58 protein-coding genes, 2 pseudogenes and 1 riboswitch are annotated in these 56,515 nt (G+C 42.6%); of the genes and pseudogenes, 38 read left to right on the top strand and 22 right to left on the bottom strand.

Features of this window, described 5'->3' with window-relative positions; all coding sequences use genetic code 11:
- The first annotated feature begins 541 nt into the window (after positions 1-541).
- The 5 genes from ACEQ1T_RS11175 to ACEQ1T_RS11155 all read left to right on the top strand — a co-directional run bounded on the left by ACEQ1T_RS11175 (position 542) and on the right by ACEQ1T_RS11155 (position 4,749).
- Positions 542-1,933, top strand: coding sequence for a TldD/PmbA family protein (locus ACEQ1T_RS11175; RefSeq protein ID WP_370222945.1), 1,392 nt, complete (start codon positions 542-544; stop codon positions 1,931-1,933).
- Between the two features lies 1 nt (position 1,934).
- A complete protein-coding gene (locus ACEQ1T_RS11170) occupies positions 1,935-3,293 on the top strand; it encodes a TldD/PmbA family protein (protein WP_370222944.1) in 1,359 nt (452 codons plus the stop codon).
- 68 nt (positions 3,294-3,361) lie between these two features.
- Positions 3,362-3,844 carry a GNAT family N-acetyltransferase gene (locus ACEQ1T_RS11165; protein WP_206842070.1) on the top strand — a complete coding sequence of 161 codons (483 nt, stop codon included), beginning with the start codon at positions 3,362-3,364 and terminating at the stop codon, positions 3,842-3,844.
- A 16-nt stretch (positions 3,845-3,860) separates the two neighbouring features.
- Entirely contained in the window at positions 3,861-4,397 is a 537-nt protein-coding gene (locus ACEQ1T_RS11160; RefSeq protein WP_206842073.1) for a GNAT family N-acetyltransferase, read from the top strand.
- Between the two features lie 70 nt (positions 4,398-4,467).
- A complete protein-coding gene (locus ACEQ1T_RS11155) occupies positions 4,468-4,749 on the top strand; it encodes a hypothetical protein (RefSeq protein ID WP_206842076.1) in 282 nt (93 codons plus the stop codon).
- Positions 4,750-4,789: 40 nt separating this feature from the next.
- On the opposite strand, the gene ACEQ1T_RS11150 is transcribed toward ACEQ1T_RS11155, so the two are convergent.
- From ACEQ1T_RS11150 to ACEQ1T_RS11130, 5 genes are all read right to left on the bottom strand, one after another.
- A complete protein-coding gene (locus ACEQ1T_RS11150; RefSeq protein ID WP_370222943.1) occupies positions 4,790-5,131 on the bottom strand; it encodes a DUF3243 domain-containing protein in 342 nt (113 codons plus the stop codon).
- 66 nt (positions 5,132-5,197) lie between these two features.
- Positions 5,198-5,926: a twin-arginine translocase subunit TatC gene (tatC, locus tag ACEQ1T_RS11145; protein ID WP_370222941.1), complete on the bottom strand. Its 729-nt coding sequence runs from the start codon at positions 5,924-5,926 to the stop codon at positions 5,198-5,200.
- 14 nt (positions 5,927-5,940) lie between these two features.
- Positions 5,941-6,159 (bottom strand): twin-arginine translocase TatA/TatE family subunit, encoded by a 219-nt coding sequence (tatA, locus tag ACEQ1T_RS11140; protein ID WP_095244370.1) that lies wholly within the window; start codon positions 6,157-6,159, stop codon positions 5,941-5,943.
- Between the two features lie 38 nt (positions 6,160-6,197).
- The gene (locus ACEQ1T_RS11135) at positions 6,198-7,907 is read right to left on the bottom strand and encodes a GMC family oxidoreductase (protein WP_206842095.1); all 1,710 of its coding nucleotides are present in this window, start codon (positions 7,905-7,907) and stop codon (positions 6,198-6,200) included.
- Positions 7,908-7,933: 26 nt separating this feature from the next.
- Complete coding sequence (locus ACEQ1T_RS11130) at positions 7,934-8,698, bottom strand: gluconate 2-dehydrogenase subunit 3 family protein (RefSeq protein WP_206842099.1); 765 nt, start codon at positions 8,696-8,698, stop codon at positions 7,934-7,936.
- 460 nt (positions 8,699-9,158) lie between these two features.
- On the opposite strand from ACEQ1T_RS11130, the gene ACEQ1T_RS11125 reads away from it, so the two are divergent.
- Positions 9,159-9,887 carry a 5-formyltetrahydrofolate cyclo-ligase gene (locus tag ACEQ1T_RS11125; protein ID WP_370222940.1) on the top strand — a complete coding sequence of 243 codons (729 nt, stop codon included), beginning with the start codon at positions 9,159-9,161 and terminating at the stop codon, positions 9,885-9,887.
- Positions 9,888-9,894: 7 nt separating this feature from the next.
- Here the strand turns inward: ACEQ1T_RS11125 and ACEQ1T_RS11120 are convergent.
- From ACEQ1T_RS11120 to mscL, 3 genes and pseudogenes are all read right to left on the bottom strand, one after another.
- A pseudogene (locus tag ACEQ1T_RS11120) lies at positions 9,895-10,332 on the bottom strand (AhpC/TSA family protein); the annotation flags it as partial.
- A 220-nt stretch (positions 10,333-10,552) separates the two neighbouring features.
- Positions 10,553-11,194 carry a Bax inhibitor-1/YccA family protein gene (locus ACEQ1T_RS11115; RefSeq protein WP_206842107.1) on the bottom strand — a complete coding sequence of 214 codons (642 nt, stop codon included), beginning with the start codon at positions 11,192-11,194 and terminating at the stop codon, positions 10,553-10,555.
- 69 nt (positions 11,195-11,263) lie between these two features.
- Entirely contained in the window at positions 11,264-11,635 is a 372-nt protein-coding gene (mscL, locus tag ACEQ1T_RS11110; protein WP_370222939.1) for a large conductance mechanosensitive channel protein MscL, read from the bottom strand.
- 302 nt (positions 11,636-11,937) lie between these two features.
- Between mscL and queF the strand changes: the two genes are divergently transcribed.
- The 4 genes from queF (at position 11,938) to ACEQ1T_RS11090 (ending at position 15,793) form a co-directional block, all read left to right on the top strand.
- Entirely contained in the window at positions 11,938-12,435 is a 498-nt protein-coding gene (gene queF / locus ACEQ1T_RS11105) for a preQ(1) synthase (RefSeq protein ID WP_370222937.1), read from the top strand.
- 159 nt (positions 12,436-12,594) lie between these two features.
- Positions 12,595-12,885: a YhdT family protein gene (locus ACEQ1T_RS11100; RefSeq protein WP_206842126.1), complete on the top strand. Its 291-nt coding sequence runs from the start codon at positions 12,595-12,597 to the stop codon at positions 12,883-12,885.
- A complete protein-coding gene (panF, locus tag ACEQ1T_RS11095) occupies positions 12,882-14,324 on the top strand; it encodes a sodium/pantothenate symporter (RefSeq protein WP_370222936.1) in 1,443 nt (480 codons plus the stop codon). The genes ACEQ1T_RS11100 and panF overlap by 4 nt, the downstream gene beginning before the upstream one ends.
- A gap of 272 nt (positions 14,325-14,596) precedes the next feature.
- A complete protein-coding gene (locus ACEQ1T_RS11090; RefSeq protein ID WP_370222935.1) occupies positions 14,597-15,793 on the top strand; it encodes a hypothetical protein in 1,197 nt (398 codons plus the stop codon).
- A gap of 170 nt (positions 15,794-15,963) precedes the next feature.
- Here ACEQ1T_RS11090 and ACEQ1T_RS11085 read toward each other — a convergent pair whose 3' ends face one another.
- The 4 genes from ACEQ1T_RS11085 to ACEQ1T_RS11070 form a co-directional block, all read right to left on the bottom strand.
- Positions 15,964-17,196, bottom strand: coding sequence for an aminopeptidase (locus tag ACEQ1T_RS11085; protein WP_370222934.1), 1,233 nt, complete (start codon positions 17,194-17,196; stop codon positions 15,964-15,966).
- Between the two features lie 136 nt (positions 17,197-17,332).
- On the bottom strand, positions 17,333-18,610 hold the full coding sequence (locus tag ACEQ1T_RS11080; RefSeq protein WP_370222932.1) for an MDR family MFS transporter: 1,278 nt from the start codon (positions 18,608-18,610) through the stop codon (positions 17,333-17,335).
- A 115-nt stretch (positions 18,611-18,725) separates the two neighbouring features.
- Complete coding sequence (locus ACEQ1T_RS11075; protein WP_370222930.1) at positions 18,726-20,036, bottom strand: short-chain fatty acid transporter; 1,311 nt, start codon at positions 20,034-20,036, stop codon at positions 18,726-18,728.
- Positions 20,037-20,136: 100 nt separating this feature from the next.
- The gene (locus ACEQ1T_RS11070; RefSeq protein ID WP_370222928.1) at positions 20,137-22,230 is read right to left on the bottom strand and encodes a DNA topoisomerase III; all 2,094 of its coding nucleotides are present in this window, start codon (positions 22,228-22,230) and stop codon (positions 20,137-20,139) included.
- A gap of 203 nt (positions 22,231-22,433) precedes the next feature.
- Between ACEQ1T_RS11070 and ACEQ1T_RS11065 the strand changes: the two genes are divergently transcribed.
- Positions 22,434-23,273, top strand: a complete 840-nt coding sequence (locus ACEQ1T_RS11065) for an STAS domain-containing protein (protein WP_370222926.1) — start codon at positions 22,434-22,436, stop codon at positions 23,271-23,273.
- A 346-nt stretch (positions 23,274-23,619) separates the two neighbouring features.
- A complete protein-coding gene (gene hutH, locus ACEQ1T_RS11060; protein ID WP_370222947.1) occupies positions 23,620-25,113 on the top strand; it encodes a histidine ammonia-lyase in 1,494 nt (497 codons plus the stop codon).
- A 132-nt stretch (positions 25,114-25,245) separates the two neighbouring features.
- Here hutH and ACEQ1T_RS11055 read toward each other — a convergent pair whose 3' ends face one another.
- Positions 25,246-25,434: a hypothetical protein gene (locus ACEQ1T_RS11055; RefSeq protein ID WP_009334922.1), complete on the bottom strand. Its 189-nt coding sequence runs from the start codon at positions 25,432-25,434 to the stop codon at positions 25,246-25,248.
- 161 nt (positions 25,435-25,595) lie between these two features.
- On the opposite strand from ACEQ1T_RS11055, the gene ACEQ1T_RS11050 reads away from it, so the two are divergent.
- The 6 genes and pseudogenes from ACEQ1T_RS11050 (at position 25,596) to motB (ending at position 29,420) form a co-directional block, all read left to right on the top strand.
- On the top strand, positions 25,596-26,183 hold the full coding sequence (locus ACEQ1T_RS11050) for a peroxiredoxin (protein WP_370222924.1): 588 nt from the start codon (positions 25,596-25,598) through the stop codon (positions 26,181-26,183).
- A gap of 124 nt (positions 26,184-26,307) precedes the next feature.
- Positions 26,308-26,671, top strand: a pseudogene (locus ACEQ1T_RS11045) (DUF1992 domain-containing protein).
- Between the two features lie 30 nt (positions 26,672-26,701).
- The gene (locus ACEQ1T_RS11040) at positions 26,702-27,163 is read left to right on the top strand and encodes an STAS domain-containing protein (protein WP_370222922.1); all 462 of its coding nucleotides are present in this window, start codon (positions 26,702-26,704) and stop codon (positions 27,161-27,163) included.
- Between the two features lie 140 nt (positions 27,164-27,303).
- On the top strand, positions 27,304-27,699 hold the full coding sequence (locus ACEQ1T_RS11035) for a hypothetical protein (RefSeq protein WP_206842243.1): 396 nt from the start codon (positions 27,304-27,306) through the stop codon (positions 27,697-27,699).
- Between the two features lie 136 nt (positions 27,700-27,835).
- The gene (gene motA / locus ACEQ1T_RS11030; protein ID WP_206842245.1) at positions 27,836-28,630 is read left to right on the top strand and encodes a flagellar motor stator protein MotA; all 795 of its coding nucleotides are present in this window, start codon (positions 27,836-27,838) and stop codon (positions 28,628-28,630) included.
- Positions 28,623-29,420 (top strand): flagellar motor protein MotB, encoded by a 798-nt coding sequence (gene motB / locus ACEQ1T_RS11025; RefSeq protein ID WP_370222919.1) that lies wholly within the window; start codon positions 28,623-28,625, stop codon positions 29,418-29,420. Before motA ends, motB begins: the two co-directional genes overlap by 8 nt.
- Before the next feature lie 307 nt (positions 29,421-29,727).
- Here motB and ACEQ1T_RS11020 read toward each other — a convergent pair whose 3' ends face one another.
- Together ACEQ1T_RS11020 and ACEQ1T_RS11015 are read right to left on the bottom strand one after the other, a co-directional pair.
- Entirely contained in the window at positions 29,728-30,924 is a 1,197-nt protein-coding gene (locus tag ACEQ1T_RS11020; RefSeq protein ID WP_370222917.1) for an MFS transporter, read from the bottom strand.
- A gap of 54 nt (positions 30,925-30,978) precedes the next feature.
- Entirely contained in the window at positions 30,979-31,407 is a 429-nt protein-coding gene (locus ACEQ1T_RS11015; RefSeq protein ID WP_206842282.1) for a MarR family winged helix-turn-helix transcriptional regulator, read from the bottom strand.
- Positions 31,408-31,567: 160 nt separating this feature from the next.
- On the opposite strand from ACEQ1T_RS11015, the gene ACEQ1T_RS11010 reads away from it, so the two are divergent.
- The 3 genes from ACEQ1T_RS11010 (at position 31,568) to ACEQ1T_RS11000 (ending at position 35,108) form a co-directional block, all read left to right on the top strand.
- Entirely contained in the window at positions 31,568-32,953 is a 1,386-nt protein-coding gene (locus tag ACEQ1T_RS11010) for an alanine/glycine:cation symporter family protein (protein WP_370222915.1), read from the top strand.
- Between the two features lie 131 nt (positions 32,954-33,084).
- The gene (locus tag ACEQ1T_RS11005; RefSeq protein WP_206842287.1) at positions 33,085-34,182 is read left to right on the top strand and encodes a carbohydrate kinase; all 1,098 of its coding nucleotides are present in this window, start codon (positions 33,085-33,087) and stop codon (positions 34,180-34,182) included.
- Between the two features lie 14 nt (positions 34,183-34,196).
- The gene (locus ACEQ1T_RS11000; RefSeq protein WP_370222913.1) at positions 34,197-35,108 is read left to right on the top strand and encodes a pseudouridine-5'-phosphate glycosidase; all 912 of its coding nucleotides are present in this window, start codon (positions 34,197-34,199) and stop codon (positions 35,106-35,108) included.
- 216 nt (positions 35,109-35,324) lie between these two features.
- On the opposite strand, the gene ACEQ1T_RS10995 is transcribed toward ACEQ1T_RS11000, so the two are convergent.
- A complete protein-coding gene (locus ACEQ1T_RS10995) occupies positions 35,325-35,936 on the bottom strand; it encodes a class D sortase (protein WP_370222911.1) in 612 nt (203 codons plus the stop codon).
- On the bottom strand, positions 35,937-36,278 hold the full coding sequence (locus ACEQ1T_RS10990; protein WP_370222909.1) for a helix-turn-helix domain-containing protein: 342 nt from the start codon (positions 36,276-36,278) through the stop codon (positions 35,937-35,939).
- Positions 36,279-36,521: 243 nt separating this feature from the next.
- Here ACEQ1T_RS10990 and ACEQ1T_RS10985 point away from each other — a divergent pair, with 243 nt between their 5' ends.
- From ACEQ1T_RS10985 to ACEQ1T_RS10955, 7 genes are all read left to right on the top strand, one after another.
- Positions 36,522-37,193: a hypothetical protein gene (locus ACEQ1T_RS10985; RefSeq protein WP_370222907.1), complete on the top strand. Its 672-nt coding sequence runs from the start codon at positions 36,522-36,524 to the stop codon at positions 37,191-37,193.
- A 5-nt stretch (positions 37,194-37,198) separates the two neighbouring features.
- Positions 37,199-37,774 carry a signal peptidase I SipW gene (gene sipW, locus ACEQ1T_RS10980; protein WP_370222905.1) on the top strand — a complete coding sequence of 192 codons (576 nt, stop codon included), beginning with the start codon at positions 37,199-37,201 and terminating at the stop codon, positions 37,772-37,774.
- 79 nt (positions 37,775-37,853) lie between these two features.
- On the top strand, positions 37,854-38,588 hold the full coding sequence (locus ACEQ1T_RS10975; protein WP_370222903.1) for a TasA family protein: 735 nt from the start codon (positions 37,854-37,856) through the stop codon (positions 38,586-38,588).
- A gap of 73 nt (positions 38,589-38,661) precedes the next feature.
- The gene (locus tag ACEQ1T_RS10970; RefSeq protein ID WP_370222902.1) at positions 38,662-39,564 is read left to right on the top strand and encodes a hypothetical protein; all 903 of its coding nucleotides are present in this window, start codon (positions 38,662-38,664) and stop codon (positions 39,562-39,564) included.
- A gap of 39 nt (positions 39,565-39,603) precedes the next feature.
- Entirely contained in the window at positions 39,604-39,951 is a 348-nt protein-coding gene (locus tag ACEQ1T_RS10965; RefSeq protein ID WP_370222946.1) for a DUF5658 family protein, read from the top strand.
- A 51-nt stretch (positions 39,952-40,002) separates the two neighbouring features.
- A complete protein-coding gene (locus ACEQ1T_RS10960; protein ID WP_370222901.1) occupies positions 40,003-40,254 on the top strand; it encodes a hypothetical protein in 252 nt (83 codons plus the stop codon).
- A 142-nt stretch (positions 40,255-40,396) separates the two neighbouring features.
- Positions 40,397-40,485, top strand: a riboswitch (cyclic di-GMP riboswitch).
- A gap of 27 nt (positions 40,486-40,512) precedes the next feature.
- Complete coding sequence (locus ACEQ1T_RS10955) at positions 40,513-40,662, top strand: anti-repressor SinI family protein (RefSeq protein ID WP_179289014.1); 150 nt, start codon at positions 40,513-40,515, stop codon at positions 40,660-40,662.
- A 99-nt stretch (positions 40,663-40,761) separates the two neighbouring features.
- On the opposite strand, the gene ACEQ1T_RS10950 is transcribed toward ACEQ1T_RS10955, so the two are convergent.
- Both ACEQ1T_RS10950 and mnmH read right to left on the bottom strand, forming a co-directional pair.
- Positions 40,762-41,085 (bottom strand): helix-turn-helix domain-containing protein, encoded by a 324-nt coding sequence (locus tag ACEQ1T_RS10950; RefSeq protein ID WP_048010430.1) that lies wholly within the window; start codon positions 41,083-41,085, stop codon positions 40,762-40,764.
- Between the two features lie 180 nt (positions 41,086-41,265).
- The gene (gene mnmH / locus ACEQ1T_RS10945) at positions 41,266-42,324 is read right to left on the bottom strand and encodes a tRNA 2-selenouridine(34) synthase MnmH (protein ID WP_370222900.1); all 1,059 of its coding nucleotides are present in this window, start codon (positions 42,322-42,324) and stop codon (positions 41,266-41,268) included.
- A gap of 372 nt (positions 42,325-42,696) precedes the next feature.
- On the opposite strand from mnmH, the gene ACEQ1T_RS10940 reads away from it, so the two are divergent.
- From ACEQ1T_RS10940 to ACEQ1T_RS10925, 4 genes are all read left to right on the top strand, one after another.
- Positions 42,697-44,004: an FAD-dependent oxidoreductase gene (locus tag ACEQ1T_RS10940; RefSeq protein WP_370222898.1), complete on the top strand. Its 1,308-nt coding sequence runs from the start codon at positions 42,697-42,699 to the stop codon at positions 44,002-44,004.
- Positions 43,994-44,983 carry a trans-aconitate 2-methyltransferase gene (locus ACEQ1T_RS10935; RefSeq protein WP_370222897.1) on the top strand — a complete coding sequence of 330 codons (990 nt, stop codon included), beginning with the start codon at positions 43,994-43,996 and terminating at the stop codon, positions 44,981-44,983. The genes ACEQ1T_RS10940 and ACEQ1T_RS10935 overlap by 11 nt, the downstream gene beginning before the upstream one ends.
- 60 nt (positions 44,984-45,043) lie before the next feature.
- Positions 45,044-45,772, top strand: coding sequence for a trehalose operon repressor (gene treR / locus ACEQ1T_RS10930; protein WP_370222896.1), 729 nt, complete (start codon positions 45,044-45,046; stop codon positions 45,770-45,772).
- Between the two features lie 83 nt (positions 45,773-45,855).
- Entirely contained in the window at positions 45,856-46,371 is a 516-nt protein-coding gene (locus tag ACEQ1T_RS10925; protein WP_370222895.1) for a type 1 glutamine amidotransferase domain-containing protein, read from the top strand.
- Positions 46,372-46,693: 322 nt separating this feature from the next.
- On the opposite strand, the gene ACEQ1T_RS10920 is transcribed toward ACEQ1T_RS10925, so the two are convergent.
- Entirely contained in the window at positions 46,694-46,924 is a 231-nt protein-coding gene (locus ACEQ1T_RS10920) for a DUF1128 domain-containing protein (RefSeq protein WP_009334896.1), read from the bottom strand.
- Positions 46,925-47,174: 250 nt separating this feature from the next.
- Between ACEQ1T_RS10920 and ACEQ1T_RS10915 the strand changes: the two genes are divergently transcribed.
- Together ACEQ1T_RS10915 and ACEQ1T_RS10910 are read left to right on the top strand one after the other, a co-directional pair.
- Positions 47,175-47,555 carry a YtxH domain-containing protein gene (locus tag ACEQ1T_RS10915; RefSeq protein ID WP_370222893.1) on the top strand — a complete coding sequence of 127 codons (381 nt, stop codon included), beginning with the start codon at positions 47,175-47,177 and terminating at the stop codon, positions 47,553-47,555.
- Between the two features lie 19 nt (positions 47,556-47,574).
- Positions 47,575-48,399, top strand: a complete 825-nt coding sequence (locus ACEQ1T_RS10910) for a YihY/virulence factor BrkB family protein (RefSeq protein ID WP_370222892.1) — start codon at positions 47,575-47,577, stop codon at positions 48,397-48,399.
- Positions 48,400-48,747: 348 nt separating this feature from the next.
- Here the strand turns inward: ACEQ1T_RS10910 and ACEQ1T_RS10905 are convergent, their stop codons facing one another.
- Together ACEQ1T_RS10905 and ACEQ1T_RS10900 are read right to left on the bottom strand one after the other, a co-directional pair.
- Positions 48,748-50,670 (bottom strand): heavy metal translocating P-type ATPase, encoded by a 1,923-nt coding sequence (locus tag ACEQ1T_RS10905; protein WP_370222890.1) that lies wholly within the window; start codon positions 50,668-50,670, stop codon positions 48,748-48,750.
- Positions 50,671-51,109: 439 nt separating this feature from the next.
- Positions 51,110-52,288 (bottom strand): MFS transporter, encoded by a 1,179-nt coding sequence (locus ACEQ1T_RS10900; protein ID WP_370222888.1) that lies wholly within the window; start codon positions 52,286-52,288, stop codon positions 51,110-51,112.
- A gap of 160 nt (positions 52,289-52,448) precedes the next feature.
- Here ACEQ1T_RS10900 and ACEQ1T_RS10895 point away from each other — a divergent pair, with 160 nt between their 5' ends.
- The 4 genes from ACEQ1T_RS10895 to ACEQ1T_RS10880 all read left to right on the top strand — a co-directional run.
- Positions 52,449-52,832, top strand: coding sequence for an OsmC family protein (locus ACEQ1T_RS10895; protein ID WP_206842373.1), 384 nt, complete (start codon positions 52,449-52,451; stop codon positions 52,830-52,832).
- Positions 52,833-52,977: 145 nt separating this feature from the next.
- Positions 52,978-54,120, top strand: coding sequence for an acyl-CoA dehydrogenase family protein (locus ACEQ1T_RS10890; RefSeq protein WP_370222886.1), 1,143 nt, complete (start codon positions 52,978-52,980; stop codon positions 54,118-54,120).
- A 346-nt stretch (positions 54,121-54,466) separates the two neighbouring features.
- The gene (gene cax, locus ACEQ1T_RS10885) at positions 54,467-55,528 is read left to right on the top strand and encodes a calcium/proton exchanger (RefSeq protein ID WP_206842386.1); all 1,062 of its coding nucleotides are present in this window, start codon (positions 54,467-54,469) and stop codon (positions 55,526-55,528) included.
- 439 nt (positions 55,529-55,967) lie between these two features.
- Positions 55,968-56,515: YfkD family protein (locus tag ACEQ1T_RS10880; protein ID WP_370222884.1), on the top strand; the 548-nt coding region annotated here is incomplete at its 3' end.

The following is a 56,515-nucleotide window of genomic DNA, read 5'->3' as shown; positions in this document are numbered from 1 at the left end:
GGCAAATTTGCAAATAGATGAGGGGGACTTGCAAATAGACCAGGCAAATTTGCAAATAGATGAGGGGGACTTGCAAATAGACCAGGCAAATTTGCAAATAGATGAGTGGGACTGCAAATAGACCAGGCAAATTTGCAAATAGATAAGTGGGACTGCAAATAGCCCAGGCAAATTTGCAAATAGATGAGGGGGACTTGCAAATAGACCAGTGGAATTCGCAAATATATAGGTGCATGCAAATAGTGCTCCTATACCTGCAAATAGCCCAGCCAAACTTGCCAATAGATAGGTAGAATGCAAATAGAGTCCACCAACCTGCAAATAGACGAGCAACCTTGCAAATAGAACAACCGAAATGACAAATAGATGAGCAAACCTGCAAATAGTCCAGCTCACGTACAAGCAAATCCCCTATTTAAGTCTCCAGACCGAGGCATAATCATCCTCCTTATTGGTCAAAAAAGGAAAAAATCATACTAAAATAAAGATCAGTGCGATATGATTAGAATAGTTTGAAAAGTTGGAAATAGGGAGGGTCTTTATGCTTTCACAATCAGTCATTCATGATGTTATTACAGTAGCCCTGGCCACTGGCGGGGATTTTGCTGAAGTGTTTGTTGAAGATCGTTTTACCAATAACCTCGCATTGCAGGCCGGTAAAATTGAGAGCAGCTTATCGGGCAGGGATTACGGGATAGGCATTCGTGTGTTTAAAGGGCTGCAGAGTGTTTATGCTTACACAACGGATGGTTCAAAGGAAGGTTTATTGAAAGCTGCGGGCAATGCTGCCCAGGCGATTAAAGGAGAAAAAATCATTCAGCCCGCACAGCTGCAAAAAGAAATCATTCCGGCAGCTCATCCTATATCTCTTAATCCGCGTGAAGTGGAGAAGCTTCGCAAAGTAGATGTGATGAAAAAGGCTTACGAAATTGCGAAAAACTATCATAATAGCATCCAGCAGGTTACGGTCAGGTATTTGGATGAAGAACAGAATGTGCTGATTGCCAACTCGGATGGGAAATTTGTTGAAGACCGCCGGGTGCGAAGCCGCCTTGCCATTCAGTCGATTGCTGCGGAAGGAAATCAAATGCAGCCAGGATTCTATGGACCTGGAGCCCATAAAGGCTTTGAATTCATGGAAAATCTGAATCTTGAGCATTATGCCAATGAAGCTTCCCGCATCGCGGTTACAATGCTTGGGGCAGAGCCATGCCCGAGCGGAAAATTGCCTGTTATTATCGATAATGAATTCGGCGGAGTTATTTTCCATGAAGCATGCGGACATGGCCTGGAGGCGACATCTGTGGCAAAGGAAAACTCCGTTTTTGCAAACCGGATCGGCGAAAAAGTGGCTTCAGATGTCGTTACATACATTGATGACGGCACGCTTGCCAATGAGTGGGGATCGATTACGATAGATGATGAAGGCGAAAAAGCCCGTAAAAATGTGCTGATTGAAAATGGGATTTTAAAAGGTTACTTGATTGATAAATTCGGCGGCCGCAGAATGGGCATGGAGTCAACAGGATCAGGAAGGCGGCAGTCCTACCGCTTTGCACCGACTTCAAGGATGACCAATACGTACATTGCAAACGGCAAATCCACTCCGGAAGAAATCATTTCAAATACAGAGTATGGAATTTATACAAAATACATGGGCGGCGGTCAAGTTAATACCACAACTGGCGATTACAATTTCGCTGTCATGGAGGCGTATCTTGTAAAAGACGGAAAAATCGGCAAGCCGTTAAAAGGTGCTACATTAATAGGAAATGGCCCGAAAACTCTTCAGCTGGTTGATATGGTGGGGAATAACCTGGACCACGGTGCAGGCATGTGCGGTTCACAAAGCGGAAGCATTCCTGTCAATGTTGGCCAGCCGATGATTCGCGTTAGTGAAATGACTGTTGGCGGCACAAAGGGGGGCGAATAATATGAACCTGCAGGAATTTAAGGAAAAGCTATTTCAGCTTGGCGGGCAGCATGGTTTTACAGATATGGAGCTTTATTATGAGAGAGAGGAAAAGTTCGCCTGCGAGCTGTACAAAGGAGAAATCGATTCCTACGACACTTCCGAAGTGTTCGGAACCTCCTTCCGAGGCCTTTACGAAGGCAGGATGGGCTATGCTTTTACCGAGAAACTGGATGAGGAATCCCTGTCTTTTCTAGTCGAGAATGCGAAGGAAAACTCTCAATTCATTGAAGATGAAGTACAGGAAGAAATCTTTGCCGGCAGCGAAAAGTATGAGGCAGGAAGCTACTATTCAAGCAGTCTTGCTGAAGTTACGATCGCTGAAAAAATAAATTTGCTTAAGGAAATAGAAAGGCAAATCTATGCATTTGATGAGCGGGTAACCGGGACTGATTATTTCATGCTGAGCAGCGGTGAAACAGAAAGGGTTCTCCTCAACAGCAAAGGTCTGAATCTCAGTGAAAAGACCAATCATGCCGGCATTTATATATCAGTTATCGTTAAGCAGGGAGATCTAGTGAAGAACGGTGAATACTCCAAGTTTACGAGAGACTTTTCCATCTTGAATCCCGAGGAAATTGCCAGCCATGCCGTAGAAGAAGCATTATCTCAGCTTAATGCCAGAAGTGCTGAAAGCAAGAAATACCCTGTATTATTGAGAAATGATGCTGCCAGCGCTCTGCTTCAGACATACATCCCTATCTTCTCAGCGGAAAATACACAAAAAGGGCAATCGGCTTTAAAGGGCAAAACAGGTGAAGTCATTGCAGCAGCGTCATTGAATATAGTAGATGATCCATTTTTAGAAGCAGGTCTGCTCAGCTCTAATTTCGACAGCGAAGGGGTCGCCACTGCCAGAAAAGATATTGTGAAAGACGGCAGGCTTGTTACCCTGATGCATAACCGCAAAACAGCTCAAAAAGATGGAGTGGAATCGACAGGCAATGCCTACAAAGCTTCTTATAAGAGCGCTCTAACGGTAGCTCCAACGAACCTTCATGTCATTCCATCTGATCAAAGCTATAATGAGCTGGTATCTTCGCTGCCGGAGGGCATAATCATAACCGAATTATCCGGCCTCCATTCCGGTGCCAATACCGTATCAGGTGACTTCTCCATTGCGGCCAACGGCTATTATGTTAAAGACGGAAAAGTGCAAAATGCAGTAAACCAAATGACGATTGCCGGAAACTTCTATGAGCTATTGAATAATATTGAAGCCATCGGTTCAGACCTGGAATTTTCGATGGGATTCATGGCCACAGGCTACATTGGTTCGCCATCTCTATTAATCAGGGAGCTGGCTGTGACTGTGGAGTAAGTCAAGAGCGCATCACCAAGTGGTGCGGTTTTTTAAAAAAATTTCGTTTTATTATAGGGGGACAAATAATGGGAAAGATTATTGAAGCCAAAATTGGCGACGCAGCGAAAATATTATCCATACAAAAGCTGGCATATAGAAGTGAAGCAGAACTTTATGGGGATTTTAATATAGAGCCATTAAAGCAAACCGTAAGTGATGTTGAAAAGGCTTTTGAAGATTATCTAATTTTAAAATACATAGAAGATGGAGAGCTAGTTGGCTCTGTTAGAGCATATCAAAAAGATAGAACATGCTATATAGGAAAATTAATGGTGCATCCAGACTTTCAGAATAAAGGAATTGGAAAAGCACTAATGAATGAAATCGAACGTCAGTTTAATGTGGAACGATTTGAACTATTTACCGGCAGTGAAAGCGAAAAAAATATTTGTTTCTATGAAAAGCTCGGTTACGCGGGATATAAGAAAGAAAAGCTGGATAGAGAAGAAACCATATTTATTTTTATGGAGAAGTTAGCGAAAGCAGGAACAACTGCTTTTAAAGGTTAAAAAGGAGGTCCGAGAAATGAAAACTCTTGAAGCAAACCGCCTAATTCTTCGCAGCCTTATCCTGGACGATGCACCTAAGGTTGAAGAATATGCAAGCGATTATGATGTAGCCAAAACAACACTAAATATTCCCCATCCTTATCCTGAAGGTGGAGCAAAGGAGTTTATTTCGAGCATCCTCGAAGCAGAGAGAAACGGTAAAATTGCGATTTTCGCCATTACAAAAAAAGAGGATAATAGCTTAATAGGCCTCATCAATATTACAGGCACTAATGCAAACAGAAGAGCAGAAATCGGCTATTGGATCGGCAAGCCTTTCTGGGGAAAAGGATATGGTACAGAGGCAGCCAGGACAGTTATTAAATATGGTTTCGAAGAGCTGAATCATAACCGCATTTATGCCCTTGCTTTTACGGACAATCCCGGATCATGGAGGATTATGGAGAAAGCAGGAATGAAGCATGAAGGAATTTTGCGCCAGCATGCGATGAAAGATGGCAGGCCGGTAGACCTGACTTATTATGCAATTTTACGGGATGAATACTTAGGGTAAGGTGCCTGCATTTGAATCCTGATCTGCAATATGTTTCAATGGAAGCAAATCTTTAAATATGGAGGTTCATGTGCGGATCCTTGCTTCCCATCCTTTTATAACAGTCACCCGTAAAATCGACTGGAATCAGCAGCAATACATTGAAAAGGAACTCTATCTTCATTTATTTGAAGATCACATCCTTTCGCCAACGGATAAATTTCTGATTGATGAAGTTTGGGATATGTCATACAGATCTTCCAATTGCGAAATTGGTTTCCTTTATCTTCATACCAATCGGGGACTATTCTCTTTTCAAGTAAAGTCAGCGCCAAACCAGTTTATAAATCTTTACAGAGATTTAAAAAAGTAACAAAGCCGGAATTGCATACACAACAATTCCGGCTTTGTTATTAGGCCTGTTCTGTCAGGCGTACAAGCATATGGGCCAGCTTATGCTTTTCTTCATCATTGCCAGCTTTCCATAATTCTTTCAGGAGCTGTTCTTCACGGTTTTTTGGTTCCACATTTTCAGCCAGGTAGCCTGCCACTTTTTCCGCTGTTACCGCAAGCTGTTCCTCATTTAAGCCCAGCTTTTTGCCAAGCTCGATTCTTTCAGCCAGATAGCTTTTAAACTCCTCGAAGCTGCTTAAAATATCTTCCGCTCTTTCATTCGACATCTTGGCCATTGCGCTCTTGATATTTTTTGCATCCAATTCACCATCTTGTTTGATTACATGATCCTGTTCATTCATTTTTATAGACCTCCCAAAGGAACGTTTTCTTATTAAATATCCCTTTGGGGGCAAACCTAAACTTGTTTAAATCTCGCTGGACGGAGATTCCTGAACTGCTTTCAATTTCTTGAATTTTACTTTTGACAAAATAACGCCAATTTCATATAGCCCGATAAGGGGCACAAGGACAAGAATCTGTGAGAATAAATCAGGCGGTGTAATAAGAGCTGATACGACAGCCATGATCAAATAAGCGTATTTTCGCATCGAGCTGAGCATGACTGGGGTGACAATGCCGATCGTTGTCAGAAACAATAACAGCAAAGGCACTTCAAACAGAAAACCAAAAGGAATGGTCGACATCAGCAGAAAAGAAAAATACTCCCTGGCAGTGATCATCATCGCAAAATGTGATTCACCCAATAGCATTAGAAACTGATAAATAGCAGGGAATATAATAAAAAAGCCGAAGCAAAGACCGCCGATAAAGCTGAAGAGAATGGCCGGAAAAAACATTAAGGATACTCTGCTTTCTTTTTCCGTTAATGCCGGCTTTACAAATAGCCAAATCTGATAGGAGATAAAAGGAAGCGCAAGTCCAAGGCTTATGCTTCCTGCAATTCCCGTATACAGCTTAATGACATCCAGCGGTCCAAGCATGACAAGCTCATGATCATTCGCGAGCATGGGTATCAGTCTGTTGATAAAAATCAGACATAGGGCAAAGCTGGCTATAAAGAAAAGCAGTGATCGAATCAGCACTTTTCTAAGATCCGTTAAATGCTCTACAAGGGTTTGTTCTTCCGTTTTCAATCTAAACCCTCCTATTAAAGCGGTTTATCCTTCCGATCAGCCGTTTCAATAGAGCGAGTTTTTGAATCGGGTTCATCGTCGTCGCTCATAATGTCTCTGGCTGATTTCTTGAATTCTGATAAGGTCCTTCCAAAGGCAGACCCGATCTCAGGAAGCTTTTTTGGACCAAAGATAATTAAGGTAATAACAAGGATAATAATCAATCCGGGAATTCCTATATTTGAAAGCCCCATGATGTTCACTCCTTTTTGTCAGATTTAAAAGGTATCCTTTATGCCAGAAGGCCGCCTTCTTTGCTGTATTTGATGATTCCTTCGGCAGCACGGTAGGCGAGTGCCCCAACTGTTCCTGTCGGATTATACCCTCCGTTGTGAGGGAAAGCGGATGCGCCAATGACAAATACATTTTCTGCATCCCACATCTGCAGATAGTTATTTACAGCTGAAGATTCGGGCTCAGCCCCCATGATCACGCCGCCGGTATTGTGTGTTGTCTGATAAGGGACGATGTCATAGTGCTCCAGCTGCTGCCTGTCGTTAATTTTTGCCGGTCCCATTTCCTTCATGATGTTGTCTGTGATTTTTCCAATATAGTTATAAAGATTCTTATCCTGTTCCGTGAAATCATATGTCAGGCGAAGCAGAGGGAGCCCGTAAGCATCTTTATATGAAGGGTCCAGGTCCATATAGTTGTGCTGCACAGGCATGGAAGCCCCCTGTGTTCCAATGCTCAAGGCTCTGGTGAAATATTTAATGGAGTTCTCCTTGAACTTGCTGCCCCATTTCGGTGTATCAGTCGGAACCATATTATATTGGATTGGTCGGTATCCTGATTGGTTGATCGAAATGGAACCGCCATGGATGAAGTTAAGATCGGAGTGATCAAAATTGTCTCCATTGTAATCATCCACAGTTGCACCAAGAGCACCTGCACCCATAAATGTATTAAATTGCTCTTCATCAAAAAATCCCGCTGATCCAGGAAGGATTTGGTAGCAATAATTCTTTCCAATAACTCCTTTGCCTGTGTCAGGATTATAAGGGCGTCCAAGTTTGGATGTCAGCAGCAGGCGGGTGTTATTCATGACATAGCTTGTCAGAATAACCATTTCTGCCGGCTGGATGAATTCTTCCTTTGTTTGCACATCCACATAGCGCACACCGGTTGCTTTTTTGCCGTCATGAATAATTTCTGTTACATTTGCAAAGTTGCGGATATCTACATTTCCAGTTTCTTTCGCAAATGGAATGACGGCCACGGTCGGATCTGCCTTGGCTCCATATTCACAGCCAAAACGTTCACAGAACGCACAGTACTGACAAGGAGCCAGCTTGGCGCCATATTGGTTTTCATAAGCCTGGCTCATATTGCCCGATGGCATATGGTAAGGTTTCATCCCCAATGACTTCGCTGCTTCTTTAAATCTAGCCGTAATGGGCGTCTCCTTCATTGGGGGATTCGGGAACGGATTTGCTCTCTTCGGTCCTAACTCGCCTTCTTCTCCGCTAATCCCTGCTGCTTTTTCAAATTCGTAGAAATAGGGCTCCAATTCATCGTATGTAATACCCCAGTCCTGAACTTGAAGACCTTTAATTTTTGCTTCGCCATATTTTTTTACCGTCTGTGATTTAATTTCAAAGTCATAGGGCAAAAAGCGGAAGGTATGCCCATTCCAGTGAACACCGGATCCTCCTAAGCCCTCGCCAAGCAAAAAGGAGCCAAGCTGACGCATAGGAAGAGATCGTTCCTTCCCATGGTTGCGGAACGTGATCGTTTCTTTTGAAAGATCCTGCATTAATTCATAGCGGATTCCATATCGGAGTTCATCATGGACAACATAGTAGTCCTTAACTCCGCGCTCTTTTCCCCGCTCCAGACCAACTACTTTTAACCCCTGTTTTCCAAGTTCAGCCGCAATGATGCCGCCTGCCCATCCGACTCCTACAACGACTGCATCTGTTTTTGGCAATGTTTTAGCCATGTTTACCACTTCCTTTAGAGATAGTACTATTTGGTATATGAATGGAGACTGTTCGGTTTAATTTCAACAAATTTTTCAGACTCTATTTGATTGATATAGCTCATTTGATGGCCAGGAAAGTCTTTCATTTTCCAGCCTTCCATATTCTTGTTTCCGGCATAGGCAGGATCTGCATAGACGCCTTCAATAGTTGCTGCCCGGAGAATATTAAAAAATGTCCTTGAGGTAACACCCCGAAGCTCTACTTTATCTTCCTCAAAGGCCGTAAGGATTTCATCCTGCTGTTCACCCTCAAGTTCAGCGAAAGGCTTTTTGAACTTATCATTGCTGTAGGTCTGCAGGGCGACAAGGCCGACATCAAAGACTTCATGCCGTTTTAAAGGGGATTGGTAACCCTGAAAGTTTGAGCCTGGGAAGAATGGGCCCTGCATATATTCCCTTGTATTGTTTCCCCATGAGCCCGCAAGCTGATGGTCGATAAAAAAAGGAACATCCAAATCATTAGCACCAGGGCCATTTTCATCCTTTGGATAAATTCTTTCAACTGCAGCCTGCAGAATTCCGAATATTTCAGGGTTTGTGAAATATAAAGGTGACTGCTGGTAGGCAACCTGATTATGCCCGTTTGTATGGGCATTCTCTTCTGTTGCTGTACCGTCTTTATTCATGTTGGCACCAATTAAGCCGCCAAGAATGCCGCCTCCTACCAAACCGCCGGCAACTAACCCGGAATTGCGGATGAATCTCCTACGGGACATGGTTGATTCTTGTTTTTGTTCATGTTCAGACATTTACCTAGAAACCTCCTTTTATTTGCCATTATGGTGAAAAACATACATGTCTAAACAATGATCAGGAATTTTTTTGGGAGATAGGGAGAAAAGAAGAGGGGAGAGAAGGGGATATATGAGGCATTAAAAAAGATGCAAACCGATTGGTCTGCACCTTTTTTAAGTCCGATGACGGACAACCTGAGGATTATGATTTGCATAGGGCCGAACCGATTTTAAATATATCGGTTATAGACGAGAGTGCCTTTCGAACGCTCTGCAAACCCTCCCTGGTTTCTTGCAATGCCAATGACGAACCTTGAAGTCGCTGTTACGCTTTTCATCGTCAACCAGTCCCTTCTGTTTTGTTATTGGCCTTGCATTATTTGTTTACCCCGTGTACTTGTCTTAAAACCTTTTTATTTAAAAAATTGGAGTTTCTTTCTTTAATAGATAAAATGAAAGAAAGGAAGTGAACGCAATGAATACGAAGAAAGAAATCCGTGAGTACATATGGAATTATCTTGAGGAGAATAAGCTTGGCCGCTTTCCGTTTCCTTTAAAAAATAGAATCCCCAATTTCAAAGGAGCTGAAAAAGCGGCTGCATTTATTTTTAAGATGCCTGAGTATAAAGAGGCAAAGGTAATTAAAGTAAATCCTGATTCTCCGCAGCTGCCGATCCGCACTCAAATTTTGAAAGATGGAAAGACATTGCTGGTGCCCACTCCAAGGCTTAAAGCTGGATTTATTATGGTAAAGCCCGAATGGGTACCCGCCGGGGAGGAGCGGAAAGCAGCGAGCCTTAAGCATATCCGCTCATATGGAAAAGAAGTTCCTCTCACAGAATTGCCGAGGATTGATTTGTTTTTTGCCGGATCTGTGGGCCTTCATCGGGATGGCCGGCGTGTCGGAAAAGGGGAGGGCTATGCTGACCGTGAATATGCCATCATCAGAGAGCTGGGAAATCCGGAAATCCCTGTGATTGGAACAGTCAACAGCGTCCAGGTTACAGAGGCAGATATCCCGAGGGACCCGTATGATTTGACCGTCGACTGGATTGCAACCGAAAAGGAACTGATCAGAACCAATACGCCATATTCAAAGCCAGGCGGCATTCAATGGGATCTTGTAACCGAGGAACAAATGGAAGAGATGCCGGTATTGCGTGAAATATGGGAGATCACAAAAGAAAGGCAGCCAGGTAATTGACTGCCTTTTAAGCTTTAACTTCGTCCATTTTCTTTAGAACATCATTAATCTTTGCGTGATCTTCAGGTGATTCATCAATATGCTTCCATAAAATTTTTCCCTGCGGAGAGAAAAGCCATGTCCCGCCCTGAATGTAGACATCCTGGGTCTTCATGGATTTCATGACAAACTCCTTCTGTTTTTCATTATCAGGGAAAAACCTTTTTACCTTGCCAGTAATAAATCCAAAAGCTGCTTTTGAAAGAAGCTTCCACTTTGGCATCGTTTTATGTCCCATTCCTCTATAAGCTTCCCGGGAAGGATCGCCAAGGATCGGGAAAGGGAACGGTCCGAATTGCTCAAGGAATTGATTGATGAAGGTTCCTTTGGAAGGAGCTACGACAATGACCTGAAAACCTCTGGATTCCCATTCACTTATGCGCTCGCGCAACTGCGCAAGATATTCTCTGCAGACCGGTCAGCCAAGGTGGCGGACGAAAACAGCCATTGTGTATTGGCCATTAATGGCCTGTTCAAGAGTAATATTTTTATCAGGATTTTGGGTTTCTAAAATATAATTCATTATTATCCCGCCTCTCGGATTTTACTTCTGATCATACCTAAACTTTTTAAAGGAATAAAGAAATGCGGCTTGCACATAAAAAAACAGGAGGTCGCACTCCTGTTTAGTCCCTGCTCCCCAAAATTCCAAAAATGCGAAGAATATTAATGAACAGGTTGATAAAATCAAGGTATAGGTTAAGAGCCATCAAAGGCACTTCTTCCGGTGACACTCCATAATGCTTCATGCGGTTAAAGTCGAATAGCACATATCCGCTGAATACAAGCACTCCGATGAAGGAGAATGCCAGCATAGCATTAGAGCTTAACGGCCAGAAGATGCTGAAAATCGAGATTGCAATAAGGGCAAGCAATGCTGCCATCAGCATGCCGCCAAGGAAAGATAAATCCCGCTTGGTTGTCGTAGCGTAAACGGCCAAACCTGTGAATACAACCGTTGTCGCTGCAAGTGCAACCAGTACGGGGTTCGGGCCAATGGCAGCCAGGTAATGGGCAACAATTGGATAAGTCGTCATACCGGAAATAAATGTAAATACATACAGGAATGGATAACCAATAGCCTTTTTGCGGCGAAGGAGGAAAGCGAAAAGCAGCATTCCGAGTTCAAGAATCATGAGCGGCAAAAATAGGGCTGGAGGGATGAAGACACCCGCCATCGTTCCGATAAAAGCAATCCCCAATGATAAGGCAAACGCCCGTAAGACAGAAGGCAAATAACTGTTATTTGCAGTATGCTGTACATACATTTTTTCATTTCTCCTCTAAAATCATTTGTATATGTATATACGTCAGAACTATTGTTTAAGTTTCATTTTTTATTTTGTTTTTAAAAGGTCTCTTATTTCAGTTAAAAGCTCAACGTTTTTATCCACTGCTGGTGCAGGCTTTGCTTCTTCTTTCTTTTTGAAACGATTGTTGATAATCCTGATAAAGACGAAGATTGAGAATGCCACGATGAAGAAATCAACCACATTTTGTATGAATAAACCGTATTTGACTTCCGCGCTGCCGACCTTTATCATCAGATCGCTAAAGTCTACTCCGCCCATCAGCAATCCAACAAGCGGCATGATGATATCATCTACAAGAGAAGATACAATCTTTCCGAAGGCAGCTCCGATAACAACCCCGACAGCCAAATCAAGCACATTTCCCTTTAGGGCGAATTTTTTAAACTCATTCCACATAACATGTCACCTTTCTTTGAAAAATTACCGTAATTATACTATGAAGAATAAATGAAAACCAGATAAGGAAGCCCCTATTGACAGAAACAGGCTTTTTCTCTATAGTAACAATGACAATTATATTTCGAATATTCCCGTGCGAACGGGAGAGGTTCATAGCTTCACCCTCTATAAAAAACTATGGCTTTGATTATACAATAATCAACCATATCCATAAGAGGATATGGTTTTTGTTTTTTCAAGCTGTACTTTTTGGACCTCTCCTTAGGATCAGCGGGATCATATAAAGGGAGGCTTTTTTGATGTCAGGAAGAAAAGATGAGGAATTAACGGATATTACACTATTGGGAAGTCAGGGTACAAACTATCTTTTTGAATACTCGCCTGAGATTCTGGAGGCTTTTGACAATAAGCATCCAAACCGCGATTATTTTGTAAAGTTTAATTGCCCTGAGTTTACGAGTCTTTGCCCTAAAACGGGACAGCCGGATTTTGCGACCATCTATATCAGCTATATTCCGGATCAGAAAATGGTAGAGAGCAAGTCATTAAAGCTGTATCTTTTCAGCTTTAGAAATCATGGCGATTTCCATGAGGACTGCATGAACATCATTATGAATGATCTTATTGAATTAATGGATCCCCGCTATATTGAGGTTTGGGGCAAATTTACGCCACGTGGAGGAATCTCCATCGATCCGTATTGCAACTACGGAAAGCCTGGGACGAAATATGAAAAAATGGCGGATTACCGTTTGATGAACCATGACCTTTACCCGGAGACAATTGATAATCGTTAAGACCACAGCTTGCTTAAAGTGCAATTTTAAAATAATATCAAAAAAGGCAGAGCAATCTGCTTTTTTTGTTGCAGAAAAAATACATAAGTGGGATTATATTTAGGGAATATTCTGTATTTTTGTGAGCGTTACTATAAAAAAGCTCTGAAGGGGGACAAAATGAAGAAAGGCATACATAAAAAAGATCCGCGCTTCAAAATCGCAGAGAGAGAAGCATGGATTGGCATTGGTCTGGTACTCTTCAATTTTGTATGGTGGTATGGGTTTGCCTACGGGATGGGATCAAGGCCCGCAGATGAGTATACATACATAATGGGGCTGCCTGCCTGGTTTTTCTGGAGCTGTGTGGCAGGGTTTGCTGTAATGGTGATTCTGGTAACAGCAGCTGTTAAGTTTCTGTTTAAAGAAGTTCCCTTTGAAGAAAATGAAGAGGGGAGAGAATCCGAATGAACTGGCAGGTTATTGCTCCTCTTTTCATCTTCTTAATCATTATTTTTCTCGTCGGCTTATGGTCCAGCAGAAAGATTGATACCGGAAGCTCGTTCCTGCAGGATTACTTTCTTGGAGGAAGGCAGCTGGGCGGATTTATTCTGGCTATGACCATGATTGCAACCTACGGAAGTGCCAGCAGTTTCATTGGTGGGCCGGGCGTTGCATACACACAGGGGCTTGGCTGGGTGCTGCTTGCGATGTCACAGGTTGTCACAGGTTATTTCGTTCTCATGGTTCTGGGGAAAAAGTTTGCCATTACAGCAAGAAAATATAATGCTGTGACGCTCATCGATTTTCTAAAAGAAAGATATAACAGCAGATGGGTCGTCTGGCTTTCCTCTCTCAGCATCATTATTTTCCTGTTTTCTGCCATGGCTGCCCAATGGGTTGGCGGAGCAAGATTAATTGAGTCACTGACAGGATTAAGCTATTTATCTGCTTTATTCATTTTTGCAGCTTCCGTTATGGTCTACGTGGTGATCGGCGGCTTCCGTGCTGTTGCCGTAACTGATGCCGTCCAAGGGGGAATCATGTTCATCGGCACTATGATCCTTCTGATTGCTGTTATTGTGGCAGGCGGGGGAATTCCGAATATTATCAGTGACCTGTCTTCAGAAAACCCGAATCTGATTACACCATTTGGCTTTGATGGCGGGTTGACTCCTTTATATGTGTCCTCATTCTGGATTTTGGTGGGAGTGGGAGTTGTGGGACTTCCGCAGGTAGCCGTGAGGGCCATGTCCTATAAAAATGCCAGAGCCATGCATAGGGCCATTATCATCGGAACAATAGTAGTCGGCTTTATCATGCTTGGCATGCATTTAATTGGCGTATTTGCCCGGCCAATTCTTCCAGGGATTGAAGTGGGGGATAAAGTCATGCCGATGATTGCGATGGAAGTGCTTCCTCCATGGCTCGCGGGGATTGTACTGGCAGCACCGATGGCTGCCATCATGTCAACAGTGGATTCCCTGCTCCTTCTGGTCAGCTCGGCGATTGTGAAAGATGTCTATATTAATTACATTAAGCCTGATGCCAAAGAAGCTGCCATCAAAAAACTGAGTTTTGCGGTTACTGCTCTGCTTGGCATTCTGGTTTGCATCATGGCTCTCAGTCCGCCCGATTTGCTGATCTGGCTGAATCTCTTTTCTTTTGGGGGACTGGAAGCCGCCTTCATATGGCCTGTTGTGCTGGGCCTTTATTGGGCTAATGGAAATAGATATGGTGCAGTGGCCTCGATGATAACCGGAACGGCCACCTATATTTTATTCCATACTTTTTATCCAAATGCATTAGGCATGAATACAGTCGTATTGCCTATTGCTTTGTCACTGGCGGCTTATGTAGCAGTAAGTCTATTTACGGAAAAATCAGCATCAGAATCTGCAGAAATTTAAGCAAGAGGCTCCGGAGACTATTCCGGAGCCTCTTGTATGTAACGGCAAAAGGCTGATAAATAGGGAACGGAGCGCTTCAATCAAACGTTTGATTGAAGCAGGAGAAGAGTCATATATAAAGGATACGGGAGGAAACCCTTGTTTTTGTAAAAAAATGAGCATATTGATAGGTTTGTAGAAACGATCCCTATTTGTTACACTTAATTAGTTGAAACGTAATTGTAACATTTGACTTTAAATGGAAATGTTTTTATAACATTAGGGAGAATATAATGAAAAATTTTATAAATATGATTATGATTGCCATGCTATCATCCGTTATAGCAGGCTGCTCAAGTGAAATAAACGCATCTTTAAATACAGAAGAAATAAAATTTAAAAAAGAAGATAAAGTGGAAGCTGAGCAAAATACATTAGCTGTAAAAGAGGACGGAAAAGAGAAAAAAGATACTGTATGGCTTGAAGGCAAGTCACTATTCCAGGTGGACGCTACAGATGGGAAAAAGAAATATTCAGTCTACCTTTATGCGGCAGACCAAAGAAGAACCATTCTGGAAGAGGACAGTTCGAAAGGGAAGAAAGGCGATTCTTATTTTACAGGACATTATTCAGTTTACCTGGCTGAAAAAGGTTCGAAAGAGGCTTACAGACAAGAGGTCTTGAATAACAGTGCTGAAATGTCATTTAATCCATCGAAGGAGCAGGTTTACACTCAAATAATGAGGAACAAAACCATTGTCTCGATCTTTCAGCCAAAGGGGGAAAATGCAGTTAAGGCCCAGCTTCTGGCTATTAACGATGGAGAAGTGCTGAAAATCAGTACAGAAAAAGAAGTGATCACTTCCTCCAAAGCGAAAATAAAAAATATTAATCAGAAGTATCTTCAAACTGCCCAAAATAAGAATGATAGATGGGTTATTTCAACATGGCAATTTAATGACGAAACCCTAACGATGAGCCTGCATGACCGAATAGAGCTGAACAAAGAAGATCATTCTGAGATCGACTGGATGAATTTGTGGTTAAAAGAGGAAGCCCTGTACTATCCTTTTAAAAACCTGGCACTCAGCGTGGATGCCATTGAAAAAGCAAAACAGGGAATTCCGCTCGGAAGCCCATATCCGATTGGCACAAACATATCTGAAATTAAGAAATCAGATCCAAATTTTATTAAGGAAGGGTTTGAAAATGGCAGCACTTTTGTCATGTATCCTGAAATCACCTATTATTTTGAACGGGAAACCGGCAATGTAACGGCTATTTCTATTCCTGGACAGCGGGTGAGAACTTCAATTGAAGAGATTACTGCTATGTTTGGCACCCCTGCGCAGGTATTGGAAAAGATGCTGTCAGGAGAAACTATTTCCACCTACCTGGCAGATAAATATTCCATCGAAATCATTTCTGATTTAGAAGGAAATGTTAGTGAAGTAGTATTAATGAAAACAAAAAATCATGCGGCACAATGACCGCATGATTTTTTTGTAAAATAAGAAAGCATTAAACTTTGAACTTCGAGAACCGTCTAGCTCCAGCGCCTACCCCCTCGAGGTCACAAGTCAAGCCACCCAAAAGGCAAAGGACGCCTTTCCGGGAGGCTCGTCTTGTGCTTGTCGGGGGTAAACAAGGCGCTTCCGCTTTAAAATGCCCAATCACCTTTCCTGAATACAGGTTCAGCGCTGCCGTCTTCATTGATTCCGTCGATATCCATTTCAGCGGAACCAATCATGAAGTCAACATGTGTTAAGCTTTCGTTCAAGCCGTTTTCAGCCAGTTCTTCACTGGACATTTTCTTGCCGCCTTCAATGCAGAATGCATACGCACTGCCAATGGCAAGGTGGTTTGAAGCATTTTCATCAAATAAAGTATTATAGAAAAGCAGATTGGATTGTGAAATTGGCGAGTTGAAAGGAACCAGGGCCACTTCACCAAGATAGTGGGATCCTTCATCTGTCTCAACAAGCTGCTTAAGAATCTCTTCGCCTTCTTCCGCTTTCACATCGACAATGCGCCCGTTTTCAAAGGTCAGGCTGAAATTATCGATGATATTTCCGCCATAGCTTAAAGGCTTTGTGCTGGAAACCGTGCCGTTAACACCTGTCTTGTAAGGTACTGTAAATACTTCTTCAGTCGGCATGTTAGCCATGAATTCATGTCCCTGTTCATTAACGCTGCCTGCTCCGACCCATAAGTGGCCTTTTGGAAGCTCAATCGTCAGGTCCGTACCTGGAGCTTTATAATGAAGCTTCTGATATCGCCTGCTGTTCAAATAATCCACTTTTTCATGAAGTGTTTCATCATGCTTTTTCCAGGCTTCAACCGGGCTATCCAAATCAGCGCGAGTCGCTTTAAAAATAGCTTCCCAAAGCATTTCCACACGGGATTCTTCCGGTGCGTCAGGGAATACCATGTTTGCCCAGGCCTGAGATGGGGCTGCAATGACTGTCCAGCTTACTTTATCGGACTGGATGAATTTGCGGTATTTTGCAAGCGCCTTTCCGGCAGCTTTCTGGAAGCTTGAGATTCGCTCTGATTTCACGCCTTTCAGCAAATCAGGGCTTGCTGAAACGATTGACATGAATGCCGCACCCTTCTCAGCTAAATCTTCGACTTCCTTTGCCCGCCATTCCGGGTATTCGGAGAAGGACTCATCCGGTGCCAAATCGTACTTTGTGCGTGTGACCGCATCATCGCTCCAGTTCACAACTACGTTATGAGCTCCTGCTTCATAGGCCTTTTTAACAATTGTACGAACGAGGTCAGCTGCATCAAGGGTTGTGTTAATAACAAGCGTCTGTCCTTTTTGTACATTTACGCCGACCTTTACGGCAAGCTCTGCGTATTTCTCTAAATTCGTTTGAAATTGACTCATTATGTATTCTCCTTTGTCAGAATCTTCATTTTCATTGTAGCTGTTCTGTTCGCAAAAAGAAACCTATTGAACTGAAAATCGTCCTCCAGAACCTTGGATCTCCATCTATGGACGGAGACAAAATTAAAAAGGAATCTTATACAGATTCCTTTTTGGCATGGAATGCATTATTTTCAGGCAAAGCAAACATCAGCCAATACAAAAACGCACTTACAACAGCCAGCAGCGCCAGTATAAAGAATGTCCAGTCATATCCGATCCAGACTGTAAGCGGAATGGAAATAGGTGCAATGGTTTTCCCGATTGTAAATCGAAGGGAGGCAGCTGCAAAGTACTGACCCCGCATATGATCTGGAGCAATTTTGGATACATAGCTCTGCTGAAGGCCAGCTGTCATTAATTCACCCATAGTGAAAACGGCCATAGCCAGAATTAATCCCCAAATCCATTGCGTTTGCCCAAACATGATGATGGCTGCTGCATAAGTAAGAGATGATAAGATAAAGACATTTCTTTCCCTGTACTTTAACATCATTTTCGTTACGGCTACGGTAAATAAGGCTACGAGGAAGCCGTTCTCAGACAGCAGAATGCCAAAAGCCTGTTCTCCATGAACAGAAAAGGACCAGTCATTCCATTTAAAAAGCGCCTGATTATGAACTGCTTCATTTGTATAGACAGGTATTAAAAGATCAAGCTGCATAAAGGTCTGTGCAGCCAGAACACCTGCTATGATAAAAAGGAGAAAGGTTTTGTCTCTGAAGATAATGCCATAATCTTTCGTTTGCTTTAATAAAGCGGCATGCCATTTACTAGTTCCGCTTTCTGCATGTACTTGTATTGGCAATGTTTCCCTTGTCCACCGTAAAAGGATGAAAGATAACAGAATACAGATAATGCCGGCGGCCATAAGAAGCTGAAAACGGTAATGGACATAGAAAATGGCTCCTAGAATGGGACCCACCACAACCGCAATATTAATGGAAGTGTAAAAAATAGCAAAAACCTGGCTTCTGTCCTTTTCCTCCACCACATCGGCAACCATTGCCTGGCTTGCGGGCCAATAAAATGAACCGAAGATTCCCACAAAAGCAAAGCAGATAAAACCAAGCACAGGTGAATCCAGCCAGGGTGAACTGGCAAATCCAAAAATGATAAATGAAAGTCCCTGTCCGCATGCAGAGAGAACCATCATTTTTTTGCGTCCAAAACGGTCAGCAGTATAACCTCCCATTAAGTTGGCAAGCACGGAGAATACCTGAGAAAAAATGAGCAATAAACCAGCCTTGTCTTTTCCGAATTCATCCGCGAAATAAATCGTTAAAAACGGGAAGAACATCCAGAATGTAATGTTCATAAGCGCTTCCCCAAATAACCTTACTTTTAAATTCTTATCCCAATCTTTTATTTTCATGCTGTTTCCCCAACTTCAATCTCAGAATAACGCTATCATACTACCAAAATTGGATGAAACACAAGAAGACTTTTTCCAAAAAAGCCAAACCTTGATCAGGCTTGGCTTTTCTTAATCAATATACAAAAAACATCAAAACGGTCGTAACAATGCCCACCCATATGGCCAGCAATGCACAGTAGCCCATTATATGACGAATATGAAGGCCAACCACACTCAGTATAGGAAGGGCCCAGAAAGGCTGGATCAGGTTGGTCCAGGCATCCCCCCAGCCTACAGCCATAGCAGTAATGGCGGGATCCACCCCCAGCTGCAGACCTGCAGGCACTTGAAGCGGCCCTTGCAATGCCCACTGCCCGCCGCCTGAAGGAGCAAGAATATTGACGAGTCCGGCAGCCCAGTAGGTGAATATATCAAAGGTGTCTTTACTTGCTATGGATGCCATCCCATTAATGATAGACTCTGCTAACCCGGAGCTGCCGAGAACGGCGATTATGCCGGCGTAAAACGGGAATTGCAGAATGATAGGAGAAATGGCAGAACCCGCTTCTTTAAAAGCATTGGCGTATTGTACGAGCGATTTATGAAGGATGAGGCCTAACGATAGAAAGGCAATATTGATAATATTCAAGTCAAGGTCACGCCCGTTTACAAACTCAAATATGACATAGATTATCCCGATTAATCCGGTAATGATGCCGAGAAAGGGTGTTCTTTCAAGCTTTCCGGCGGGTGTTATTAAAACTTCCTGTTCAGATTCCTGCTTGGGTGCCTTAGGGGGAACGTATGAGATAATGCCTTTTTTGGGTGCCATCAGCACAATGAAAATCGGCATCGTAATAACAAGAGCAATTAAAATAGCAATTGTTCCAGGATGGAAAATGGTCTCCGAAGTTGGGATGACGCCAGCCACTTCCTCCAGAAAATGGCCCCTGGTCGCAACAGTCAAACCAATTGAACTCGATAAACCGGCAGTATAAAGAGCAGTTGGTGCATAGGCTGCAGCCACTAATAGAGGAAAGTGTGCGTTCTGATTTCTTTTTCCAACTTCACGGGCAATAATGGCGCCAACGACAACAGCAAGGCCCCAGTTAATATAATAAGCAGCAGATGAAACGAGAAAAGTCAGCACGTAAGCCTGGTTGGCTGTCTTTGCTTTTGAGGACAGCTTTTCAAGTATCAGCTGTACAGAAGGAACAGATGCAAGCGCCATGCCTGTCATTAAGAGGAGCACCATCTGCATGGTAAAAGCTAGATACACCCATAATCCGTCACCGAAGGATTTAAACAGCTCAACAGGCTCGGAAGGCTTCATGAAAAAACCGGCAATAAACACAAACAGAGTCATTAATACCGCGATGACAAAGGCGTCCGGGAGATACCTTTCCACAAGCTTGGAGAAACGGTCTGCCACTCTGGTTAACATCTTTTCACTCTCCTTTCAGTATTAGTACATGCTATGGAGAGGACAAGCTGTGTATGCCAGATCATACAGAAATAGCCCTGACATCAGCCAGGGCTATCTATTAATCCTTATCTTCCATGGCAGCCTTCAGCAAATCGCCAAGGCTTGTTCCAAAGGAATCTTCCTTCTGGGTGTATTTCTGAACAAGTTTTCGCTCTTCCCGTTTGTTGACGGCTTTCTTTTTGTCCTGTGCTTTTTCCACCACATTGCATGGCCTGCACTGGAAGTAGGCGCCTGCCTTGCCCTGGTGGATTTCCATCTTTTTGCGGCACTGAGGGCAGCGGCGGTTTGAAAGCTTTGGATCCTTGCGTTTCCGGAAATTACAATCAAGATTGGAGCAGACAAGTATTTTTCCGTCCTTGGTATTCCTTTCTTTTAGGAAGGAATCGCATTCTGGACATTTTGACCCAGTGAGATTGTGGGCACGATACGATTTGTCGCTCTTTTTAATTTCAGAAACCAATGTCCGTGTCTGCTTGCGGATATTCTGCAGAAACTCTTTGGGGTCTGCTTTTCCGCGTGCGATTTTCTCCAGCTCCTGTTCCCATTTAGCAGTCAGTTCCGGTGATTTCAGATCTTCATTTACCAGGTCCATCAGCTGTTTGCCCTTTTTAGTCGGAAACAGGCGTCCATTTTGCCTTTCGATCGCTTCCGTATCAAGGAGCCGTTCAATGATTTCCGCTCTAGTCGCAGGTGTTCCTAAGCTATATTTTTCCATCTGGGTCAAAATGTCAGCTTCGGAATAGCGAAGAGGAGGTTCAGTAAGCTTGGCAGACAATTCAGCCGTTTGTACCGTAAAACTCTGTCCTTTTGAGATGTTCTTCAGGCTCTGTTTTCCTGCTTCTTCATCACTGCTGCCTTCAACCTTGCGATAACCCAGGTCGATAACTGCTGTTTCCCTGGCTGTGAATGTTTCACCGTTAACATCAATAGCAGCATGGATGGTTTCATACTTATAAGGGTTATGGAAGATGGCCAGAAATCTGCGCAGAATCAATTCGTACAGCTTCCGCTCATCAGCCGACAAATCACCGAGGTGTACACGTTCTTCAGTCGGAATAATTGCATGATGGTCGGTTACTTTTTCATTATTAAAGACTCGCTTTGCCAGGACCTTGCCCTGATTTGCAAGGATTGGCTTCACTTCGTCCTTATAGGAAGCTGCAATGCCATGAAGGCGATCCATCATGGTTGCTTCCATATCTTTTGTCAAATAGCGCGAGTCTGTCCGCGGATAGGTGACAAGCTTATGCTGCTCATAAAGTTTCTGCAGCACATTAGACGTTTTCTTGGCGGAAAAGCCGTAACGCTTATTGGCGTCACGCTGCAGCTCCGTCAAATCATAAGGAAGCGGCTGCGGCTCTGTTCTTTCCTTCCGGTTAATGGACTGGATAACCGCTTTTTGGCCCTTCACTTTAGAAAGGACTCCATCAGCTGCTTCTTTAGAAAAGAGGCGCCTTTCACCATTTTTCTCCCAGTCAGCCTGCAGGGGGCCAATTTGAGCGCGAATCGTCCAGTACTCTTTTGGAACAAATTTTTGAATCAATTGCTCCCTTTCCATCACGAGAGCCAGTGTCGGCGTCTGCACCCGGCCGGCGGATAGGGGATCCTTGTATTTAGTCGTCAGGGCCCTTGTGACATTCAAGCCGATGAGCCAATCGGCCTCTGCCCGGCAGACGGCGGATTCATACAAATCTTCAAATTGTTTTCCTGGCTTAAGGTTTTGAAAACCGTCCCGGATGGCGCGGTCCGTTACAGAAGAAATCCATAAGCGTTTGATTTTTTTGCGCCAGCGGATTTTTTCCAATATCCAGCGTGCGACAAGCTCCCCTTCGCGGCCTGCATCAGTAGCAATGATAATTTCCTTAATATCCATCCGTTTTGCCAGGTTCTCAATGGCTTTATACTGGTGGCTGGTCTGCTTCATCACCTTCAGGCCCATTTGATCAGGAATAATCGGCAGATCCTCCAGATTCCAGTTTTTATATTTGCTGTCATAATGCTCAGGCATCTTTAACTCGATTAGATGGCCAAGAGCCCATGTCACGATATATTTATCGCCTTCCATATAGCTTTTATGAGATTGCCGGCATCCCAGAACCCGTGCAAGTTCACGGGCAACACTGGGCTTTTCAGCAAGAACAAGTGATTTCATAATTACTCCTTTCAAATTACATTCAGCCATTTCTGTCCAAACTAAGTATAGCTGAAAATCATCCATATTTGTAATCGGATAAATTTTTTGCTGGGCAGAGAAGTAAATTACTGCCTAAGTTGTATTGCTTTTCATTAGTCACAATTCATTCTACAATGGACTTACCAGTTTGTTTACAAATAGAAAGAGACAAGGTGAAATGAATGAATGCAAAAAATCAGCATCTTTATGATTACATTCAGGAGAATTCAAAAAATATCACAGACATGTGGCTGTCTTTAAGGGATAAACAAAAAGGCTCCATTTATTCTGCAGATGCAGACCCCGCTTATGAGAAGCTCCTGAGAGAACAAAATACGTTTACCAACCGCACCGTTTCAGCAGCTCTGCTTGATGAGGACACATTTAACGAGAATATGGAGGAATGGGCCATTACAGTAGCGGAGAGCAGAGTGGATTCTAATACGCCCATATTTCAAGTGCTTGAAGCTTTAAGCAATGTGCGGGAAACCTATTGGTGTTTTGTGGAAAAGTTCATTAACGAAAACCAGTCCGAAGTCAAAACAGATGATGTATTGAAATGGAGCACGATCATTAACAAGGCTTTTGATAAGCTCATCAATAAATTTTCAGAGAAATATTATGAACTGACGACCAATCGGCTTGTTGCCCAGCAAAGTCTGATCAATGAACTTGGAACTCCGGTCATTCCTGTAAAAGACCATACAGCAGTACTGCCGCTTATCGGCAATATTGACACCGAACGTGCACGAATCCTGCTGGAGGAAATTCCGAAAAAATGTGCAAAAGAAGATGTTGAACATCTATTCATTGATTTATCAGGTGTGGCCATCATCGACACGATGGTTGCCCATCAAATATTCTCATTAACGACAGCTTTAAAGCTCCTGGGGGTAAAATCCACCATCTCCGGCATCAGCCCTGAAGTTGCCCAGACTTCCATTCAGCTTGGCCTGGACTTCACAGGCATTCATACTTACGGTACGTTAAAGCAAGCATTGAAAAGACAAGACATTGAATGAAACCAGGCTGGCAGAAATGCCGGCTTTTTATATGGCTATAATAAAAACGCTTTACTGTGTTACCATTCTAACAATCTAACTTGTTAAAAAATGGTAAAAATTAATTGACATCTTCTCATATGGCACATAGAATTAATTATATTCAGAAAATATATTAAAAATAGGCTGTGATAAAGATGAGGCATCTAAAAACGGATACTGCAAATAATCTTTTTAAAAAGGCTGTATTTCAAACCTGTGTTTGAGATACAGCCTTTTCTTTATCTCGCTAACGTACCGGGGAGGATTTGAAATGGAAAAATTGACAGAATCGATGATGACTTTAACTCGCGGGGAGGAGAGCAACGTGGTTACTTTAAATGGAAATACCCTTACTTTGTCTGAAGTCAAAAGAGTGCTTTTTGAAGGAGTAATGGCTGCAGCATCAGAAGAAAGCATGCAGCGTGTAAAAAACAGCCGTGAAGCCGTTAAGAGAATTGTAAGTGAAGAAAAAGTCATTTACGGCATTAACACCGGATTTGGCAAATTCAGCGATGTACGAATTGATCAGGGAGATGTAGAGGATCTTCAGCTGAATTTAATCCGCTCTCATGCATGCGGTGTAGGGAAACCATTCCCTGAGCCTGTCTCGAGAGCTATGCTCCTATTAAGAGCCAATGCTTTATTGAAAGGGTTCTCAGGAGTCCGGCCTGTCGTGATAGAAACTCTTTTAGCTCTTGTGAATAAACAAATCCATCCCGTCATCCCGCAGCAGGGTTCTCTTGGAGCGAGCGGCGATTTGGCGCCTCTTTCCCATTTGGCATTAGTACTAATGGGAGAAGGTGAAGTGTTTTTCAAGGGTGAAAGAAAGCCTGCGCTGGAAGTGCTTGTTCAGGAGGGAATAAAGCCATTAACTTTACAGGCGAAGGAAGGGCTTGCCCTGATTAACGGCACTCAAGCGATGACGGCAATGGGAGTCATTGGTTATCTGGAAGCGGAAAAAATCGCTTATCAAAGTGAATTGATCGCTGCAGTTACAATGGAGGGCTTAAACGGCATTATTGATGCGTTTGATGAAAATATACATCAGGCAAGAGGCTATCAGCAGCAGGTGGATACAGCAAGAAGAGTAAGGGAATATCTGTCAGGCAGCAGCCTGATCACAAGACAGGGAGAAATCCGGGTGCAGGACGCCTATTCCATCCGCTGCATCCCGCAGGTGCATGGGGCATCCTGGCAGGCTCTTGATTATGTAAAAGAAAAGCTTGAAATTGAAATGAATGCAGCTACGGATAATCCGCTTATTTTTGAAAATGGGGAAAGCGTCATATCCGGCGGAAACTTTCATGGGCAGCCAATCGCACTTGCAATGGACTTCATGAAAATTGCGGTCGCGGAATTGGCCAATATTTCAGAGCGCCGGATTGAGAGACTTGTTAACCCTCAGCTGAGCGATTTGCCGCCATTTTTAAGCCCGGAGCCTGGACTCCAGTCAGGTGCGATGATTCTCCAATATGTTGCAGCATCACTTGTTTCAGAAAATAAGACACTTGCCCATCCGGCAAGTGTGGATTCGATCCCTTCATCCGGTAATCAGGAAGATCATGTGAGCATGGGAACCATCGGATCAAGACATGCTTATCAGATTATCCAGAATGTCAATAAAGTGCTTGCAATTGAACTGATTTGCGCCCTGCAGGCAGCGGAATACCGCGGTTCTGATAAAATGGCTGATAAAACAAAACGTTTTTATGAAGAAGCAAGGAAAGTGGTGCCTTCCATTACAAAAGACCGCGTATTTTCAAAAGATATTGAAGCATGCGCGTCCTGGCTGAAAGAAGTTGAAATAGACGCAATATAAGCAGCAGGGGTCTGAATGTTCTCAGACCCCTCTTTAAATTAATAAAGTAAATAATTTTGAACATCGAGAACTGTCTTGCGCAAGCAGCCTGCCGCCGAGGTGTACGGGGTGAGCAAGGCGCGTCCGCTTTACTTAATCTTTGGCTCTTTCCTCAAGTTGCTTTGCTTCATCTTCTTCAAAGCGGTTTTTAAACGCTTCCTGTGTCACAATAAATTCTTCATCTTCCTGGGCTTCTGTAGTGTGGCGCTCGACCATTGTGTGTTCAGGAAATTCCCCGGGGTGATGTTTTCTTTTATGATTAAAATGGACTCCGCGTGACATAATCAGGCTCCTTTCATTCTTGAAGTAGCATTCTTTCACTATTTTTCCCTTGGGCATCAGGACTATGTATGGCTCTCTCATTCAATATTTTCCGTTCAACTTTGCCTTTATGCGCATAAGTATATATAGCAGAGACGAAAGAGGAAGGGAGGGGGATAGCCATGAAAGATCCGAATGCTTCCGTATTCTGTGCGGGCCGGGGTGACCGGGCGCCGGTATTTATTGCAGATGCTGTCATTGATCATCAAATAAAAAAGGTCAATTTGGAGAATTTTATTGGAAAATGGGTGCTGCTGTTTTTTTACCCGAGTGATTTTACATTTGTCTGACCGACAGAATTGGCGGCGGTCGCCGCTGTGAATCCATATTTAAAAGCCTTAAACTGTGAAGTAATGTCCATCAGTACGGACAGTGTATATGCCCATAAAGTATTTAAGGAAACATCTCCCTCTTTAAAAAATGTAAATTATCCAATGGTAAGCGATCGAACCCATCAAATAAGCAGAGCTTATAGGGTTTTGGATGAAAAGTCTGGAGCGGCGGTCAGGGCATCTGTTTTTATCGACCCCAATGGCATTATTGCGGCGAAGCTCATTTACCCAGGGGAAGTCGGCAGAAATCTGCATGAACATGTCAGAATCATGCAGGGAATTCAATATGCACAGCAGACAGGGAAAGGTGTGCCGGCTAATTGGCAGCCTGGCCAGACCGGGATTAACATTGATCCGAACTTAATAGGCAAAATCTGAAGGGAGGAGGCGCAAGCTTTCTCTTGATTTTTCTGCAGATCCTCCATATACATAATTACTTTAATAAGCAGCGACGAAAATATATAATAATAAGTAACAAATGAAGTGAAGGGGGAACTTGAGATTGGACTTCTTTTCTATACTGTCTGAAGATCGGATAAAGAAAGCGTATAAGGATGGCGAATTTGATCATTTGCCAGGCTATGGAAAACCGCTTCCGTTCGATGACCTGTCTTCCGTCCCTGAGAATTTGCGCATGGCATACCGCATCATGAAGAATGCCGGATTCACTGATGAAGAAAACCAAATGAAGAAAGAAATGCTGACGATCGAAGATCTTATTAAACAATGTGAGGAAAAAGGCATTGCAGAAGAAACTGAACGAAAAGATGCTCCGATTTAACAGCATGATGGCGAAACGAAGACAAAACACCAACTCATCCCTTTTCAAGAACTACGGAGAAAAAATTAACAATAAATTATTCTAATGGTTAGATGATCGGAATTGAGGAGAATACATGAACAAAGATGAATATATAGCGGTCCTTGAAAAAAGAGTGGAAGAATATGAGGCAGCCATTGCGGATATGACTGCACCGATTATTCCTTCGATTATTCCCCAGACGATCCTGGTGCCAATTACAGGCCTGCTCATGGCAGAAAGATTCGAAAAAATTACAGCTGAAATCCTGAATCATATTAAAGAACATGACACTGAATTTGCCATCATAGATTTTACAGATATTACGGTCGACCGCATAGAGAAGATGTGCCTTTCCGAACTTGGACAGCAAATCCGCAACCTGACTGATTCCATTAACCTCATGGGAGTAAAGCCTTACTTTGTGGGAATGACCCCGCAGCTGATAAAGGAAATTGTCTTATCCGGCATTCAATTAAATGCTGAAACACATGCTACTTTCCAGGCGGCCTTAAAGCATTTAATGAAAATAAACAGCCTCGTCTTTCAAAAAGTATAAAATTTGCAAACTCCTCTCCTGAAAAGGACAGGGGTTTTTTTCTTTAAACAGGCACATTTTCTTTCCGATTGGGGATTTGTCCATGCGAAAACCTCCTGCGACACATAATCTATAGTATCCATGAGAAGGGAGGTAGACATATGTCGAGAGATTGGAGAAGAAGATTTGAGGTTAATGCAGATGAAGTGGAGATCAGAGCCGATAGAGTTATTGTAAAAGAAGATGATGATCGCCGGGATGATGATGTAAGAGGGGCGGAAGACCGTCGCAGGAAGCACCGCCGGGATGACGATGTAGCTGGAATTGAAGATAGACGCAGAAGAGGATGCGGATGTGGCTGGGGATGCGGCTGGGGTTGCCGGAATAATGTTGGCGGAGCAGAAGATGACCGCAGAAAACACCGCCGTGACAATGTACGCGGTGCAGGTGACTTATGGTACAACAGAGACTTAGCCGGATCTGGCAGAGGCTGCAGATGCCGCCGGGATGACGATGACCGCAGAAGAAGAGGTTTCTGCGGATGCCGCTGGATCTAATATCGATGAAAAAAAGGCAGGGGAAGTACCTCTGCCTTTTATATATGAAAATTTTCCTAAAGAACTGTAAAAATCAACCGAAATTAATAATAGAAGGTATTAGAGATTTTCAGACTACATAGAAGGTGTGGCTTGTATGGATAAGACAACGATAATAGGAGTTATATTAGGGATCATAGCAGTTGGAATAGGGATGGTTTTTAAAGGGGTTTCCCCTTCTGTTCTGATTAATCCGGCCGCTATTTTGATCATTATCCTGGGAACTGCAGCAGCAGTGGCAATTGCATTTCCAACGAATGAAATCAAACGGGTGCCAAAGCTTTTTGGCATTTTATTTAAAGAAGAAAAGCTGATGAACCCTGCTGAGATGATTAAGATGTTTTCGGATTGGGCTCAGCTGGCAAGAAAAGAAGGATTGCTTGCACTTGAAGTCAAAACGAACGAAATCGAAAACCCTTTTTTAAAAAACGGCTTATCTCTGGCTGTTGATGGGCAAAGTGCCGATTATATACGTGATGTATTAAGCGAAGAAATCGAAGCGATGGAAGAAAGACATCAGGCCGGAGCGCAAATTTTCAGCCAGGCAGGTACCTATGCCCCATCTCTTGGAGTATTGGGCGCAGTTATTGGGTTGATCGCAGCACTGGGAAATATGGAGGACACCACCAGCCTGGGACATGCTATCAGTGCGGCATTCGTAGCAACATTACTGGGGATTTTCACGGGTTATGTGTTCTGGCATCCTTTTGCCAATAAGCTAAAGAGAAAATCCAAGCAGGAAGCAAAAATTAAAAGCATGATGATTGAAGGAATTCTTTCTATTTTAGAAGGGGAGGCTCCCCGGGTAATAGAACAAAAGCTTGCTTCCTACCTTCCTGCAGGAGAACGCCGGAAATTCCTTGAAGAAAGCAGCGTGGCGAAGGATGAGTAGGCGGAAAAAGAAGCAGCACCATGAGGAGCATGTAGATGAATCCTGGCTATTGCCATATGCTGATTTATTAACTCTGCTTCTGGCCCTGTTCATTGTCCTTTTCGCAATGAGTTCTGTAGATGCCCAGAAATTTCAAAAGCTGTCAAAGGCATTCAACGATGTCTTTTCAGGCGGGACCGGGGTATTTGAATTCCCAAGCCCAATGCCAGAAGGGCAAATGCAATCCACTGATGCAGTGTCCGAAAAGCCAAGCAAGGATCTCGAGGAGATGGTAGCTCTGGATGAATTGGAAAAAGAAAAGCTGAAGCAGGCTGCCGATCAGGAAGAATTGGCAGAGCTGCAGCAAAGAGTCAATGCCTTTATCGAAAATCAAAACCTGGCAGATAAACTGGAAACCTCTTTAACCACCGAAGGACTGCTTGTGTCAATCAGGGATAATGTCCTGTTCGGCTCAGGGAGTGCAGAAGTCCGTGAACAGGATTTAAATATGGCAGGTGAAATTGCAGAGCTTCTCATCATGGACCCGCCAAGGAACATTATCATCAGCGGCCATACAGACAATGTCCCGATCCGCAACTCAAACTTTGAGTCCAACTGGGAGCTCAGTGTGATGCGCGCTGTCAACTTTATGAAAATCATCCTGAAAAACGGCCAGCTGGACCCTAAATGGTTCAGTGCCAAAGGCTTTGGAGAATTCCAGCCGGTTGCCGGAAATGATACCAGGGAAGGCAGAGCGAAGAACAGACGGGTAGAGATTTTAATATTGCCAAGAACGGGGAATCAGCCATAGGGGCTGGTTTCTTTTTGCTTGAAAATTAAAAAAGCGCTGTGATCCAGCCGCTTTGAATAAAAAAACATTATTCATTTGCTTCATGTTCCGTGCCATCCGGTTTGCACATGCGGTCGACCATTACACCAAACAGAAATACACAGGCAATTGGAATTGAAAAATTCAATACATGAACAATGGTCATCAGCGAACCTCCCCTAAGGTATTAATCACATTATATGCCAATGTTCACGGAAAAAGACAATTAATATTCAGAAAATATACATAATTATAGATTGACAAAAAGAAAAGAGCCGCATACGGGCTCTTATAATGGAAGATCTGCTTCTGAATGAATGGTTTTTGGTTCTGTCTTTTTTCCATGAAGCAGGTAGTAAACAAGTAATCCAAACAATGCTACGCCCGCAAGCATAAAGTAAAGTGATGCGAAGCCTGTTTTTACAGCAAGTACTCCAAGCACATAGGATCCTAATCCAATTCCGGTATCAAAAAGTGTGAAGAAGGTTGAGGTAGCAAGTCCGCGTTTAGCTGGATCAGCCTGCTTAATTGCAACCGTTTGGAGACCCGGAACAATGGTGCCATATCCCAATCCGATTATCGCACCTGACAGCAAAAACACAAAGGTACTGTTTGCCTGGCTTAGTAAAAATAACCCTGCGGCAAAAAGAATAATGGCCGGATAGATCACTCTATTTTCTCCGTACGCATCAAACCAGCGGCCTGTAAATGGGCGGGACATAATAATAAATGCCGCATATACCACAAAAAAGAAGCTTGCAGCTTCAAGCAAATCAAGCTCTTTCGCATAAACAGAAATAAAGGAAAGAATTCCAGAGTAAGCGAAAGCAAGGATGCCTGCCGAAATCGCCACAGGAACTGCATTTTTTTCAAATAAGCTTGAAAGTGTAAATTTTGGATGCTTCACAGAGCTCTCTGATTTTTGCGGTATTTTTACAAAAACACCCAGCACTATAGCAATAAATGATAAGATTGTACATAAAGCAAAAATCCATGTGAAGCTTGCGTATTGAACAATCGTCAAACCGGCAAACGGTCCAATGACCATGGCCAGATTCATGAACATCGCATAATAGCCAAGCCCTTCGCCTCTGCGTTCATTCGGCACAATATCAGCAACGATAGCCCCAGTTGCAGTGGTAGCCATACCGAATCCAACTCCGTGCAGAAATCTCAGTGCTAAAAGAGCAGGGGTAGAATCAGCCCAGAAGTAAAGCAGGGAAGATACAGCAAACACAATCAAGGAAGCAAGCAGGATCTTTCGGCGTCCAACCTCGTCAATCCATTTCCCTGTAAAAGGCCGGCTGATCACTGCAGCAATCAGAAAGACCGAAATAATCAGCCCCACCTGTGTTTCGTCCCCTTTTAAATCATCCAAAATATAAAGAGGAAGCGTAGTCAGCAAAACATAAAACCCCATAAATAAGAAAAAACTTGTAATAGAAATGCTCAAAAAATCCTTCGTCCATAATGGCTGTTTCTTCATGTTGTCCTCCTAACAATGAAGTACCAGGTACCTATACCAATTTGGTGAACTGGTCTAGGTGCCTGGTACCATATTTTCTCTCATTTTTGCCATAAGTCTGATCATCGTGCTGATTTCTTCTTCCGTAATATTCTGCAAAACATTGCTTTCACTTGATCGCACGGCGGCAAGCCAATTGTCGTACTCCTGGATAGCTGCATCAGTCAGTGAAATCAATTTTTCACGTTTGTCCTTTCCTGCCGTTCTGGTGATCCAGCCCGATTTCTCAAGACGGGCCAATGTCCTGGTCATGGTTGGAGCTTCAACTCCCAGATAAGAAGAAATCTCTTTTTGAGTGCTCGGGCCTCCAACTTTCAGACGGTAAATAATTGTCCATTGAGCTGCATATAAACCAAGGGGCACCAAACTTTCATTAAGTACTTTGGAAAAATGGCGGGTAAATTGGTTAATGGAATGAAAAAATTCACTTTGATTAGGGTGCATTGTATTCACCTGCTTAAAATAGTTACCTAGCTAACTATACATGAAATCTATGAAAATGTCTACCTCACTTATTCTTTATGCTAACTAAGTGTTTAACTGGCAAATAAAAGGGAATAGAGTTATAAGGGCAACTGTGCATAACAATAAGGGGGAAATTTTTTTGGATACGTTATTAGAATTCGTAGGAGATATTTCAGGATGGCTGTGGGGATATCCCATCATCCTATTATTAGCCGGAACAGGGCTGTATTTAACCTTTTTGCTTGGTTTCTTCCAGTTCCGTTATCCGGTATATATTTTTAAGCAAACATTCGGAAGTGTTTTTAAAAAGCCGAAGGGAAAAGGAACCGTTACACCATTGCAGGCACTCACATCTGCACTGGCTTCAACCATTGGTGCCGCGAACATTGTAGGTGTACCGGCAGCCATCATGTTTGGAGGTCCGGGTGCTGTCTTCTGGATGTGGGTCATTGCCCTCATTGGAATGGCCATCAAGTTCTCGGAAAGTGTTTTGGCCATTAAGTACAGAGAGAAAAATGAAGATGGAGAATATGTGGGCGGCCCTATGTATTACATGACAAAAGGGCTGAACATGAAGTGGCTTGGAGTGATCTTTGCCTTCGCACTGATGATTGAACTGATCCCAAGCATCATGGTACAGGGAAATGCAGTAGCCGCTGCGGTTGGCGAGACATTTAAAATTGATGGCTTGTATACCGGAATTGCTGTAGCAGTACTTGTTTCTTTAGTTGTTTTTGGCGGGATTCAGAGAATCGGCAAAGTCACCGAAATCTTTGTTCCGTTTATGGCGCTCATCTATGTAGGCGCGGCGTTAGTAGTCTTATTTATGAATCTGGGCAAACTTCCTGAAGTGTTGGAATTAATCTTCACTTATGCGTTTCAGCCAATGTCTGCAATGGGCGGATTTGCCGGAGCGGCAATTGGCGAAATCATTCGCTGGGGATTTGCACGAGGATTATATTCCAATGAGGCAGGACTCGGGACGGCACCGATCGCCCATGCAGCAGCCACAACCGATCACCCGGTGCGACAGGGCTTCTGGGCGATTGTCGGTATTGTTGTTGATACGCTGATTGTTTGTACTGCAACTGCATTTGTTGTCCTATCCTCCGGGGTGTGGACAAGGGAAGGGGCAATGAAAGATCCTTCAGCCCTGACAGCAGCGGCATTTACGGAATACTTTGGGTCATTTGGAGGTATTCTTGTAGCTGTATCACTGGTATTCTTTGTCATTTCAACGATAATTGTCGTAGTCTTTTATGGATCCAAAATGGCAGAATTCCTTTTTGGCTCTTTTGCTGGAAAAGCCATTAAAGTGGTTTACATTGCAGCCATTGTTCTTGGTTCAGTGGGAGCAGCGAAAACGATCTGGCAGTTCCTTGACCTGGCTCTTGCCATGATTTTGATACCAAACATCGTGGCTGTTCTGCTTCTAAGCAAAGAGGTTAAACAGCTGAAAAACGAGTTTTTCACTTCGGAAAAGTATTATTTAAAGGATATTAAAAAAGACGATAATGCTGCGTAAAAAGTGGTCTCCCGTAAGGCGGGAGGCTTTTTTATTAACTTGGCAAATTTTTTGAAAAATAACACTTGTATTACAAATGGACATAAGTCTATAATATAGACAAAAGTTTAATAAGGCAGGGCTGATCAATTATGAATGATAAAGAAATATTGATTTTGCAGCTGATTAAAGAAGATCCATTTATTGCCCAAAACGAGCTGGCTGAAAAAACGGGACTCTCCAGGTCTGCGGTAGCCGGCTATATCTCTTCACTGACCAAGCAGGGGAAAATTCTTGGCAGAGCTTATGTCCTGCCTCAAAAGAAAGAAGTGCTTTGCGTGGGAGGGGCCAATGTGGACAGAAAAATCCAGACAACTGGCCAGCTCCAATACGGAACTTCGAACCCTGCAGAGAGCTCCCAATCCTGCGGCGGAGTGGCCCGCAACATTGCTGAAAACCTTGGCAGGCTGGGCTGTGATGTGGGTTTGATGACAGTAGTGGGAGATGATCCGGAAGGCGAATGGCTTCTTGAATATACGAAAGCTTTTGCGGATGTCACTCCTTCACAGTCGCTGGCAGGAACCACTACCGGTACCTATACAGCTGTGCTTGATAATGAAGGAGAAATGGCTGTAGCACTAGCTGATATGTCCATTTATGAAAGCGTTAGCAGAGAATTTGTTGAGAAAAAGTGGGGTTACCTGGCATCTTCGGAAATGGTGATTCTGGATACAAACTTCCCGCCCAAGGTTTTAGAACAGATTATTACAAGGTGTTACGAAGAGAACATTCCGCTTTGCATCACTCCTGTTTCTGCACCAAAAATAAAAAATCTGCCGGAAGATTTGAAGGGTGTTACCTGGCTGATTGCCAACAAGAATGAGGCAGAAGCACTTACAGGGATGGAGATCAGCAATGAAGGAGACTTCTTCAAGGCAGCACAGGAAATTATGAAAAAAGGCGTTGGAAAAGTCGTCATCAGCCGGGGAGATAAAGGGCTGATCTACTTTACAAGCACAGGGGAAGCAGGTGTGCAGCTTCCTCCGAAAGTAAAAATTGCTGATGTCACTGGGGCAGGCGACTCCCTTGTATCGGGAATTATATTTGCCCATTTAAAGGGCTTGGGCACAGAGGATGCGTGCAAAATCGGGATGTCCTGCTCCATGCTGGCTCTGCAGTCCCTAGAAACCGTTAATCCGAATTTAAACAACACACGCTTGCAGGAAACATTCAAACAATATTTCGACTAAGGAGAAGTGACATCATGTTAGAAAAATGGCTTGAGTACTCAGAAGAAGTGTTAGAGGCAAAGAAAGCAAATAAACCGGTTGTTGCCCTTGAATCCACAATTATTTCACATGGAATGCCGTATCCCCAAAACGTTCAGACAGCAAAAGAGGTAGAAGAAATTATCCGCAAAAACGGTGCGGTTCCAGCAACCATTGCCATTTTAAACGGGAAAATTAAAATTGGTCTGTCTGATGAGGAGCTGGAGTTCCTGGCCCAAAGCAAGGACGTGGAGAAAGCAAGCCGCCGCGATCTGCCATATCTGGTGGCTAAGAAGAAAAATGGTGCAACAACTGTAGCGGCCACCATGATCTGTGCAGAGCTTGCCGGTATTGAAGTCTTTGTTACAGGCGGAATAGGCGGAGTTCACCGCGAAGCTGAAATCACAATGGACATCTCGGCTGACCTTCAGGAGCTTGCGCAAACTAATGTGGCCGTTATCTGTGCAGGTGCGAAATCCATCCTGGATATCGGTTTGACACTTGAATACCTAGAAACCCACGGCGTTCCGGTCGTTGGCTTTGAAACAGATGAATTGCCTGCATTCTACACTCGCACAAGTCCGTTCAGCGTGAACTACCGGGTCGACAATGCAGAAGAAGCAGCCGAAATGATCCGCACAAAGTGGGAACTGGGCCTAAAAGGCGGCGTTGTGATTGCCAACCCAATCCCTGAAAAAGATGCACTGGAAGAAGCGTTTATCACAAATGTTATTGAAACTGCTCTTAAAGAAGCAAAAGAAAACAACATTGCCGGCAAAAAAGTAACACCATTCCTTCTTGGAAAAGTGAAGGAATTAACAGAAGGAAGAAGCTTGACGGCGAACATTGCATTGGTGAAGCATAATGCCGAAGTGGGTTCTAAGATTGCTGTTAGTTTGAATAAGTAAGGGGAAAAGCCAGACTTAAGAGTCTGGCTTTTTATATTGATAGAATGATAGCTGTGATGATGATGGCTAAATAGAATAGTAATCTTAAGAAATTGATCATCAGGATCTGTCCCTTCTGGAAACCCATATATTAGATGATATGTACAGGTTCTTGGATGGGGGAAGGGTGTTTGTCTATATACAGTAAAAAGGGCACTTTCCTGGTGGATGTGCCTCTTAATTTTGTATTCTTTTGGCATTCAGGATATACCGGGAAGGGGCATTTCCCACATAAAAGAAGGGATAGCAGGTGGAAACAGTGAGAATTTCGTTAGGAGCGGTGGATCGGATCACAGTGGTATCGTCTGCATCAACAATCTTGGAATCGGTAATTTCATATGTAAACTCACCATATGGCATGCTGACTTCAAAAATATCCCCGGTTTCAAGTTCGCCGAGGCTGCGAAATACTGTATCCCGATGCCCAGATAATAGAATCTGATCAGGCTGCCCTGGAAGTACAGTTGTGGAGTAATGCCCAACCCCTTTTTCCAGTTCATCCTCATCTGTTCCTTCTATAATGGGAAGTTCAGCACTCAAGCGGGGGATCTTTAATATTCCAATGGCTTCACCCTGCTCAAAGGAAACATCTATAGGATGTTCTGTTTGGAGAACACTTTTGCTTTCTTTGCTCACTTCGTTTTGAATTCTTTCTTGTGCCTGGACTAAAGAATCCATGGTTTTCTTCTCCTGAGCATACATTTCCTGCAGCGAGAACAGGACCAATCCGCCTCCGATTAAGATAAGGAAGGAGGCAGCAATAATCAGCAAACGGCCTTTGACCTTCAACTAAACTTTACCTCCATTCATCTTCTTAAATTTAATAAAGTCCAAATAATAAGCGAAATCCTCTTTCGTGATTCCCTGCCTGATTGCTTCTTCAACAAGGGAAACCCACTCCTCATCCAGCTTAGACAAGTCGGCAATTTCATCTTTGTTCTCTTCCAGCAGATCTTCAAGATTAGCATCCAGTGTCCTGGCTATTCTTGATAAGACCTGCAATGAAGGGTTTTCCTGTATGCCTCTCTCAATGTAGCTCAAATACGATTTGGATACCTCGGCTTTTTCAGAAAGCTCATTAATTGAGTATCCCTTCTTGATTCTTAAGCTTTTAATCCGGCCACCTATCATAGGCATAATACTCCCTTATCATAAAATGTAAAGATATTTTCATTATAACGAACAAAACGTTCAATAAAAAATACAAAATAATGAGAATTCTTGAGGTATTCTTAGAAAAAGAACGAAAAACGTTCTTTAAAACGAAAAAACGGCTGAATTTGGAATTTTTCAAAATAAGACGGATGGACTATACTCGACTTATCGGTTCGATAAAAAGAACAAAAAAGTTTTTGTGAAGAACGGGGGAGGCCTTTGGAAATCTACCCAAGCAGGAAAGCCAGGAGCCGGAAGGAGCTTTATAAGAAAAAGAAAAGACTTATCTATCTTTTGCAGGTATTCATTCTTTACATTGGATTAATCAATCTTAGTTTTATAACAGGAAGCACAGTTTCATATTTTAGTGATCAAGAAAACATTTCGGGCTTAGTAAGCAATATGGAAGATTTCTGTGATGACAAAGACTATAAGAAAAAGTATAAAACTGCCTGTAAGGATAATTCCGGGATAGGCAATGGCTGTGAAGAAGTTGATATGAAAGAAGAGAAATGCTCAGAAGAGGACTATGATCCAGACAATCCAAAACATGGAGACAATGATGATCATCCAAAGAAAGGAAATCCAAAAAATAAAAACAACGGCCCTGCAGATCAAGAAGAATCCAGTATAGAAAAGGACACGGCAGAAGTGGATGAATCAAAGGAAACTCTAGTTGAAGAAATATCAGGTGAAGAAACCAGCTCAGGAGAGAATGAAAAGAAAAAAGAGCCTCCAACTGATGGGCCATCTCCGGAAGAAACCCAAACAGATACACCAGTGGAAACAGACCAGCAATCCACTGGGAATTCTGCAACTGAAGCTAATTCTGCTGAAACGGCAGATACAACCATTAAAGTAAACTCTGCAAATGAAGCAGGTGAGGAGTGATTAAATTGAAATTAGCTTTGAAAATATTCAATCACATTGTATCAGCAGTTCTCGTTCTTGTATTGATTTGCTCCTTTTACATTATGCTCAGCTCTAAAATAACTGGAGGGCAGCCTTCCATTTTCGGAAATCAGCTTATGCTGGTTCTCTCAGGATCCATGGAGCCTAATATTTCTACAGGCTCTGTTGTAGGAGTAAAAGCTGTTAATGATAAAACAAACCTGAAAAAAGATGATGTCATTACTTTTTACTCTCCAATTAAGGAAAATACTATTGTTACCCATAGGATCATAGATGTTAAGGGTGCAGGGGAGTTTACAGAGTATATCACACAAGGTGATAACAACCAGACAGAAGATCCAAGACCAGTTCCAGCTCAAAAGGTAATCGGTAAATTTTCAGGATTGGAAATCCCTTATCTTGGATATGTATTGCAGTTTCTTCAGTCTAAAAGCGGGATAGCACTAAGCTTAATCATACCGGGTCTTATTCTCATTATTTACAATGTCATCTCACTTTGGAGAGCTTTCTCTAAGGCTGCTGAAGGTAAAGAGTCGGATGACGCGCAGCAAACAGCATAATTACTTTGATTTCTATCCCAGGTAAAGCCAGGGATTGAGATAAATATTTTAGCTACATATATAAGAGGAGGAAAAAACAATGAATTTGAAAAAGAAAATGCTTACAGGGGTATCATCAATTGCACTAGGAGCAGTAGCAGTAATGGGAGGAACATTCGCTTATTTCAGCGACGAAGTTGAAGCAGAAAGCAAATTCACTAATGGAACATTAAACCTTCAGCCGGAGGCGCCATACTTAGAGCACTTCACTTTGACAAATTTCAAGCCTGGAGATAAGTTAGAAGCGTTGGTTCATAACCAAGAGCCTGCAATGGTTTTAAACAACCAAGGCACATTGCCGATGAATGTATTTATGAAAATGGATTCAACAGATGTTAAAGGCAGCAAAGATGCCTATATAGTAAAAGAATTGAAGTTTGGCGGAGAAGATCTGTTGGCAAAATATTTACCTGGTGATACTGAAGTCACTCTAGCTGAGCTTGATACTGCGCTAGAGGGAGATACAACACTTAATGGCAACAATATTGCTGGAGTGGGCAAGTATATTGGTTACTTAGATGCTCCTGGAACAAATGCTAGCGCAATCAAAGCTGTAACATATGCGATTGAGTTCAAGGATACAGGTTTACCTCAAAATGACCTTCAAGGCGATGAAATTACAATTGATTTCAAGTTTACTGGCCTTCAGTATGAAGGAGAAACGTTTAATCAAGCTAACGGAAACATTGATAACGGTTCTACTGGCGGAGGTGGCAACTTCGAGAGAATTGATAACGTAAACGAAAGAACAACAGCAGACGACAAGACTAACTAATGAATCATAAGCGGAGGGTGGGATCATTCCCACCTTCTTTACTATCAAAATTCTCTTAAAGAAGGGAATCTAAATGAATAGGAAATTATTTAAAGTTTTTACTTTCTTGTCAATATTGAGCTTGCTTTTCCTTTTGTACACGCCACTTTCCAAAACAGAGGCCGACCAAGTTCCGGATTATATTGATATTGATACATTTCCGCAAAATATTTTCATTGATATGGGAGAATTGAAACCAGGAGATAAAATTATTACAACGATTAATATACAAAACAAAGGAACCATCGACTTTACTTATTTTACGTATTCAGAGTTTTTAGAGGGCTCTTTACCATATTTTAATGCGCTGAAAGTCACAATTAGTGATGAAGGAAATCATATTCTTTATAATGGATTTCTTCATGGTTTGAAACACCTTGACCCGAGAAAGCTCCCAATTTTTAAGAGTGAGGAACTAAAATTTTTATTTGAAATACCGTATGAACTTGGGAACGAATACCAAGGATTGACTAGTTCATTTAATTTAGTATTCTCAGCGGAAGCACCAGAAACTAAACCTCCAACATGCGAAGAAGATTCAACCCAGTCAGGCTGTGAAAAACCGCCAAGCTGTGAAGAAGATCCAATCCAGTCAGGCTGCGAAGAACCGCCAAGCTGTCAGGAAGATCCAACCCAGTCAGGCTGTGAAGAACCGCCAAGCTGTAAAGAAGATCCTTCGCAACCAGGCTGTGAGGAGCCTCCAGTTGATGTTCCGGTAAATCCTCAGGGACCAAATAATCCGTCAGAATCTGGAAACGGAGGAACTGAACCTGAGAAACCTGAGAATGACACATTAAAAAATGCAAACAATACTAATAACCTACTCCCAGATACTGCAACAAATATTTATAATCTACTTTTAATAGGCGGGTTGTTATTTGTCTCAGGTGCTGTAATATTACTGATTTACATTAGAAAAACTCACCGCGAACTTTAAGGCCCTGAGGAACATTATCTTCATGGCCTAAATTTTTTAATTATTGAACTGCTTAAAAATAAGCTCAAAAGTGGTGATCACATAAAAAAGCTGTTTTATTATCTTGCCTTCTTAAATTTACTGGACGGATTTCTTACTGCACTTGGACTCCACTTTAATGTGATAGAAGAAAGCAATCCGCTAATGCGCAATCTTTATGACCTGCATCCTTTTTTATTTCTTTCTCTTAAAATAATTCTTTCTTGTTTACTTATCTTTTTATCAATATTTATCTCTGCAGAATCTAGAGTGAAGCTGTTTGCAGCAGGAGCTTCAGTTGTGTATTCAATCGTATGTCTGCTGCACTCTGTTTGGATTTTCTCATTAATTGTTAACAGCATTCATTAAAATCTAATTAGGAAATATATTATCAATATAAATAAGTTCAGGCGGTGTCCCATGTACAAAAAAAACTGCACTAAATGCCATAACTCATCTTTCAGCAGCAGTGAAACCGGAGAGTGGCTGTGCCCGGTTTGCGGAAATGACTTAACGAATGAAATATTTCTGGATGCAATGACACGGGAAGTAGTCCATATTGTCTATAAGAAAAAGAAACATTCACACACATATTCCCTTCAGCAAATTAATAAGAATTATAGGAAAAGAATCGGTCATTCTTACTATTCGAAACAGAGGACAATTAACTGATAATGGGAAACCTCAGAATTTTTGTCGAAAAACAAATTAATTTAATATTAAAATAATTAATTATATTTACAAAATAAGACACCATTAGCAATACGGCCATAGTAGAATACATTTATGGTAAAAATTTCTTTGAGCCGATAGGCGCAGAAAAAGGCAAACTCATTGAAAGATGGGGACGCAAAGTCACGGGTCTAAGGTATTGGACAATACTACGATGGCTGGGTTGCCTGGAATACGATACGTATCCTGGGGGGAAGAATGTTGACGGAGCAAAATGTAAAGGTTGAAGGAATTGATTTGGAGTGGCTGCAGTTAATTATGGAAGCAAAGAACTTAGGCCTGCAAAAGGAAGAAATTAGAGAGTTTTTACATAATAACAGAGCCAAAGAGGTTCTGATCGAAGCATAATATCCGGTATGGCTAAGTATTTCTGTTAGAGGCATCTCTATATGGAAATGCTTTTTATTTTGGCATAAAAATAAGCCTGTATATTCAGGCTCATTACATCTATGATTTTTGTCCGCTTCTCCACTTATTAAAATCCAAAAACTCCCGAAATTGCTCCTTCGAAACACCAGACTCCATCGCTTCCTTCACAATTTTCATCCATTCTGAATCAAGATCTTCCTTGTTGATTTGCTCATGAATTAAATGATCCACGGGGACATTCAGAACACCAGCAATTTTTTCAAGGAATTGAATCGATGGGTTGGTTTGCAGATTGCGCTCAAGTGAGCTTAAATATGATTTTGCCACACCAGCCTGGTCCGCAAGCTCGGATAAGGACATTTTCTTTTCCTGGCGAAGTTTTTTTACACGATCACCGATCATGGTATACCACACACCTTATTTTGTATGTAATAGGATTATATCATATATTTAGTTCCATATTAAGAACGATTTGTTCAATATTATTATCATCATACCACAGTGTCAACCGATTTAAATAGTTAGTTATCTAAGTTTTATAAAAATATATCTTTTGTCGCTCGCAAAAAGTAATGCTCCGCGTCAGAGGACGGGAGCATTTTGCTTTTCAATAATGTCAATAATTTGCTGTGCAGCTGCTTCCACATCATCTGCATTCACGTGGTGGAATTGACCTTCATAGTCATGCTGCTTAAAGGCATAGCGTGGATCGTAATAGTGTTCTAATAAAAGCTTGATAAATAGCTCGTAGTTTCCTGTTTCAGCTGATTCATCCAGCTGCTCGCGGATTTCAGTATCTTTCAGACGTTTTTTAATAAACACAAGGCTTTCATCCACTTTCGGTTTGAACCATTCTTCTTTATGATAAGGCTCAACATAGTCACGAATGATGCGCTGGACACGGGATTCCATGCTGGCGAACATATCAATGTGAATTCCGGTTTTTTTGGTATGGAGCAGCTCGTCCGGCTGAACAACCTTGCCTATTCGTTTGCTTTCGGCTTCCATAATAACATTAGGGGAACCTTTAACCTTAGAAAGGGCTTGATACAATAGAGCATCAAACGTTTTCTGTGTGCTGCCGTTTCCCATGCCAAAGGATCCGAAGATCGATCCGCGATGTCCTGCCATTTCTTCAAGGTCAATAACAGGATATCCTTTTTCGCTTAACACCTTCAGCACATCCGTTTTCCCTACGCCGGTCATTCCGTGCAGAACAACTGCTTTTTCAGGAATCAAGTCTGCTGTGTTTTCAAGTATATATTGACGGTACGCTCGATAGCCCCCAATTAAACGGGGGATTGAAACGCCCGCATATGTGATAAATGTAGTAACGGCCTTGCTGCGCATTCCGCCGCGCCAGCAGTAAATGACAGGCTGTAAGCCATCATTTTTAAGTTCTCTGATTTTCTGCATCATGGACGGAATTTTAGGTGAAACGATTTCCATCGCTCTCCACTTAGCCGCATCAGATCCTTCTTTTTTATATAGTGTTCCGATTTCTACACGTTCTTCATTAGTGAAAAGCGGCACATTGACAGCACCGGGAATGCTGCACTCCTCAAATTCAATTGGAGACCTGACATCGACCGGAACTGCGTTGTCCATTTGGATATATTGTTCGACTGCTATTTCTCTCATTTTAATGCCTCCAAAAAATAAAGTGAAACTTCAATCAGTGGGGGTTTTTCCCGCTGATTGTTAGTTGAACTAATCGGGCCTTACGGGCAGTTTGGGCCACGTTAATTCAACTTTGAATTTTACTGCAGTTTTAAATGGGGATCTTACTGCCCGTTAGACTGCGATAATGCTATATATCGCCCGTAAAGGAACGTTAATTGATTTTACTCTCTCTATTATACAGGATTTTGAAAATATAGGTGTCACCCACAATCATACTCCTATTTTCAAAAGTTTGTTCTTATAATTTTTTCCAGACATTGTAATATCAGCATATCCATTGGTTTTGCTTTTTAAAAAGGAGGTTAAATAAAAGGCAAAGGTGGTGGAAACATGTCCTTGAATACAGAGGTTGCAATTGTGGGCGGAGGGATTGGCGGTTTGACGCTGGGATTGAAGCTGGCTCAAGCCAATATTGATGTCCTCGTTCTGGAAAAGCTGGATGCCCCATCTTCCGTTTATAAAGGCGAACTCCTGCAGCCGAAGAGCCTGAATATTTTTAAGCGGTTGGATGCTTTGGATGTAATCCGCGAGAATGGCTTTTCATTTTCCCGAATTGCGTTCGAGGAAGGGGAAAAAGAGTTTGCCATGGATTATAGCATCCTGCCGGGGGATTATGATTACTCCCTCATGATCGAGCATGAAAAGCTGAAAGGAATCCTTCTTAAACGGGCGCTTCAATATCCAAGCTTTCATTATTTGTCAGGGACCCTGGCAAAAGGCTATGACAATGGCAAATTAATGGTTGAGCGGAAGGATGTAAAGGAGCAGCTGACAGTGAAGGCAGACTTTTTTATAGGTGCTGAGGGAAGGAATTCCATAACAAGAAAAGTAATGAACAGCAAGATTAAAAAGATTGAGTACAATCATCAGTTTTTAACTGTCACGTTCCCCCGGCCTAAATCATTGGAGGAAGGGAAGATCATTTCTAAAGATGAACGGTTCCTCGGATTATTTCCGCTGCCGGATGCGAAGGTACGGTCTGTCTATTTAATTCCGGAGGGCACTTATAAGGAACATCTCAAAAAAGGAATTCACCATTTCCATCAAATCTATTTAGAGCTTTTTCCGGAATTGGAGGGGTATGTGACCAGGCTGAAAAATTGGAAGGATATTCAGCTAATGATTCCGACAGCCTTTTATGCAGATAAATATGTGGACGGAAAACTCGCTATTTTGGGGGATGCAGCCCATACGGTCCACCCGATGGCAGGTGAAGGGATGAATATGGCGATTCAGGATGCGGATGTGCTTGGTGAATTGCTTGCCGAGATGTATGCGAGCGGAAGAATTTCGCCGGACAAGCTTAAATGGTATGAAAAAGTCAGGAAGCCCCGGGCTGAAAACATGATTAGCCTCAGCCATTTATCGGCCTTAGCCTATTCTTATTCCAACCGGGTTATTACTGGAATACGCCGTAAAGGCCTGAAGCAGATCGAAAGAGATAAAACCCTGCAATATAAGCAAATGCTGAATGTTTCGGGCCTTGGATATTGGTCAGAGAGCCTGTGGGACCGATTGATTCAGGCAGGAATGCTGCCGGCAAGAAGAACAGAATTATCAGCGGCGGATAAAAGCCATTATTTATATACAGAAAAAGATGACTATCCCTGGAAGAAGGTTGAACAGTATGATAAATGAATATTTGAGATTACTAAAAGCACGAAATTGGATGAAAAAGAACCAGCCGTTTTTGTACAGCTGGCATGCGTATGTAGGCTTCGAGCTTGACCTTTTTTCCCAGTTCCGCAGCTGGAAAACAGTAAAAGAGGTGGCATCAAGCAAAAATCTTCAGGAAGAGCTGCTTTTAAGGTGGGTGGAGGTGGGGCTTTCGATCCGCCATTTGAAAAAGAAAGGGAAGGATAAAATTAAGACAGCATCTAAATTCAGTCTTCCATCCACGCCGAAAAACCCCCGATCCACAGGAATCATCCTGAAGGAAATGATGGAATTGCATATCCCGACTTTACTCTCTTATCCAGAACTGCTCCGTTCCAATAAGAAAAACACTTTTGACCATGAAGAGCATGGACCTACCGTAGCAAGAACCTCTTCACTGCTTGAACAGCTTGCACTGCCGCGTCTGATGAAAACCATTAAGAAAAACAAAATGGTAAGAATCATAGACATTGGCTGCGGGGAAGGCGGCTATTTAAGCAGAATCAGCCAAAAGTTCCCGCAGGCAAAACTGGCAGGCATTGAAATTAATGAAGAGGTCGCAGATTCTGCCCGAACCAATTGCAGGGATATTCCTAACATTAATATTGTCACAGCTGATGTCCAGGAATACTCTCCTGAGCATCAGGCTGATTTAATTATGGTCAATAACTTGCTTCATTACATTCAGCCGGAGGATCGCAAGCAGCTGCTATCCCGCTTGAAAGGCTGGCTAAGCCGGAAAGGATCCATAACTATTATCACGCCCATTCTTCATTCGAAAAAAGGGGAAGAGTTTTCAAGTGTTTTTAACAGCTTCTTCTCAGCATTTGAAAATCTATATCCAACCCCGACTGAGGAGGATATCCATCAAATCGCTAAAGAGCTGAAGCTGAAAGTAAAAACCTTCAAGCCGGTCGTAACCGAAGGAGGGTGGTATTTCATCCAGCTGTCCAACAGGTAAATGAAAGCAGGCTGGATAAATGGTAGAATGGTGTAAAACATGACTGAAATGGTGATTTAAATGAGAAATAATAAATATTTAGTGATTTATGAGGAGCTTGCCCAGCAAATACAGGAAGGCAAATATCCTGCCCGATCCATTCTGCCATCAGAACATGAATTAACAGAGATGTATTCCACTTCAAGAGAAACCATCCGCAAAGCTTTGAATTTGCTTGCACAAAACGGCTTTATCCAGAAAATCCGCGGAAAAGGATCGATGGTCCTTGATTTAAAAAAGCTGCAGTTCCCCATATCGGGACTGGTCAGCTTTAAAGAGCTGGCCGGGAAAATGGGTCAGCGTGCCGAAACGATTGTGGACGAATTTTCACTTATACAGCCTGACGCAGAAAAGATGAAGCATCTCCAAATTGATAAAAGTGAAAAGGTATGGAAAGTGTATCGTGTCCGAAAAATTGAAGATGAGCGGATAATTTTGGACAAGGATTTTTTAGTTGAGAAATATGTCCCGGGCTTAACCAAAGAAATATGCCAGAGCTCTATTTTTGCATATATTGAGGGCGAACTCGGGAAAAAAATCAGCTTTGCCAAAAAGGAATTTACAGTGGAAGAACCAACAGCTGAAGATCGCAGGCTCCTTGATATGGAAGGATTCCATGCCATAGTTGTGGTGAAAAATTATATTTACTTTGACGACGCCACCCTTTTTCAATACACAGAATCCAGGCATAGACCCGACAAATTCAGGTTTGTTGACTTTGCCAGAAGAATGGACAGCGGGGTGTTTTAAAGGTGAACATGCATTTTTACGTTTAAGATTGTCCATTCAGGGAAATCTCCTTATGTGAAGATTTTTCAAAGGAGATGTTATAAATGAGTAAAAAAATCGCATGCTTAATTACCGAAATGTTCGAGGATAGTGAATACACGGAACCTGCCCAAGCATTTAAAGAAGCCGGCCATGAAGTTGTGACAATTGAAAAGGAACAAGGCAAAGCTGTTAAAGGAAAACAGGGTGAAGCCACTGTTCAAATAGATCAAAGCATTGATAACGTAAATTCGAAGGACTTCGATGCCCTGTTCCTGCCAGGAGGATTCTCACCGGACCAGCTTCGTGCCGATGACCGATTTGTTCAATTTACAAAATCCTTCATGGACGAAAAGAAACCAGTATTCGCGATCTGCCACGGACCACAGCTGCTGCTGACAGCCAAGACACTCGAAGGCCGCGACGCAACCGGCTACAAATCCATCCAAGTCGACATGGTATACGCAGGAGCCAAATTCCAGGACTCAGAAGTCGTCGTCTGCCAAAACCAGTTAGTCACAAGCCGCCAGCCAGATGATATTCCGGCATTTACACGTGAATCGCTTAAGTTGTTAGGTTAATGAAATGACAGCCCTCTGCCTGACTTGGCAGGGGGTTTTTAATTGTTGATTAATGAATTTTTTTCGGGGATTATCCATCCAGGTTTTGATTTCCAAAAATTCCTAATTAATACCGTGCTGATTGGAGCGGAAGGCAGGAGACTCCTACGGGAGTAGCGAACCAGGGGAGACCCCGCAGGCGGTCACGCCGAGGAGGCTCCCGGTAGCCCCGTGGAAAGCGAGTGCCTGCAGCGAAAATCAGCACCCAAATCAACAGCTGCAAATTATGTTTATAAGGATACAACCAATCAAAAAAGAAGCCATCAATAGGCTGCTCCAATAATTATTTATTCTTCCTCAAACTCCCCAGCTCTTCCACCAAAGCCTGCATTTCATTAGGACTAAACGAATCCTTTTTCATGACAAGATCATAAATATCCTTCAATTCCTCATACATTTCCTCATCAAAATGAGAAGGCTTAATAGCACCTAAGTTTAAAACCTTCAGCTTTTCCTTAATAGCCTCAATCATAAACTCAACATTCTCAACCGATTTCTCCGACAAATTATTCATTCCCAACACCCTCTCATAGCTATGTATTTGAACGCTCACGCTTTTCTTATCATCTTTCCACGATATCAGCAAATTGTCAACATAAATTAGACTTGCATGTACCATGGAAATTAGTAGAAAATAAAGGAGAAGTTTGGACAAATTATATAGGATCCTTCAAAAAAAGAACGAGTCAGGTTTCGTCAACTGGAAAATAGGGAAAAATTGAACCAAATTTTCATATAATAATTTTGCTAAAGGAGAATAAAATATGGGGAAATCATTGTTTTGGAAAGGTGTACTATATGGAGCACTTGCAGGCGGTGCGCTAAGCCTTCTTGACAAATCCACAAGGGAAACCGTTTTTGACAATTGCCGGAAAACGTCCAGCAATGTCGGCTATTACATAAAACACCCAAGTGAAGCCGTGAATCAGGTGAAGGATGTTTCCAACAAGGTCAAAACAGCTATTGACCAGGTTAGTGAAGACGTTGCTTTTATTACTGAAACAGTGGAAGAAATAAAAGAAATGGCACCGGAAGTAACACAGATTGTCCAGAATACAAAGCAGGCCTTTTCAGATATTAAGCAGAAGGGATCAAGTGACTTGCCGGAAAAATCTTCTGACGATTCAGTTCAGATTCCGCATTAAAAACAAGTGAGGTGTTGGAATGGGACGAACTTTTTCGGCACTGATTCCAAACTTATGGAAGAGAGTAGAAGAAGATGATGTGTTTGGACTTGCTGCCCAATTGGCGTATTTCTTTCTTCTCTCTCTTTTTCCGCTGCTGATTTTCCTGGTCACACTCGTTCCTTATTTGCCGATCACACAGCAGGATATCTTAAATGTTGTACGTGATTTTGCACCAGGAGAGACCATGAAGCTCATTGAAACCAATATCTATGAAATTACGCAAAGAAATGGAAAGCTGCTTTCCTTTGGGATCATCGCTACGCTCTGGTCAGCTTCAAATGGAATCAATGCTGTGGTGAAGGCGTTCAATAAGGCGTATGACGTAAAGGAAACCCGTCATTTTATTATTGCACGCGGGATGGCGATATTACTGACGTTTGCGATGATTTTTGTGTTTGTGCTGGCGCTGCTCCTTCCTGTTTTTGGGAGACAGATTGGTTTGTTTATATCTTCGGAATTTGGTTTGTCAGGTCAATTTCTGGCGATTTGGAATATGGTTCGCTGGTTAGTGAGTCCATTTATCCTTTTTATGGTGTTTACAGGGCTATACTGGATTGCCCCCAATAAAAAGTTAAAGTGTATTAGTGTTGTACCTGGTGCCATTTTCGCAACAGTCGGCTGGGTGCTGTCATCCCTTGCCTTTTCATACTATGTCAGCAGCTTCGGCAATTTTTCCGCTACCTATGGAAGCATTGGGGCCATTATTGTGCTTATGATCTGGTTTTACATATCCGGGATTATCATCATTCTTGGCGGGGAAATCAATGCCATCAATTCCAGGATCAATAAAGAGGATTGCTGATGAAAAAGTTTCCTTCTTAAAAAAGCACTTTCCGTAACACAATAGTAATGGGGGAAAATGAATTCTTCAGGAGGGCATTGATATGACAAAACACACGAAAAAAGACGGCGGCACAAAGCAAAAAGGCAAAAATAAACCTAAGCAAAAGACATCCGGATCTGCTAACGGGCAGAACGGCTACCATTAATAAGAAAAGCGGAAGCACCTAGCTCACGTAGGACCGCAGACTAAGAACGCCACGTCCTGTGGGAACGTCTGCATGGCCCGTATCCCGTGGGCCTCACCTCGAGTTGGCAGGCTGCTGCGCTAGACAAAAAAAGCCTGGGAAACTGAGTTCCCAGGCTTTCCTTATGATCTCAATAACCTTAGACTGTTTAAAATAACTAAAATGGTAGACCCTTCATGGCCGATTACTCCATAAGGAAGGTCAAGTATCTGCAGGAAATTGGATGCAATTAAAAACATAATGACCGTTATTGAAAAGATGACATTTTGTTTGATAATGCGATTCATTCGGCTTGAAAGTTCAATGGCTTCGGCAATTTTTGGCAGGTCATTTTTCATTAACACAACATCAGCTGTTTCAAGCGCTACATCCGTTCCTTCGCCCATGGCAATTCCGACATTTGCCGTTGCAAGGGCAGGGGCATCGTTAATTCCGTCACCGACCATGGCGACATTGCTGTATCTTTCCTTTAGCTTTTTCAAATGCTCAACCTTGTTTTCAGGCAGGCACTCGGCAATATGCTCATTGACATGGCTTTCGCTGGCAATGGCTGCTGCTGTTGTCTGGCTGTCTCCAGTAAGCATAATGGTGTAAATTCCTTGCTGCTTCAATAGATCAATAGCCTGTTTGGTTTCTTCACGGACAACATCCTTGAGGGAAATAAGGCCAATGACTTCTTCATTTTTCTGTATAAATACAACAGTCTTTCCTTCACTTGCCATGCGATCGGCTGCTCCATTTGCAAATGCCTTGGCCTCAGTTTTACCAACAAAAGAGGCTTTGCCGATTTTCCATTCATCCTGATCAACTTTGGCTTTCACTCCAAATCCGGTAACATCTTCAATGCTCTCCGGACGAATAAGGGATTCTGACAGTGTTTCCTTGGCATATTTGACAATGGCATTTGCGAGCGGGTGGTTTGAATGACTCTCGATAGAAGCTACCTTCAGAAGCAGATCTTCCCCGGAAAGACCATCCTTGACTACTACATCAGTTACTTCCGGTTTTCCTTTTGTCAGTGTGCCGGTTTTATCAAAGGCGATCGCTTTAAGATGACTTAAGTTTTCGAGGTGCACGCCGCCTTTAAACAGTATCCCGTGTTTCGCTCCATTCGAAATGGCTGATAAAGTCGCGGGCATGATTGATGCAACCAGGGCACAAGGTGAAGCGACGACGAGCAGAATCATTGCCCGATAAAAGGTTTCTGTCCAGCTCCATCCTAAAAGAAAGTGAGGAGCAAACATCATTAAAACGACAACAGTCAAAACCACTTTGACATAGGTTCCTTCAAACCTTTCAATGAAAAGCTGTGAAGGAGACTTCTCGCTTTGGGCTGATTGCACCAGTTCAATAATTTTTTGGAAAAGAGTTTCATTATTTGGTTTTGTTATTTCAACTGTAATCGATCCGTTTAAATTCACAGTACCGGCAAAGACCTGGTCATCTGCTCCTTTGGAAACTGGAAGTGATTCACCCGTGATGGCTGCCTCATCCAATGATGAAATGCCTTTTATGATCATTCCATCCGATGGAACCCGCTCACCTGGTTTTACCAGGATTAAATCCCCGATTTCCAGCTCAGACACATGCACACGTTCCTCAGCCCCATCTATGATCCTCAGGGCTTCTTCTGGCTGCAGTTCCATGAGGGAAGAGATTTCTTTATGGCTTTTGTTCATGGTATATGTTTCTAATGCGCCGCTGACCGCGAAGATGAATATCAGGATGGCGCCTTCTGTCCAATAGCCAATAATCGCTGATCCGATCGCAGCGAATATCATCAGCATTTCAACATTCAGTTCTTTATTCTCGATGGTCTCTTCGATGCCTTCTTTTGCTTTCGCAAAGCCGCCGATAATGAAAGCCAGCAGGTAAGCTGCAATTGATGCAGCTTCCATTTCGCTTCGGTCTAATAACCAGCCTGCCAGAATCAATACACCGCTTAAGAGAGCGGCAATCAGTTCAGCATGTGGCTTGATTTTTTCTAAAAGGTTTTCTTCAGATACTCTGCTGCTTTTAAGCAATGCCTTTGCCTCCATACTCATCGTTTGTCCTCCTAAAAATGAATTTAAAGTTTTGTCAGTTGTCTTATTGAGAAGAATAATCACATTCAATACCCCTAAAAAACGACGAAAGCTGCCACCAATTAGGTGACAGCGTTAAAATCCAGTCATACAGGTAATGCAGCTAGCATTATGCAAATATTGTATTCTATTACACTTATATTACTATATAGCCTATGAAAAGAAAAGTTAAACAGTTACTTTTCTTTTTATATTTAAACTTGTTAGCTTCTAATGTAGCCCGTTACTTTCCGCGGGGAGGCATGAGAGCCTCCTCGGCTTCGCCTGCGGGGTCTCTCACTTCCCTCTCCTCCCGCAGGAGTCAAGTGCCCTCCGCTACAATCAACTCAGCAGGTAAAACTTTATTTGTATTTCAAGGCCAAACTATCATATAACCTTTGTAAATTCTGCTATACCGAAATTAAAACGACTGGCTCTTCTCCAATATCTGCTGTTTATTCCCAAATAATGTGACGGCGACAAAGATAATCAAAAGCATGACACTGATAATATTGAAGAAGCTTATGGATTTGAATAGTTCAATGAACAGGCCGCCGAAATAGGGGCCAATCAGGCTGCCAATGCTAAATGCTACTCCGCATAGCAGGTTGCCGGTTGGAAGCAGGTTTTTTGGCATTAAGTCTGCCATATAGGTGATGCCAAGTGAAAAGGTTGATCCGACGGCCATGCCGGCAATGAATAAGCAAACTGTCAGAGCAAAGACCAATTCTTCGAGCATGCTTGCGGCGACGAAGCTGATAAACCCGATAAAAAGAACACTCATTAACACATTGCGTCTTCCGAATTTATCACTCATGATTCCTAAAGGAAGCTGGAATATGATTCCGCCAATTGCAAAAGAAGTCAGCAGCAGCGAAACGCTTGAAACTTCCAGCCCGATGCGCAGGCCGTAAATAGGGAAGCTGCCGTTCAAGGAGGCTTCAAGAAACCCGTAGCCCAACGCAGGCAAGAAGGCAACCCATCCATATTTCGTAGCTTTCGAAAAACGCTTCATTGTCTCTCTGAATGAGTTGATTTCAATGGACTGTTCTGGAAAGTCATTTTTCAATGTAAATAAAAACAGCCAGGCAATCAGACACAGTATGGAAGAAATGACAAACGGCAGGGTTTCATTAATTTTGACAAGGGGTGCCATTAATGGCCCTACTCCAAATCCTACCCCGAAGAAAAGTCCATATAATGAAATATTCCGGCCGCGCTTGTTTTCAGGTGAAAAGGATGTGATCCATGTTTGTGTGCCGAAGTGCAGGGCATGGTCTCCAATTCCAATTAACAGCCGGAGAATGAACCAAAACCAAAAGGATTTCCAGAGAGGGAAAAGGATGAGAGATACCACCACTAATAAACCTCCAAGGATAATAACCGGTTTGTAGCCGTATTTGCGCAATGGATATTCCATAAAAGGAGAGATGAGCAGGATCCCAATGTATAAACCTGTTGCATTCAAACCATTTAAGCTTGAGGAAATGCCGTCATTTTCAAAAATAATTGCAATTAAAGGAAGCAGCATTCCCTGGCTAAAACCTGAGATGGCCACAATGCTGATGAGAATCCAAAACCGCAACGTTTCTTTATTCATATTAAAACCTCATTTTCTGACGTGAAATATAAATGTCTCCTAAATGATGGTATCGGGATTAGGGAATCTTGGCAAGAGAAAGTTGCTGGTCATAATATTTTTGTTTGTAGGTAAAATAGTGTAATCTCTAATATTAATAAGATAAAAAGGGGCGAATACCATGGAATTTAAAATGAAGGAAGAAGCAGGCTTTTATACCGATTTGCCATTTGGACGCCTGGATGTTGCCGGGGATGAAGAGTATGGCTTCAGACCGTACCAGCTGCTTGTCGCTTCGCTGGCTGTGTGCAGCGGGGGTGTTTTGAGGAAAATCATGAAAAAAATGCGCATGGAATTTGAAGACATCGAAATAAAAACCAATGTGGAAAGAAACCCTGAAGTCGCTGACCGTGTTGAGAAGGTACATATTCATTTCATCATAAAAGGAACTGACTTAAATAAGGATAAGCTTCACAAAGCATTGGAATTGACTAGAAAGAATTGTTCAATGGTACGCTCAGTTGAGGGAAGCATTGAAATTGAAGAGACATTTGAACTTATTTAAAACGCAAAAAAGGAAGAGGGTGCCTCTTTCTTTTTTTTATAGGCAAGCTTTTCATCAGGTATCTTTGTGAAGGGTGAATGAAAAATAGTATAATAATTCCTATAAAAATAATAAGAATTAAAAATTTGAAGTGAGGTGCCTCTCAATGAAATTCCAAGACTTACATACAGCCGAAGAAAGAATCCAGCTCATGGAAAAACTCTCGGAAGCGTTTTTATCAAGAGCTGGCAAAAATGATGAAGAGGGTCTTTTCCCCTTTGAAAATATAAAAGAACTTAAAGAATCAGGATATACATCATTAACAGTCCCCAGACGATATGGAGGAAAGGAAATCTCCCTTTCTGAATTTCTCCGCCTCCAGGAAAAAATTGCTGAAGGAGATGGCTCCACAGCCTTATCCATTGGCTGGCATATGGGCATTATCAAAAGCCTGGGCGAGAAAAACAACTGGGATGAATCCATATTTAGGACTTTATGTGAAGAAGTGAAAAAGGGAGCATTAATGAATAACTGTGCAACAGAACCGCAGACGGGCAGCCCTACAAGGGGAGGAAAGCCAGTTACCTCTGCCAGAAAAGAAGGAGATTCTTGGATTATTAATGGCCGGAAGAGCTTTACGACAATGGCTCCTGTGCTTGATTACTTCAATGTGAGCGCCACGATTGAAGAAAGCGGGGAAATAGGGAACTTCTTAATTCCGAGAAGTTCCGAAGGCCTGGAGATAGAGGAAACATGGGACAGCATTGCTATGAGGGGAACGGGGAGCCACGACCTTCTTTTAAAAAATGCAAGGGTTAAGCAGAACGCGCTTGTTGAGCTGTTTCAGCCCGGCAAAAAAGGAGCGGCAGGCTGGCTTCTCCATATACCGGCCTGTTATTTAGGCATTGCACAGGCAGCTCAAGATTATGCCATCACTTTTGCCAAAAATTATTCCCCGAACAGCATTATCGGTGCCATCATTGATTTGCCCAATGTTCAGCAAAAAATTGGCGAGATGGAGCTTGAACTGATGAGAGCACGCCATTTTCTCTATTCCGTTGCAAACAAATGGGATGAAGCAAATGATGAAGCCAGAAGCACGATGCAGCCTGAATTGGGAGCAGTCAAGCTGGCTGTAACAAACGCTGCCATTGCAGTAGTCGATATAGCCATGCGTGTGGCAGGTGCCCGCAGTTTATCAGCAAAAAATCCTCTGCAGCGTTATTACAGGGATGTGCGTGCCGGCCTCCATAATCCGCCAATGGATGATATGACGATTCAGGCCTTAGCAAAAAAAGCTATAAAGTAACCTGGAAGGCAGCTGTCTTAGCAGCTTTAGTTATTGTTTAAAAAAACTTATATCATTGTAGCCCCAATCGCCTGGTGATTGGGCTATTTTGTTGTCTTCAAATCTGAATTAGCTTTAAGTTCGAACAGCAAAAACCGTGGATTGTGTCCGAAGCTGCCCCGAGTTCGGAAAGCAAAAGCCAAATTTTTTGCCTGTTTTTAAAATGCCTAAATCCTGCTCCAAGTTTGAATTTTTACGAAATCGGCTAAAGAGAAAGAACGTTTTACATAAACTCACTGCATATAATCACATAGGCGGGAATGAGCAGGCAATACTAAAAATATTAAAACGTAAGGAGAAAAGAGATATGACTAATAAAATTTTTATGGTATTGGCATTTGCAGGTGTGCCGCTGTCTGTTATCGGAACATTGATGCATTGGTCCAATATTTTGCTGTTTGTGATTTACTGTATCACCATTATCGCATTGGCCAGCTATATGGGAAGGGCGACAGAAAGCCTTGCCATAGTTGCAGGCCCCCGAATTGGAGGGTTGCTGAATGCCACCTTTGGAAATGCGGTTGAACTGATCATATCGATTTTTGCATTGAAGGCCGGCCTGATTAGTGTGGTTCTTGCATCACTGACAGGATCCGTTTTGGGGAATTTACTGTTAGTGGCAGGCCTTTCATTTTTCGTTGGCGGAGTTAAATACAAGACCCAGTCCTTTAATGTCTATGATGCACGCCATAACTCAGGACTTTTGATGTTTGCCGTCATTGTGGCTTTTGTGATTCCTGAAGTGTTTTCAATGACCATGGATGAAGCAGAAACAATTACTTTCAGCATCGGCATCTCGGTCATTTTAATCGCTCTTTACCTAGCGGCTTTGTTCTTCAAGCTGGTCACTCACCGGGGCGTCTATCAAACAAACGAAGAAGGCGGAAGCTCTCATGAGGAGGAAACTCCGGAGTGGAGCAAAGGGAAAGCCATTGCTGTACTTGCCATTGCAACCATTGCCGTTGCTTATGTATCAGAGAATCTGGTTCACACCTTCGAAGAAGTGGGAGAAGCGTTTGGCTGGACAGAACTGTTTATTGGGGTAGTCATTGTGGCAATCGTGGGAAATGCGGCTGAGCATGCTTCTGCCATCATTATGGCTTATAAAAATAAAATGGATATAGCTGTTGAAATTGCTGTTGGTTCCACGCTGCAGATTGCGATGTTTGTAGCACCTGTCCTTGTACTGCTTTCATTGCTGTTCCCGGCTGCAATGCCTCTTGTCTTTACAATGCCTGAGTTAATTGCCATGGTCACATCGGTGCTGCTGATGATTGTCATTGGCAATGATGGAGAAACCAACTGGTTTGAAGGCGCCACTTTGCTGGCAGCTTACGTTATCATGGGAATAGGGTTTTATCTTTTATAGCGCAGACCAAACAGAAAACCGGCTCTGAATAAATCTCAGGGCCGGTTATTTATATGGGTATTTAAGTACTTTTTTAATGGATTATGTTTTTCAGAGAATGGTTCTGTTCGCTTTCAGTCATTGATCACCAACCTTTACGCTGATATTTGACCATTAACCTGACTTGCAGATGACTTAACAAAAAAACGATTCTCCTCCTTTTACATAGTAGTGGGGTTGATTTCCACTGCCCTCCTTTTGTTTAGTAAGCCTATTATAAAACATTATTAGATATTTGTAAATATTCAGATTTTTACAAAATCATTACAAATGAAATATTTTTGATGTTCATTCCTCCTTTAATCACTCTCTAATTTTTCACGGGAGGGATAATATCCACTTTCTCCGAAAAAACTAATATCAACCTAAAAAGATTGTGACTTGAAAGGAGAAAGACATCATGAAAAAATACGTAAGCATTCTTTTTTTAGGTCTTATATTAATGCTGTCATTCCATCCGGCCGCAGAAGCGCAGAAAGGGACTGAGAAATCGGCAAAACAGCCGCCGAAGGCCATTGCTGTCCCTAATTCGGTGCTGAATGTTACAAAGGAAAATACGTATCCGAATCCGGCTCAGGATATGCCCACACTCCAGCCGAGTGAATTAACCCAGCAGCTCATTGACTCATCCAAGGTTAAAATCGAAAATCCGGATCTCATTCGGATGCTGAATGAAACCTCTGTGAGCAGCACTCCGTTTGCACTCGGATACAGAGCCATTGTATATCTCGGTCAGTGGCCGCTTAATTATGAGTCTGCCGAAACCTCCCCTAATTGGGAATATCAGAGGATTAACACGAATTATTTCGACAACCGCGGCGGCAAGGCTCCATACCAGATTCATTACGTACAGGAAGCCCAAAAGGTTGTCCGCGGAGGTCTGACTGCCAAGGTTCCCAATGCCGAGGATGTAAAAAAGATGATGCTTCTCAAAGCCATGGAGAAATC

It is taken from the genome of Cytobacillus sp. (genome assembly GCF_964223445.1).
Classification (GTDB): domain Bacteria; phylum Bacillota; class Bacilli; order Bacillales; family Cytobacillaceae; genus Cytobacillus.
Note: the sequence above shows the minus strand (reverse complement) of the source record. Positions and strands in the feature narration are given on the sequence as shown.

Coding starts and splice junctions, on each gene's coding strand:
- ACEQ1T_RS11175 (WP_370222945.1), top strand. CDS start 542: ATGCTTTCACAATCAGTCATTCATGATGTTATTACAGTAGCCCTGGCC.
- ACEQ1T_RS11170 (WP_370222944.1), top strand. CDS start 1,935: ATGAACCTGCAGGAATTTAAGGAAAAGCTATTTCAGCTTGGCGGGCAG.
- ACEQ1T_RS11165 (WP_206842070.1), top strand. CDS start 3,362: ATGGGAAAGATTATTGAAGCCAAAATTGGCGACGCAGCGAAAATATTA.
- ACEQ1T_RS11160 (WP_206842073.1), top strand. CDS start 3,861: ATGAAAACTCTTGAAGCAAACCGCCTAATTCTTCGCAGCCTTATCCTG.
- ACEQ1T_RS11150 (WP_370222943.1), bottom strand. CDS start 5,131: ATGAATGAACAGGATCATGTAATCAAACAAGATGGTGAATTGGATGCA.
- tatA (WP_095244370.1), bottom strand. CDS start 6,159: ATGGGGCTTTCAAATATAGGAATTCCCGGATTGATTATTATCCTTGTT.
- ACEQ1T_RS11135 (WP_206842095.1), bottom strand. CDS start 7,907: ATGGCTAAAACATTGCCAAAAACAGATGCAGTCGTTGTAGGAGTCGGA.
- ACEQ1T_RS11130 (WP_206842099.1), bottom strand. CDS start 8,698: ATGTCTGAACATGAACAAAAACAAGAATCAACCATGTCCCGTAGGAGA.
- ACEQ1T_RS11125 (WP_370222940.1), top strand. CDS start 9,159: ATGAATACGAAGAAAGAAATCCGTGAGTACATATGGAATTATCTTGAG.
- ACEQ1T_RS11115 (WP_206842107.1), bottom strand. CDS start 11,194: ATGTATGTACAGCATACTGCAAATAACAGTTATTTGCCTTCTGTCTTA.
- mscL (WP_370222939.1), bottom strand. CDS start 11,635: ATGTGGAATGAGTTTAAAAAATTCGCCCTAAAGGGAAATGTGCTTGAT.
- queF (WP_370222937.1), top strand. CDS start 11,938: ATGTCAGGAAGAAAAGATGAGGAATTAACGGATATTACACTATTGGGA.
- ACEQ1T_RS11100 (WP_206842126.1), top strand. CDS start 12,595: ATGAAGAAAGGCATACATAAAAAAGATCCGCGCTTCAAAATCGCAGAG.
- panF (WP_370222936.1), top strand. CDS start 12,882: ATGAACTGGCAGGTTATTGCTCCTCTTTTCATCTTCTTAATCATTATT.
- ACEQ1T_RS11090 (WP_370222935.1), top strand. CDS start 14,597: ATGAAAAATTTTATAAATATGATTATGATTGCCATGCTATCATCCGTT.
- ACEQ1T_RS11085 (WP_370222934.1), bottom strand. CDS start 17,196: ATGAGTCAATTTCAAACGAATTTAGAGAAATACGCAGAGCTTGCCGTA.
- ACEQ1T_RS11080 (WP_370222932.1), bottom strand. CDS start 18,610: ATGAAAATAAAAGATTGGGATAAGAATTTAAAAGTAAGGTTATTTGGG.
- ACEQ1T_RS11075 (WP_370222930.1), bottom strand. CDS start 20,036: ATGTTAACCAGAGTGGCAGACCGTTTCTCCAAGCTTGTGGAAAGGTAT.
- ACEQ1T_RS11070 (WP_370222928.1), bottom strand. CDS start 22,230: ATGAAATCACTTGTTCTTGCTGAAAAGCCCAGTGTTGCCCGTGAACTT.
- ACEQ1T_RS11065 (WP_370222926.1), top strand. CDS start 22,434: ATGAATGCAAAAAATCAGCATCTTTATGATTACATTCAGGAGAATTCA.
- ACEQ1T_RS11055 (WP_009334922.1), bottom strand. CDS start 25,434: ATGTCACGCGGAGTCCATTTTAATCATAAAAGAAAACATCACCCCGGG.
- ACEQ1T_RS11040 (WP_370222922.1), top strand. CDS start 26,702: ATGAACAAAGATGAATATATAGCGGTCCTTGAAAAAAGAGTGGAAGAA.
- ACEQ1T_RS11035 (WP_206842243.1), top strand. CDS start 27,304: ATGTCGAGAGATTGGAGAAGAAGATTTGAGGTTAATGCAGATGAAGTG.
- motA (WP_206842245.1), top strand. CDS start 27,836: ATGGATAAGACAACGATAATAGGAGTTATATTAGGGATCATAGCAGTT.
- motB (WP_370222919.1), top strand. CDS start 28,623: ATGAGTAGGCGGAAAAAGAAGCAGCACCATGAGGAGCATGTAGATGAA.
- ACEQ1T_RS11020 (WP_370222917.1), bottom strand. CDS start 30,924: ATGAAGAAACAGCCATTATGGACGAAGGATTTTTTGAGCATTTCTATT.
- ACEQ1T_RS11015 (WP_206842282.1), bottom strand. CDS start 31,407: ATGCACCCTAATCAAAGTGAATTTTTTCATTCCATTAACCAATTTACC.
- ACEQ1T_RS11005 (WP_206842287.1), top strand. CDS start 33,085: ATGAATGATAAAGAAATATTGATTTTGCAGCTGATTAAAGAAGATCCA.
- ACEQ1T_RS11000 (WP_370222913.1), top strand. CDS start 34,197: ATGTTAGAAAAATGGCTTGAGTACTCAGAAGAAGTGTTAGAGGCAAAG.
- ACEQ1T_RS10990 (WP_370222909.1), bottom strand. CDS start 36,278: ATGATAGGTGGCCGGATTAAAAGCTTAAGAATCAAGAAGGGATACTCA.
- ACEQ1T_RS10975 (WP_370222903.1), top strand. CDS start 37,854: ATGAATTTGAAAAAGAAAATGCTTACAGGGGTATCATCAATTGCACTA.
- ACEQ1T_RS10970 (WP_370222902.1), top strand. CDS start 38,662: ATGAATAGGAAATTATTTAAAGTTTTTACTTTCTTGTCAATATTGAGC.
- ACEQ1T_RS10960 (WP_370222901.1), top strand. CDS start 40,003: ATGTACAAAAAAAACTGCACTAAATGCCATAACTCATCTTTCAGCAGC.
- ACEQ1T_RS10955 (WP_179289014.1), top strand. CDS start 40,513: ATGTTGACGGAGCAAAATGTAAAGGTTGAAGGAATTGATTTGGAGTGG.
- ACEQ1T_RS10950 (WP_048010430.1), bottom strand. CDS start 41,085: ATGATCGGTGATCGTGTAAAAAAACTTCGCCAGGAAAAGAAAATGTCC.
- mnmH (WP_370222900.1), bottom strand. CDS start 42,324: ATGAGAGAAATAGCAGTCGAACAATATATCCAAATGGACAACGCAGTT.
- ACEQ1T_RS10940 (WP_370222898.1), top strand. CDS start 42,697: ATGTCCTTGAATACAGAGGTTGCAATTGTGGGCGGAGGGATTGGCGGT.
- ACEQ1T_RS10935 (WP_370222897.1), top strand. CDS start 43,994: ATGATAAATGAATATTTGAGATTACTAAAAGCACGAAATTGGATGAAA.
- treR (WP_370222896.1), top strand. CDS start 45,044: ATGAGAAATAATAAATATTTAGTGATTTATGAGGAGCTTGCCCAGCAA.
- ACEQ1T_RS10925 (WP_370222895.1), top strand. CDS start 45,856: ATGAGTAAAAAAATCGCATGCTTAATTACCGAAATGTTCGAGGATAGT.
- ACEQ1T_RS10920 (WP_009334896.1), bottom strand. CDS start 46,924: ATGAATAATTTGTCGGAGAAATCGGTTGAGAATGTTGAGTTTATGATT.
- ACEQ1T_RS10915 (WP_370222893.1), top strand. CDS start 47,175: ATGGGGAAATCATTGTTTTGGAAAGGTGTACTATATGGAGCACTTGCA.
- ACEQ1T_RS10910 (WP_370222892.1), top strand. CDS start 47,575: ATGGGACGAACTTTTTCGGCACTGATTCCAAACTTATGGAAGAGAGTA.
- ACEQ1T_RS10905 (WP_370222890.1), bottom strand. CDS start 50,670: ATGAGTATGGAGGCAAAGGCATTGCTTAAAAGCAGCAGAGTATCTGAA.
- ACEQ1T_RS10900 (WP_370222888.1), bottom strand. CDS start 52,288: ATGAATAAAGAAACGTTGCGGTTTTGGATTCTCATCAGCATTGTGGCC.
- ACEQ1T_RS10895 (WP_206842373.1), top strand. CDS start 52,449: ATGGAATTTAAAATGAAGGAAGAAGCAGGCTTTTATACCGATTTGCCA.
- ACEQ1T_RS10890 (WP_370222886.1), top strand. CDS start 52,978: ATGAAATTCCAAGACTTACATACAGCCGAAGAAAGAATCCAGCTCATG.
- cax (WP_206842386.1), top strand. CDS start 54,467: ATGACTAATAAAATTTTTATGGTATTGGCATTTGCAGGTGTGCCGCTG.